A 57,671-nucleotide genomic window follows, 5' to 3' on the forward strand; every position below is an offset into this window, starting at 1 on the left:
CCTTCAAGGGCCTCACGGACGCGCTGCTGCAATGGCAGACGAAGCGGTTCCAGGAGCTCGAGGTGCGCCGCACCGCCGGGACAGTCTGGGTGGAGCCCGTCACGGTCGTCGAGATCGCGATCGACGGGGTGCAGCAGTCCCCGCGCTACCCGGGCGGAATCGCGCTTCGCTTCGCGCGCGTCAAGCGCTACCGCGACGACAAAACAGCGGCGGAAGCGGACACTATCCAGACGCTGCGCGGGCTGCTCCGCTCCTAGCCGGCCGGGCTGTTGTCTCAGCTGCGGCGCGGGCGTACCGTGGCGCTTAGGTCCGTCCGGCGCTTCCGTGCGGGAACGCCTGAATGCGCGACGGCGGGGTGGAATCCGAGAGGAGGCCAGGTGACAGCAGAAACGGGCCTGGACCAGGGCCGGTCAGCCTTCCGCGAGCACCGCTGGACCGATGCCTTCGAAAACTTCCGGGACGCCGACCAGCGCGGGGGCTTGCCGGCTGCGGACCTCGAACGGCTGGCCACGGCGGAGATCCTGACCGGCAACGCTGCCACCGGCCTTGAATCACTCACCCGCGCCCACGAGGAATACTTGGTGATGGGCGATATCCCCGGTGCTGCCCGGTGCGCTGCCTGGATGGCCCTGCACTTGACGCACCTGGGGGAGGGGGCCCGCGCCGGAGGGTGGCTGGCACGCGGCCAAAGGCTGGTGGATGAACTCGCGGAACCGGACGCGGTGCAGGGTTTCCTGCTGATCCCGCAGTGCCTCGGGATGCTATACGGCGGCGACCCGGCCGGAGCGCTCAAGCTGTTTTCCGAGGCTGGGGAGATCGGCCAACGGTTCCAGGACAGGGACCTGTCCGCGCTCGCGCTGCTCGGCACCGGCCAGGCCACCTTGGAACTGGGCCGCCCCGAGGAGGGCCTGCGGATCTTCGATGAAGTGATGGTGGCTGTCACGGCGGGGGAACTCTCAGCAGTGCCGTCAGGAATCGCTTACTGCGCCGTGATCGGAAACTGCAACATTGCCTTCGACCTGGAGCGGGCCCTGCAGTGGACGGCCGCCCTCGACCGCTGGTGCCGGGACCGCCCTGACATGGTGGCCTTCAGCGGACAATGCCAGGCCCACAGGGCCGAGCTCTTCCGGCTGCACGGGGCCTGGGCGGAAGCGCTCGAGGCAGCCGCCTCGGCCCAGGAGCGGTCCGGCCGGGGTGATCCCCAGGCGATGTACGGGGGCCATTACCAGCAGGGCGAAGTAGAGCGGCTCACCGGGAAACTGGAGCTGGCAGAGGCTTCTTTTGCCCGCGCGGCGCGCAGCGGCTACGAGCCACAGCCCGGACTTGCCCTCGTGTGCCTGGCTCGCGGTGATACGCAGCAGGCCCAAACGATGATCCGCCGGGCCGCAGGGCTGGCTGACATTGCTACCCGCCGGCATCTGCTGCCCGCGCTGGTGGACATCGAACTGGCAGTGCCTGACCTGCCCGCGGCGCGGCGGGGAGCCGAGGAACTGGCCGGTTTCGCACAGGAGTGCCCCTTGCCCCTCGTGCGGGCTGTCTCACACCAGGCTGACGGGGCGGTCCTGCTTGCGGAAGGGAAGCCTGGCGCCGCGTCGCAATCCCTCCGGCAGGCCTGGCACCTCTGGCTTGAACTTGGGGTGCCCTACGAGGCGGCCCGCTGCCGGGTCCTGATCGGGCGGGCCTGCCGGGACCTGGGCGATGAAACGTCAGCCCGGATGGAGTTCGAAGCGGCGCACGCGGAATTCCTGGAGTTGGGGGCGGCTCCGGCCGCTGCCTGGGCGGCGTCACTCATGCCAAGGAACGACGGCGGGACCACGGGGCCGCTGACCCCCAGGGAGGCGGAGGTGCTTCGGCTCGTGGCCTCCGGCCAGGGCAACCGGGCGATTGCGGCAGGCCTCTTCCTGAGCGAGAAAACCGTTGCCAGGCACATCAGCAACATCTTCCTGAAGCTGGGCCTCTCCTCCAGGGCCGCAGCCACCAGGTACGCCTTCGAGCACGGGCTCGCCGGCTGACCGGCCCTGCACAGAATTACCCATCCGGACCCGGCCGGAAATGTGCAGGATTTGCCCGACGCGCGCCGCCGGCCTCCGCCCATAGCCTCAAAGCATGAACCTTCCAGTCCTCGCCGGCACACTTTCCACGGTGCTGTTCGCCGCAGGAATGCTGCCAATGCTGGTGAAAGCCGCACACACGCGGGACCTCGCTTCCTACAGCCTGGGGAACCTGGTCCTGAGCAACGTAGCCAACGCCGTGCACTGCGTTTACGTTTTCAACCTCCCGGCCGGGCCTATCTGGGTCCTCCACCTGGCCTACGTCATGGCGTCCGCGCTGATGCTGGCATGGTGGCTGCGCTACCGGGAAGCCGACAGCGGCGGCAGGGGCACGCGGGAAGCAGGACACCAGGAACGCTCAGCAGCAGGCATCCACCCTAATGAAGCAGGAGCAAAGCCATGAACAACAACAGCGTGACCGGCATGCTGGACACGATCATCATCGGCGGCGGCCAGGCAGGCCTCACCTTGGCCCATCACCTGAAGCGGCAACAACGGAACTTCCTCATCCTCGACGCAAACCCGCGCACCGGCGATGCATGGCGCCAGCGCTGGGACTCCCTCCGCCTGTTCACCCCCGCGAAGTACGACGGCCTGCCCGGCGAGCCGTTCCCGGCAGACGCGCTGTCCTTCCCCACCAAGGATGAGGTGGCCGGATACCTGGAGGGCTACGCCGAACGGAACGCCCTGCCCGTGCTGCACAGCACCCGGGTGGAACGCCTGTGGCGGGAAGGCGGCCACTTCGTCGCAGCGGCCAGCGACGGCCGCCGCTGGGAGGCACACAACGCCGTCGTTGCCACCGGCGTCAGCCAGGCTCCCGGGATTCCGGGCTTTGCAGCGGACCTGGCCCCCTCCACCACCCAGCTCCACTCGGCCGAATACCGGAATCCCGGCCAGCTGCAGGCCGGCCCGGTCCTGGTGGTGGGGCTGGGCAACTCGGGTGCGGAGATCGCCCTCGAAGTGTCCCGGACGCATCCCACTACCGTGGCAGGGAAACCGGGCGGGGAACTGCCGGTGAAGCACGGCAGGACCGCCGCCCGCTTTGTGCTGCCGGTGGTGCGCTTCCTGGGCCTGCACGTCCTCAACCTCGGCACACCGGTGGGACGCAAAGCGGCACCCGCCTTCAAAGCACACGCAGCGCCCCTCATCAGGACCAAGACCAAGGACCTGGCCGCGGCCGGAGTGTCATTGGCGCCCCGGGTCACAGGCGTGGCAGACGGCAAACCCGTCCTGGCCGACGGAACCCGGGTGGACGCCAACAACGTGATCTGGTGCACCGGCTTCCGGGAAGACTTCAGCTGGATCGATCCGGAACTGCTCGACGGCGGGGCGCTGCCGCCACAGCACCGCGGCGTGGCGCTTGATACGCCGGGATTGTTCTTCCTGGGGCAGGAGTTTTTGTACGCCGCGGCGTCGGCAACGCTGCCCGGAGCGGGCCGCGACGCGCGGTACCTGGCAGGGAAAATACCCCAATTGGGTAGAATTGATGTTTTGCCTATGCGCCAGTGAGGTCTATTTGTGTCGGTAGCGAGAACAGAGACTGCAGCCAAACCGCTGCCCGGAGCCACCACCAAGGGCCGGAAACCAACCTTCCGGCCCGAGGTCCAGGGGCTCCGGGCGCTCGCCGTCCTCATGGTGGTTGCCTACCACGTGTGGCTGGGCCGGGTATCCGGCGGCGTTGACATTTTCCTGCTGGTCTCTGCCTTCCTGCTCACACTCTCGTTCGTCCGGAAAGCCGAAGCGGGGCGCCCGTTCGGCCTCCTGGCGCACTGGCTGCACCTGTTCAAGCGGCTGCTGCCCGCCGCCGTCGTGGTGATCCTGGGCGTCCTCGCCGGCACATGGCTGATCCTGCCCCAAAGCCGCTGGCCGCAGGTGCTGGACCAGGCCTGGGCGTCGCTGCTGTACAGCCAAAACTGGCTGCTCGCCGACACCGCAGTTGACTACTACGCCCAGGACCACGCCGGGGCCAGCCCCCTCCAGCACTTCTGGTCGCTCTCCATCCAAGGCCAGGTGTTCATCCTCTGGCCGCTGGCCTTCGCCGGCGCCGCGGGCCTGCTGGCGCTCCTGCGCCGGGTACCTGCCTGCGCCGGCGTGACCTACCGCGGCCTGCTGGCCGTGGTCTTCGGCGGCATCTTCGCCTGGTCGCTGGCCTATTCGGTGGAGCAGACCGCCACCAACCAGGCGTACGCCTACTTCGACACCCGCACCCGTCTCTGGGAGTTCGCCCTGGGGTCCCTGCTGGCCCTCGCGCTGCCCTACCTCAAACCCGCGCGGGCCCTGCGGGTAGTGCTGGGCTGGGCCGGGCTGGCGGCCATGGTCTCATGCGGCCTGCTGCTGACCGTGGACCGCTCCTTCCCCGGATACATCGCGCTGTGGCCCACGCTGGCCGGCGCCGCCATCATCACCGCCGGGCAGACCGGCAGCCGCTTCGGCGTGGACAGGATCCTCAGCAGCAGGCCGCTGGTGGCACTGGGCGACAACTCCTACGCCCTGTACCTGTGGCACTGGCCCGTCCTTGTCCTGGCGCTCGCCGCCACCGGCGTGGAGGCACCCAACCTGATCCAGGGCCTGGCCATCGTCGGGGCCTCCGTGGTCCTGGCCGTCCTCACCACCCGCTTCGTGGAAAAGCCGCTGCGGGACTGGCACTGGCCCAAACTGCGGGCCTGGCGCACCGCCGTCGTGATTGTTGCCTGCGGTGCCCTGCTGGCAGGCCCCGTGGCCATTTGGCAGACCACGCTCACCGCTGAGGAAAGCGCGACGGCGGCACAGCCGCGCGAGCTCACGCCCGGGGCCGCGGCGCTCAGCCCCGGGAACGCCGCCATACCCGCCCCTGACGCCAGGATCATTCCGGGCCCCGCCGCCCTGGACAACGACTGGGCCGGCATCCAGAACCCGTGCGTCGGTGCCAACGCCACCAGCAACCCCATCCTTGAAGGCTGCCGGCAGGCAGTGCCCGAAGGGGAGGTCACCAAGCGCATTGTGGTCCTGGGCGACTCGCACTCGCAGCAGTACCTGGGTGCGCTTGCGCCCATCGCGGCCGAGCGCGGGTGGGAACTGGTGACTCTGCTGATGCCGGCCTGCCGCTTCGGTGCCGAATCGGAGACCCGTAATGCCGAGTGCAACGCTTACAACCAGGCCAGCGCCGCCTACGTCCTGGAACACCGGCCGGACGCAGTGTTCACCGTGGCATCGCTGACCCATGAAGAAGCGCCGTTCGAGACCGAAGTGCCGGGCTACCTGGACGGGGTCCGGCCATTCGCGGACGCGGGCATCGAGATCGTAGGGATCAGGGACAACCCGCGGTTCACTTTCAACATGCCAGAGTGCGTCCAGCGCAACGGCGCAGACGCTCCCGAATGCAACCCGTCCCTGAGCGAGTCGCTCGTGGAGCCTTCACCCCTGGAAAGCTACCGGGGCAAAGTCGAGGGGCTCCACCTGATGGACCTGAGCGACTTCATCTGCGCCCGCGGCATCTGCCCCGGCGTGGTGGGAAACGTGTACGTCTATAAGGATGACAACCACCTCACCCGGACCTATGTGGAGACCATGATCCCCATGTTCGAGCAGCGCCTCCTCACCGCCACAAGCTGGAACTAAACCAGTTCCCCTCATTCCATGCCTGGCCGAGCCGGCCTCGGGAGGCAAGGGAGCGGGTGGGGCGTGCGGTTGCTCACATTGCCGGCGTGGAATAGGGGGATCGGCGCCGAGGTTCTAATATTTACTCAACACTTTCTGACCCCCGGACCGCCGCTTCGCACGGTGGTCTGCACAACTTCCTGCACAGGCCAGTCCCGTAATGACGGGCTGGTCATCGGCTGCAACCCCTACCCGCACGCAACCAAGGTAAGAGGCGCACTCATGACCGAGCCCGAACACAACCCCTTTGGCTTCATCGGCCTGACTTACGACGACGTCCTGCTGCTTCCCGGGCACACCGAGGTCATCCCGTCTGAAGCGGACACGTCCTCCCGGATTTCCAAGCGGATCACGGTGCAGACGCCGCTCCTGTCGGCGGCCATGGACACTGTGACCGAGTCCCGCATGGCCATCGCCATGGCCCGCCAGGGCGGCCTGGGCGTGGTGCACCGCAACCTGTCCATCGCTGACCAGGCGGACCAGGTGGACCGGGTCAAGCGCAGCGAGTCGGGCATGATCACCAACCCGCTGACCATCCGGCCCGAGGCAACGCTGCGCGAACTCGATGACCTGTGCGCCCAGTACCGCGTGTCCGGCCTGCCGGTTGTTGACGAGGACAACCGCCTGCTGGGCATTGTCACCAACCGCGACACCCGTTTTGTGCCGGAGTCCGACTTCCCGCTGCGGCTGGTCAGCGACGTCATGACCAAGATGCCCCTCGTCACCGGTCACGTTGGCATCAGCCGTGAGGAAGCCTCGCACAAGCTGGCCACCAACAAGATCGAAAAGCTGCCCCTGGTGGATGAGCAGGGCCGGCTGAAGGGCCTGATCACCACCAAGGACTTCACCAAGGCGGAGCAGTACCCGCTGGCCACCAAGGACGATGAAGGCCGGCTCCGCGTGGGTGCCGCCATCGGCTTCTTCGGGGACGGCTGGGAGCGGGCCATGGCACTGGTTGATGCCGGCGTCGACGCCCTGTTCGTGGACACGGCCAACGGACACTCGCAGGGTGTGCTGGACATGATCCGCCGTCTCAAGTCCGATCCCGTGGCAGCGCATGTGGACGTCATCGGTGGCCAGGCCGCCACCCGTGAAGGCGCCCAGGCCCTGATCGACGCCGGCGCCGACGGCATCAAGGTGGGCGTGGGACCGGGCTCCATCTGCACCACCCGTGTGGTGGCCGGTGTGGGCGTTCCGCAGATCACGGCCATCTACGAATCCGCCAAGGCAGCCATCCCCGCCGGCGTTCCCCTCATTGCCGACGGCGGCCTGCAGTACTCGGGCGACATCGGCAAGGCCCTGGTGGCCGGCGCCGACACCGTGATGCTCGGCTCCCTGCTGGCAGGCTGCGACGAGTCGCCGGGCGAGCTGATCTTCGTCAACGGCAAGCAGTTCAAGTCCTATCGCGGCATGGGCTCCCTGGGCGCCATGCAGTCCCGGGGCAAGAACACGTCCTACTCCAAGGACCGCTACTTCCAGGCGGACGTTTCCGGCGATGACAAGCTCATTCCCGAAGGCATCGAAGGCCGCGTGGCCTACCGCGGCCCGCTGGCTTCGGTGGCCTACCAGCTGGTGGGCGGCCTGCGCCAGACCATGTTCTACACAGGTGCGCCCACCGTCCCCGAGCTGAAGGCGCGCGGCAAGTTCGTCCGGATCACCCCGGCCGGGCTGAAGGAATCGCACCCGCACGACATCCAGATGACCGTCGAGGCGCCGAACTACGGATCCCGCTGATCATTTAGAAGGGATGGGCACTACTGCCCATCCCTTCTTTCTGGGCCATAAAGTACATTCGATGGATATACATCCGGCAATTGGGGGACGGTTTGAGCGGCGGATTTCACGGAGCCGATGTTGAGCAGCTGCGTCAGCTCGCATCCACGATGCGTGCGGCCGGCCGGAAGCTGGAGGGGCAACGCCTGGCCCTGAACGCAGGCGTGGCGGGCACGCCCTGGCCGGGACCGGACGCGGAGGCCTTCCGCCAAGAATGGCGTACCGGCCACAGCCGCTCACTCGGCGCGGCCGTCATACTCCTGCAGCAGGCCGCGGAGGACCTGCTGCGGCAGGCCGATGAACAGCAATCGGCAAGTGCTGCAGGAGGTGGTTCGGCAATGCCGTTCCTGCCTGGCGTCGAACGGTTACCGGAGCCCCGGCCGGAGGACCTGGAGGGTAAGTCCGCGGCCGAGGTCAGAACCTGGTGGCTCGGGCTGTCCAGCGGCCAGCAGCAGGCCTTTATCCGGGACCACCCGCAGCTGGCGGGAAACACCAATGGAATCCCGTTTAATGCACGAATCGAGGCCAACCGGCACAATGCGCAGGACCGGATTGACTGGCTAAAGAACAACGATCCCGAGCCCAGGCTGAATCCCTGGATTCTTGACTCAAGCTATCCTGCGCGCTTCGCCGCCGAACACGACGCATGGCAAAAAAGGCAGGATGGACTCAAATACCTTGAGAAAGTCGTTGAAGGGAAGATCCGGCTTGCAGCCTATGACCCTGCGGCGAAGTCCATCGTGGAGATGCTCGGCACGTATGACCAGAACACGACGTCCGTCATCACCTACGTACCCGGTACCACCACCAACGAGGCGTCGTTCTATGGCGGCGGTCCGCAAGAGATGGCCGGGCGCCTGGTCGCGTCGGACGAAACAGGTGGAACCGCGGCGTTTGTGTACAAGGGATCGGAGTTTCCCGACGGTGACCCCGTTGAGGCATTCTTGGTCGAGGCCAAGAGCGATGAGTTTGTCGCCGGTTCAGCACCTGTCCTTAAGGCCTTCCAGGACGCCGTGGACCTTGAGCGGCCCGACGATGCCCAGTCGGTGGGCGTAGGCCACAGCTGGGGAGTCCGGAACCTTACGGGAGCGGAGCTTGAGGGAGCCCATTTCGATAAGCTCCTTGCCCTGTCAGGCGCGGCAATGCCTCCTGGCTGGGTGCCCGATCCGCAGACGGCCTATTCCAGCTACACCTACCCGGACATCCTGCTCACCGCCGAAGCGAATGGGGTCGTTGGGGAGAACTACCCAATGAAGGAGCCTGCATTTGAAAAGCACGTTTACGAGCCGCCAGGGGGCTTCGTCTGGACAGAGTTCTACAGCATCGACAACCACAGCCTCATCGCCACCACGGATCCCAGGAACGAGAAGCCTCTCGAAGACATCCGCGAGGAAATCCTTGGGCGGTAACTCGGCAGGGCGGCGATGGCGGACAGCCTGGCGGACGGCCGGGGCAATAACGTTCACTGTAGTAGTGGCCTCATGCGGGCAGATTGGAAATGGAAGAGACATGGACCTCAGCCTCGAATCAGCCAAATCAAGCGTCATGTCGGCAGAGCAGGAAATAGTGGCGCTGCTGCCGCCCGACGCGGTGCTATCGACGTTCGCCCACGATACGTCAAGCCTCATGAGCTGCGATGGAGACCGCAAGAAATGGGTGGGAGATGCCGTGGCGGATCTCATGCCTGGAGTGGACCGCGACGCCTTCCTCGACAAAGTGGCTGCTGAAATCGGCAACCGTTCCGGGTGGAAAGTATCAGAGGACAAAACCTTGGACGGGGACCGGTCGCTCGGGCTTCTGCACGAGGATGGGACCCATCTCATGGTTGCCTTCCAGGAGGCCCCGGAATCGCTACGGATCGCCGGCTACAGCGGCTGCTTTAACTTCCCGGAGTACGAGTATGGCGAGGAGTACTGACACCGCCCTGCCCGGGAGCGGCACTAGGCTGAGTCCATGCCTCCATCAGGTCATCCGGCCGAACTAAGTCCCAAACGGGAACCCTCGCGGCGCCTGGCCCTTCGCCCGTACGCCAAGGCAGTAGCCCAGGTCCTCCGGGTCAGCTTCCGCGCCTCCCCGGGCGCTGTCATCATGAAGGTGCTCGGCTCGCTGATCTCGGCCGTGCTGCCCCTGGTGACCACCTACTTCGCCGCGCTCACCACCACTGCCCTGGCAGCGGCCTATGCCGGTGACGCCGGCGCAGGGCAGCTGGCCATTGTCTACGTCATCATCACCGCCGCGCTAGGCCTTTTCTGGGGTGCGTTCAGCAGCGTGGACCGCTATATCCAGCAGCTGATGAGCTTCAAGGTGGGCGCCATCGTGGGCGACCAGATGTATGAGCGGTTCCTCGCCCTCGAATTCTGGCGCTACGACGACAAGGAAACCGTTGACCTGTACGACCGCGCCAAGCGGTTCTCCGATTCCTACGCCCGCGTGCTGGACCGCATCGCCGCCATCTTCACCCAGCTCGTCTCCGTGATCCTGGCCGTGGGAGCCCTGCTGCTGGTCAGCTGGTGGATTGCCGTGATTGTCCTGGTGGCCATTGTGCCCAGCGTGTACCTGCAGTTCAAGCTGTCCCGGGAACAGATCGCGCACTGGAACACGCAGGTGGACTCAAGGCGGCAGCGCCGGATGATCGAACAGAACCTGCTCCGGCCGCAGCACATCGCCGAGATGCGCCTGTACGGCATCGTCGCCTTCCTGATGGACCTCCGCTCCCGCCTGCGCGACGCCGACGAGCGCCGCCGTCTTGATTTCCAGCGCCGCTACATTCCCAAGCAGCTTGCCGCCGACGCCCTCCAGTACGGCGCCGAAGTTGTCTCGCTGATCTGGGTGGTGGGGCAGATCATCACCCGCGCGCAGCCGGTGGGCCAGTTCCTCTACGTGCAGCAGATCGTCAGCCGGGCACTGTCCACGGCCAACAACCTGGTCTCCTCCCTCAGTTCCATCGACGAGGACCTGGCCAACCTCAAGGACTACGAACTGTTTATGGCCCTGCCGGTGCACTCGGAGCACGCCCCGCCCCTGCTGGAAGCGCCGAAAACCGTTGAGCTGAAGGACATCCGGTTCACCTACACCGGCAGCGACATTGAGGTCATCCGCGGCATCAGCATGACCATCCGGGAAGGCCAGCACATAGCCATTGTGGGCGAGAACGGCGCCGGGAAGTCCACCCTGATCCGCATCCTCGCCGGCCTCTACCGCCCGGACTCCGGGCAGGTAATGCTCGACGGCGTGGACCTGGCCGCCGTCGACGTCACCTCCTGGCACCGGCACCTGGCCGTGCTGAGCCAGGAGTTCCTCAAGTACGAGTTCGCCACCGCGGCCGAAAACATCTACTTCGGCGACGTCGACTCGCCCCGGGACGAGGTCCGAATCCGCAGGGCCGCGGCGGACGCAGAGGCCTTGGACTTCATCAACAAGCTGCCCAACGGGCTGGACAACCATGTCAGCAACTGGATGGAGGACCCCCGGGGCCGCAAGGGCAGCGGCCTGTCCGGCGGCCAGTGGCAGCGGCTGGCAATGGCCCGGAACTTCTACCGGGACGCATCCTTTATGGTGATGGACGAGCCGACGTCCGCCATCGATGCCCTGGCCGAGCACCGCATCTTCACCCGCCTCTTCGCGGACCGGAGCAGCACCATCATCGCCATCAGCCACCGCCTGGCCACCATCGAGAAGGCGGACATCGTGTACATGCTGGAGGATGGCCGGATCGTGGAGCAGGGCACGCACAAGGAATTGGTGTCCCTGCGTGGCCGCTACTTCCGGATGTTCGAATCCCAGATCCCCGCCAGCCCCCTAACCTCGCAAGTCCGTTCCGGCTCCCTGCCCTCGCAAGCCCGGGCCGGGGCCCTCGCCGAACCGGCTCCACGGCCAGGGGACCCTGCTGGCGTGGGCCCCGCGGAAGACACCGGAACCTAGGCCTCCATGATGGTGGTGCGGACCCGGGCCAGGCCGGGCCGCGGCGGGACGCTGCTGAAGCCAAAGGTTACTGCCGGCGCAATGGGCGCCAGCGCGCCCGCGTCGGTGCCGTTCCAGCGGACGACGGCGGACGCGATGGCGTGGAGGTCGCTCACCCCGTAAAACTCCCGCCGGCCGCTTCCCGCAGTGCCGGCTGTCCGGGAGCCTCCGCTGAGCAAACCTGCTATCGGGCTGATCGTCCCCAGCCAGCGGGGATGGACGGCAAGGGGGCGGGGGACTGCCCGCAACGTCCGGCCCAGGAGGGTCCGCCCGCCGAGGCGTGCGCGGATAGCCAGCGGGCCGGCGTCGACCGCTAAAGCCCGGTGTTCCAGCCGGGCGGCCACACCAACCACCAGGACTTCGTCAAAGCTGTAGGTGCCTGAGATGAAGCCGGCCACGTCCTGCGTGGGCGCGAGCAGCAGCCGGTGCCCGGAAGGCTCCTGCACCATCACATCGGCAAACGGACCAAACGGGGAGGAGTCCCAGATTCCCACCACTGCCCGCAGGCCGGAAGCCGTTCCTATCCCGGCAATGTGGCCATCAAAAATCCAGCGCGCGCCCATTGGGCTACTGTAGCCACAGGCCAGGGCAGCAAGGACAACACTGCGGCTGGGATAACCTAGAGCAGTGACTTACGAGATCGAGATCGGCCGTGGCAAGCGTGGGCGTCGTGCCTACTCCCTGGATGACATTGCAATTGTCCCTAACCGTCGTACCCGCGACCCCAAGGACGTCTCCGTCTCATGGCAGATCGACGCCTACCAGTTCGACATGCCGGTGATCGCAGCGCCCATGGACTCGGCGATGTCCCCGGCCACAGCCATTGCCCTGGGCAAACTAGGCGGACTGGGTGTGCTGGACCTCGAAGGGCTCTGGACCCGGTACGAGGACCCGCAGCCCATCCTCGACGAGATCGGCGCGCTCCAGGACGAGGTCAACAGCCCCGCCGTGACCGGCCGGATGCAGGAACTGTACAAGGCGCCTATCCAGCCTGATCTGATTACCTCCCGGCTGGCGGAGATGCGCGCGGCCGGCGTCACGGTGGCCGGCTCCCTCACCCCGCAGCGCACCCAGGAGCACTACAAGACAGTGGTCGCCGCCGGCGTCGACATCTTTGTGATCCGCGGCACCACCGTCTCCGCCGAGCACGTGTCCAAGGACCACGAACCGCTGAACCTTAAGCAGTTCATCTACGAGCTGGACGTCCCCGTCATCGTGGGCGGCGCGGCCGGCTACACCCCCGCCCTGCACCTCATGCGCACCGGCGCGGCCGGTGTCCTGGTGGGCTTCGGCGGCGGCGCCACCACCACCACCCGCCGTGCGCTGGGCATCCACTCGCCCATGGCGTCAGCCATTTCCGACGTCGCCGCGGCCCGCCGCGACTACATGGACGAGTCCGGCGGCCGCTACGTCCACGTGATTGCCGACGGCGGCATGGGCACCTCCGGCGATATCGTCAAGGCGATTGCCATGGGGGCCGACGCCGTGATGCTGGGCAGCGCGCTGGCCCGCGCGGAAGAGGCACCGGGCAAGGGCTGGCACTGGGGCCAGGAGGCACACCACCTGGAACTGCCGCGCGGCGACCGCGTCAACGTCGGCACCGTCGGGCCCCTGGAAGAGGTCCTCTTCGGACCGGGCCACCACACCAACGGAACGGCCAACCTCATCGGTGCGTTGCGCCGCTCCATGGCGACCACCGGCTACTCGGACCTGAAGGAATTCCAGCGCGTCGACGTCGTCGTTTCCCCCTACTCAGGAAACTGACGCGCAGGGCAGCCCGGTCCCTGCCTGCCCTGCCCAAGCGTGCCGCGACGAAGTACTGTGGTTCCACGACCGGGACTAGCGGCACTGGAGGCGTTCAATGAAGAGTTTTCCTGACAACGGCGGAGCCCTGGGCCCGGCAGCCAGGGAGGCGGCCATCGAGCGGCTGCGGGCGACGGCGGACCCCGGCCGGGAGCTGGACATCCTTATTGTCGGCGGCGGCATCGTGGGTACGGGAGCCGCCCTGGATGCCGTCACCCGCGGACTGGACGTGGGCATCGTCGAGGCGAGCGACTGGGCGGCGGGAACCTCCTCACGGTCCTCCAAGCTCATCCACGGCGGCCTGCGCTACCTGGAAATGCTCGACTTCGCGCTCGTCAAAGAGGCGCTGCAGGAGCGCGGGCTGCTGCTGTCCGAACTTGCGCCGCACCTGGCCCGGCCCGTGCCTTTCCTGTATCCGCTGACCAGGCCCTTTCTTGAACGTCCCTACGTCGGCGCCGGGATTGCCCTGTACGACGCCATGTCCGTCTCCAGCGGCCACAGCAGGGGAGTGCCGTTCCACAAGCACCTCACCAAACGGGGAACCTTGCGCGCGGCGCCAAGCCTGAAGGACGACGCCTTTGTGGGCTCTATCCGGTACTACGACGGCCAGGTGGATGACGCCAAGTACGTGGCCAACCTGGTCCGCACGGCCGCCTACTACGGCGCCCATGCAGTAAACCAGATGGCAGTGGTGGACTTCCTGCGCGAAGGTGAACGGGTGGTGGGCGCCAAGGTGGTCAACCACGAGGACGGGACGCAGTTCAACATCCGGGCCAAGCAGGTCATCAATGCCACCGGCGTCTGGACCGACGAAACCCAGGCCATGGTGACCGAGCGCGGGCAGCTGAAGGTCCGTGCCTCCAAGGGAATCCACCTGGTGGTGCCCCGCGACCGGTTCCAGTCCACCGTGGGCCTGATCCTGCGCACCGAGAAGTCCGTGTTGTTTGTTATCCCCTGGGGCCGGCACTGGATCATCGGCACCACGGACACGGACTGGAACCTGGACAAAGCCCATCCCGCGGCGTCCAGCAAGGACATCGACTACATCCTCGAGCACGTCAACAAGGTACTCAAGCGGCCGCTCACCAGGGAAGACGTTGAAGGGGTCTACGCAGGCCTGCGCCCGCTGCTCGCCGGCGAAAACGATTCCACAGCCAAGCTCTCCCGCGAGCATGTGGTGGCGCACCCTGTTCCCGGACTGGTGGTGGTGGCCGGCGGCAAATGGACCACGTACCGCGTCATGGCCAAGGACGCGGTGGACGAGGCCACCCGGACCATGGACGAGCGGGTCCCGCCGAGCTGCACGGAAACCATCCCGCTGCTGGGCGCGGGCGGCTTCAAGGCGGCCTGGAACCGGCGGAACCGGACGGCGGAGGAATCCGGCGTGCACGTGGCGCGGATCGAACACCTGCTCAACCGCTACGGTTCCATGACCCCCGAGGTGCTGGCCATCATCAAGGAAAACCCTGCCCTCGCCGAACCGATCCCCGGCGCGGACGACTACCTGCAGGCCGAAGCCGTCTACGCCGCCACGCATGAAGGCGCCCGCCACGTCAATGACGTCCTGACCCGGCGGACCCGGATTTCGATTGAGGCGTGGGACCGCGGTGTGTCAGCCGTTCCCGTAGTCGCTAAACTGATGGGTGACGTCCTTGGCTGGAGCGATGCCCAGCGCGAAAACGAGATCAGGCACTACATTGCACGGGTGGAGGCGGAACGCCTGAGCCAGCAACAGCCGGATGACGAATCCGCAGACGCCGCCCGCTTGGGCGTGGAAGACATCGTGCCCTTGCGCTGAGGGCTCGCGGCACCAGCTCCTCACTGAAGGGATACGCCTTGGCGGAACCACTTGACCGGTACGATGCCGAACTCACCACCCCCGACATGGTGATCCTGGAGCTGGAGGCAAAGGACAAGGCGGACGCCGCCACCCAGCTCGCGGAACGGCTCTTCGCCGCCGGCCGGGTCTCGGACCTGCCCGGGTTCCTGGAGCACGTGAACGCGCGGGAACACCAGCTGGCCACCGGGCTTCCGGGCGGCATCGGCCTGCCCCATGCACGCAGTGAATACGTCTCCCGCACCTCGATCGCCGTCGGCATCGCCAAGTACGGCCATGCCCTGGACTTCGGTGCCGCCGACGGGCCGGCCACGGTGATCCTGCTGATCGCCACCCCGGCCAGCTCGTTCTCCGACCACCTCGAAGTCCTGGCCACCCTGGCCCGTTCGCTGTCCAAGGAGTCCTTCCGCGAATCGCTCCGGCGTGCCTACGACGCCGAAGTCATCTCCGAGCTCATCAATTCCAGCCTGGTGTTTTTCGACCATTGACGGCCTTGCCGCTGCACCTTCCAGGTTGGAGGCGCGGCCGGTGCCCAGGACCGTCCAGGAAGGAACGTGGCGACTGGGGGCGTTTAGTTGTTCTACAGCGGGACGAAGTACGGTTAAGACGTGTGGAAAACAGCCCTCAAACCCCGATGGATCGCAGGCTTTGTGTTTGCGATCGTCATCTCCGGGGTCTTCGTGCTGCTCAGCCAATGGCAGTTCGGACGCTCCACCCAGCCGGAAGCGCCGGTCAACCCGGCCACCGAGCAGGTACAGCCCCTGACCGGGACGCTGGAGCCGGGGGACTTTTTCCACGGGACCGACGCCGACCAGATGGTCAGTGCGCAGGGCACCTACGATCCCGCCAAACAGGTCCTGGTGCCGGGCAGGCTGCATGACGGCAAGACCGGCTACTGGGTGGTTTCCGCCTTCGCCGTGTCCGGCGCCCCGACCCTGAGCGGCGTGGCCGCCTCACCCCAGACCTGGATCCCGGTGGCCCGCGGGTGGGTGGCTGATCCCGCCGACGCCGGGACTCCGCCGTCGGGCACTGTTGAACTCACCGGGCGGCTCCTGCCATCCGAGGCACCCGTCCCCGGAACGGCAGCCGCTCCCGGGCAGGCAACGGCCGTGTCAGTGGCGGAGTTGATCAACTACTGGGAAGTGAGCAGCTATCCCGGCTTCGTGGCTGCCACCGCCGAGGTGGCCAACGGCGTGGACGCCAGCGCCGCAGCCGTGCGGGGAGACCTCCTTCCCCTTGAGATCGGGCCCCAGCCGCCCGCCCAGAAAATCAACTGGCTCAACCTCTTCTACTCCCTCGAGTGGGTTGTCTTCGCCGGATTCGCCCTCTTCATCTGGTGGCGCCTGGTCAAGGACGACTACCACCGGGACCTCGAAGATGCCCTCGACGAGGAGGACGGCCATCCAGAGGACGGTCATCCACCTGTTGAGCCCAACCAGCACCAGCAACCTGAACAGAACCAGCAAAAGGTACAGCCATGATTGATCCGAAACCGGCCAACCCCGCCTCTGCCAGCGGCATCAACACAGGCAACACAACAGGCAACGGCACCAGCGGCAAGGCGGCCGGGAAGAAGCGCCGCTTCGGCGGCACCGAGGCGCAGATCCGGTCGGCGCTGAAGTTCTACAAGGTGCTGGCTTACCTCACGGGCGCCATGCTGCTGCTGCTCTGCGCCGAACTGATCGCCAGGTACGGGTTCGGGCAGTACCTCTTCGCCGGCGGCACCAATGCGGTGACGGGACAGCCCTTCGGCTTCGGATTCGCTGACGCGGAACCCCAGGGCGTGCTGGGCGGCGTCAACCTGTCCGTGACCGTCCTGATCGTCCACGGCTGGATGTACGTGGTGTACCTGATCTCCAACTTCCGGCTGTGGTCGCTGATGCGCTGGCCGTTCCTGAAACTGATCCTGCTGGCACTGGGCGGCGTTATCCCGTTCCTGTCCTTCATCGTTGAGAAGAAGTTCCATGCCGAGGTGGAGGCCGAGCTCGCGGCCAACCCGCAGGCACCCCAGCGATACTGACCTTCAGGCCGGCACAGCCGGGGTGTTCCCGGCGGGGGAGTTCGCTGCGTCACAGCGCGGCTTCTCAAGGTGCGCCGGAACAACGGCGCCAAGTAGGCTAGTACGGTGACTACTCCCACTGCATCCCAGACTTCCCAGAAGCCGGTGCTGGTTGTTGACTACGGTGCCCAGTACGCGCAGCTGATTGCCCGCCGCGTCCGGGAAGCAAATGTGTATTCGGAAGTGGTTCCGCATACCTATACAACCGAGCAGCTCCTGGCCAAGAACCCCGCCGCCATCATCCTTTCCGGCGGCCCGTCCAGCGTTTACGCTGACGGCGCCCCGAGCGTCGGAGCGGACCTGTTCGAAGCCGGCGTTCCCGTCTTTGGCATCTGCTACGGCTTCCAGGCCATGGCCAACGCCCTGGGCGGCAAGGTGGACAAGACCGGGTTGCGGGAGTACGGCTCCACGGAGACCACCATCCTCGGCGAGGGACGTTCCGTCCTCGAAGGGATGCCCCAGCACCAGAAGACGTGGATGAGCCACGGCGACTCGGTCCACGAGGCGCCGGACGGCTTTGAAGTGCTGGCGACGACGGCGGGTGCTGAAGTGGCTGCCTTCGCCAACGAGGAGAAGGGCCTCTTCGGTGTCCAGTGGCACCCCGAGGTCAAGCACTCCGCCTACGGCCAGCAGGTCCTGGAAAACTTCCTGTTCAAGGGCGCCAGGATCGAGCCCAACTGGACCACCGGCAACATCCTCGAGGAACAGGTGGAGCGCATCCGCCGGCAGATCGGCGATGCCCGGGTCATCTGCGGCCTCTCCGGCGGCGTCGACTCCGCCGTGGCCGCCGCCCTCGTCCAGCGCGCCGTCGGCGACCAGCTGACCTGTGTGTTCGTGGACCACGGGCTGCTGCGCGAAGGTGAAGCCGAGCAGGTGGAGCGCGACTTCGTTGCCGCCACCGGCGTCAACCTCTACGTGGCCAACGAGCAGGAACGGTTCCTTTCAGCCCTGGCCGGCGTGAGCGATCCCGAAACCAAGCGCAAGATCATCGGCCGCGAATTCATCCGGGCCTTCGAAGAAGCCGAACGCGCCATCATCGCCGAGGCCGCCGCTCACGGCGAGAAGATCAAGTTCCTGGTCCAGGGCACGCTGTACCCGGACGTCGTCGAATCCGGCGGCGGCGAAGGCGCAGCGAACATCAAGAGCCACCACAACGTGGGCGGCCTCCCGGAGGACCTGCAGTTCGAGCTCGTGGAGCCGCTGCGCGCCCTCTTCAAGGATGAGGTCCGCGCGGTCGGCGCCCAGCTGGGCCTGCCGCAGGAGATCGTTGGCCGGCAGCCCTTCCCGGGCCCCGGACTCGGTATCCGCATCGTCGGCGACGTCACCAAGGAACGGCTGGACCTGCTGCGGAAGGCCGACGCGATTGCCCGTGCCGAACTCACCGCAGCCGGACTGGACAACGAAGTATGGCAGATGCCCGTGGTCCTGCTCGCTGACGTCCGCAGCGTTGGTGTTATGGGCGACGGCCGCACGTACGGCCACCCCATCGTGCTCCGTCCGGTCTCCTCCGAGGACGCCATGACGGCGGACTGGTCACGCCTGCCGTACGAACTGCTCGCGAGGATCTCGAACCGCATCACCAACGAGGTGGAAGGCGTCAACCGCGTGGTGCTCGATGTCACCAGCAAGCCGCCGGGAACCATCGAGTGGGAGTAGCAGCATGAGTGGCCGGCCTCTGGTGAAGAGGCCGGCCACTGCTGTTTCTTCCCCGAAATCCTTGGCAATTTAGCCTGCCCCAGTGTTGCGGTCTCTCAGTCCGGCGCCGGAGCGGCTACTCTCGAATCTATGCCGGTTTGGTCCAGGTCGTCACGTGCAAGCGCAGAAAAGAAGGCAGAAGTGTCAGTTGGTCAAGGCCACCCGGAAGGCTCCGAGGAGCTCCGTAAATGGCTGTCCGGGCTTAAACCCGTCACCGGGGCGGACACGATGCTGCGCTTCACCAAGACACCCGAAGGTTCCATCGACCTGACCCACGCGCACCCGTCCGGGCTGGCGCAGCTGATGGCGGGGCGCCGCACCAGGCTCTCCACCCTCATCCGCGACCGGCAGCAGTACGTGGTGGCGGCCCGCGCCTCCCGGAACATCCGGTCCAAGATCTTTGAGCTCGCCAACGACCGCGGCATCGACGCCGGGTACCTTTCGGCAGGCACGGTAGTCTGGACGTCCGCTGTGGGCGGCAAACCCCAGCGTATCTCCGCGCCCGTGATGCTCACCGCGATTTCCCTTACCGTGCGCCCCGGCGAGGACGACTACGAACTGCAGCTCACGGAGCAGGCGCACATCAACCCCGCGCTGGTCCGGCACCTGAAGACCATCCACGGCATCGTCTTCGACGTCAACGCCGTCACCCGGCTTGCCTACAGCACCGCCCGGTTCGATCCGCAGCCCGTCCTGGACCGGCTGGCCACGCTGATCAGGCCCATCCACGGTGCCGAGGCCCAGCACAACCTGCTCGTCTCCACGTTCGCGGACCTCTCCGGGAACCTGGACGATCCGTGGATCAACGATTCCAGCCCCATCGTGTCCGCCCTTGCCACTGCGGCGGGCGGCGAGGTGGTGGACGTTGAGGAGCCGGATCCGTCGCGGTTCCCGCCGCTGGACAGCCGTCACCCGCAAGACGAGATGCTCCTGCTCGATGCCGACGTGGACCAGCAGTACGTGATCGACGCCGCCCGTGCCGGCGATTCCCTGGTGGTCAGCAGCCCTCCCGGGACCGGCCAGACCCAGACCGCCATCAACACCATCGGCGCCCTGGTGGATGCCGGAAAGACCGTCCTGGTGGTGGGCGACCGGCGGGCAAGCCTTAACGAAGTCTCCGGCCAGCTGGAAACCCTGGGCCTGGAATCCATCCTGTTCCAGTTGTCTGGCAACGTTACCCCGCAGCAGCTCAAGGGCCAGCTGGTCCGGGCGATCGTCCGGAACGAGAAATCCCTGGAGCCCCAGCTGGGGAACCTGCACACCACGCTGACCGAGCACCGGCACGCACTGATGGACCACGTGGCGTCGCTGCACAACGTCCGCCAGCGCTGGGGCTGCTCGCCGTACCAGGCCATGCAGTCACTGGCAGAGCTCACATCGATCCACCCGGCGCCCGCCACCACCGTACGGCTGAAGCGAAGCGTGCTGGACAACATCCGGGACCGCAACGAGCTGGCCGAGAGGCTGCGCCGGGCGGCTGAGTTGGGAAGCTTCAGCAAGGCGTCCACCACCAGCCCCTGGCACGGCGCGCGGCTCCTCACCCGCAAGGAAACAGAAGAGGCGCAGGACCTGGTGAGGTCCGTCGAAAAGAGCCTGCCTGCACTGCGTGAACGGATGAACGCGGTGGCCGAGCACGCCGAAATCCGGCTGGGGGAATCCTTTGCCGAATGGGGCGAACAGCTCGAGCTCCTGATGGCTGTGCGCGGAAGCCTGGACAAGTTCACTCCGGATATCTTCGACCGGCCCGTCACTGACCTGATCTCCGCTACCGCGCCGTCAGCCTGGCGCCGCGAGCGGGGCATCGAAATGACCTCCATGCAGCGTTCCCGCCTGCGCAGGGTCGCCAAGGAATACGTCCGCCCGGGCGTGCACATCGCCGATCTCCACAGCTCCCTGGTCCTGGTGCAGGAGCAGCGGGCGCTCTGGGCAGGCTACGCCACCACCCAGCGGCACCCCGCGGTACCATCCGGGCTCGCCGAAATAAGTGCCCTGTACCGCGCCCTGGACAGTGAGCTGGCCCAGTTGGGCGAAGCGCTCCGGCACACCGCGGCCGGCGGTGAATTGTCCAATGCCCGGTACGAGGAACTCATGGAGCGGCTGGAGCGGCTGGTGGCGGACACCGATACGCTCAAAACCCTGCCGGAGCGTACCCTCCTGATCGAGAACATGCGCGAACACGGGCTGGGCGAGCTCCTGGCAGACCTAGCGGAGCGGGAAGTGCCGGCCCATTCGGTGGCTGCAGAGCTCGACCTCGCCTGGTGGCAGTCGGCGCTTGAAGCCATGATCAGCGGCGACGACTACCTGGCCATGTCCGACGGCGACGCCCTGCGGCAGCTCGAAGCCGAATACCGGCTGGCGGACAACGCCCACATCGCCAGCGGCGCTGCCCGCCTGCGCTGGGACCTGGCCGAACGGTGGCGCTCCGCCATCGCCGCCCACCCCCGCCAGGCCGACCTGCTGAGGAGCCTGCTCAAGGACGGCAGGGTGTCACTGCCGGCACTGACGGCGCAGGCACCGGACCTGATCGGCACCCTGGTCCCCGTCTGGTCCGTCAGCCCCTACCTGATGACCGGCCTCCTGCCCGCCGAACAGCACTTTGATGCGGTGGTGATCCTCGATTCCGAGGCAACCTCGCTCCAGGCCGTGCTCCCCTCCATCGCCCGGGCCCGCCAGGTCATTGCCTTCGGCGACGCCATGATCGCCAGCCCGCGGACCTTCACCGTGGGCGTGGAGCGGCTGGCCGCGGGGGAGACCGCCCACCAGCGGGTGGAGAGCGCCTTCAAGGCACTGTCTGCGGTCCTTCCCGTGTGGCGCCTCAACTTCGTGTACCGCGCGGTGGACGAGGACCTGGTCCTGCAGCTCAGCAAGAACTTTTACGACGGCGGGCTCCGCCGGCTGCCCGAGGGCCAGTCCGCCACCGGCCTGGACCCGGCGCTCCTGGTGGAGTACCTGCCCGATGGCACCGGACTTCCCAGTGCGGACCATGAAGGCGTGGAGTCGGTGGTGGCCGAGGTCAACCGCGTGGTCCAGCTCGTCTTCGAACACGCCCGGACCCGCCCCCGCACGTCCCTGGCAGTGGTCACTGCCAGCTTGCGCCATGCCGCCAGGATCGGCGAATCCATCCGGCTGCAGCTGCCCAACCACCCGGGCCTCGCGGGATTCTTTGGCGCCGGTCCTGAATCTTTCCGGGTGGTGGACCTGGAACGCGCCCAGGGCCTGGTGCGCGACCACGTCATTTTCTCGCCGGGCTTCGGCCGCACCCCGCACGGGCGGGCGCTGCATAACTTCGGTCCGCTCTCCGCCGAAGGAGGCCGGGAGAAGTTCGCCCTCGCCATGACCCGTGCCCGCCGGTCCATGCACGTGCTGACGTGCTTCCGGCCTGAGGACCTGGACCACACCCGGCTGACTCACGGCGCGGTGGACCTGTACTCGCTGCTGGACCGGGAGATCTCGGGCAACACCGACCTCGGCACTCCCGCATCGCGGGCTGCCGCCAGCGAGCAGGCCCTGGGCGCGGATCCTTTGGTGGCCGACCTCGGAGACAGGCTGCGGGCACGCGGTGCGCGCGTATGGCACCAGTACGACGGTGCCATTGATGTGGTGGCTGCCGCCGACCCGCTGGGAACCATGGGCCAGGAGGACGCAGACCTCCCGTGGCCGGTGGCCATCGAATCGGACGGCACCGAACAGTACCGCACCATGAGCGTGCGTGAACGGAGCCGGCTGCGGCCCCAGCTGCTGGAGCGGCTGGGCTGGCGGTACATGCCGCTGTGGACCATCGAGGTGTTCACCGATCCGTCCGCCTGCGCGGACCGTATTGCCGGATACCTGGGCCTGGAGCGGGTGGTCCTTCCGGGCCGGGCAGACACCTCAACCGGGTTCCTGGACGACGACGTGGACCAGGCGCTCAACGGCATCCACGCCGGCGAACAGCGGTCCCGGCGCAGCAACAGCCCGGACCGGTACACATCCGGCGTGGACCAGGGCCATCTGCAGGGACATCATCAGGACAGCAAGGAGGAGGTCCGCGTGGCCACCGAAGACAAGAATGAGGACTCTTTGCAGGAGCCGCCCGCCCCGGCAGGGCCTGCAGCCGAAGAAGAAGGCCAGGACCAGGGACGACAGGACCCGGACCGGGTGCGCAGCCGGGTGAAGGACGGGGACCAGGCCGGCACTGCCGGCATCCTGCCCACCAAGGCGGCCGAAGACGACCCCCGGCGCTGGGGCGACTCGGACGATGACCACGACGCCTGGCTGAAGGAACAGAAGCCGCCGCACTGGGGCTAAGAGCAGGGGCCACCTGGCCGGGCTTCCGCAGCAGGACCGTCCAACCACTTCCCGGCGTCCCAGGGAGAGTGGCGCCCGGTTTACGGGCCCACGAGCACGAAAAAGAGCTTTCCCTGTGTTGAGGCGCCGGCCAGCCGCGCCGCCTGCTCGGCACTTGCGGCCACCACAATGAGGCCGTCCGTCTCGGCAGTGCCCAGCCATTGCCCGCTCTCGCCGCCCTTGCCGGCGGTCCACAGTACCGGTACTGCTGTTGCCAGCACCTCGGACGGCGCCTGCTGGTCAAAGCCGTTGGCTGCCGTCAGCACCACATTCACAAGCTGCCCGGGGGAGACGAGCTGGATGGATGACGGGTCCGCCATCCGAAGCGGCACTGCGGCTGAACCCGGGGGTGTTCCGGCCAGCAGCCCGGGACCGAGAAGCTGGGCGTCCGTGAGCAGCTGGCCCTTGCGCAGCGGAGCCGCCAGCTGTTTGCCTGCCAATTCACTTTCCTGCTCCAGGAAACCGGCAGCCATCATCTCCGGCGGAACCTGCACGCGCGCGAGGTCAGCGGGCGCAAGTGCGGAGCCCGCGGCGAGGTCCCTCGCGGCAGCAAGTCCCGTGACGGTATGAACGGGTGCCGGGGTGAGCTGATGCACGCTGACCGCCGCCGCCATGCACAACAGCAGGGCGATGGCCAGCCGGCGGTTCCGGCTCAGCCAGCCCGAAAGGCGGAGAGCTGCGGGCCGGCGGCCGGAGCCGCGGGGACTGCCGGGACTGCGGGTGCTGCGCGGGTAGCGGGAAGCGCCCCTGCCGGTACGGTGGAGGTTTAAAGGCATGCGCCAACGCTAAAGCCGGCCGGAAAGCCCGCAACAGGCGCAAGGCGCCCTATGTGGACAAGCCGGCCGGCCGGCGTCGGGCGGTTCTGCTGAGCGGCTTTAGCTGGCTGCGGCAGCCGGGGCGGACGCGGCAGGTGCAGCAGCCGGAGCCGGCGTCGAGGAGGCAGCCGGTGTGGTGGCCGAGACTGTGCTCCCCTTGGAGTCGCGGGAATCGGTGCGGTAGAAGCCTGATCCCTTGAAGACGACACCCACGCTGTTGAACTTCTTGCGCAGCGTCCCCTGGCATTCGGGGCACGAGGTCAAAGTGCTGTCCGAAAACGACTGGACGATGTCGAAGGCATGGCCGCAATCCTTGCAGGCGTACGCATACGTTGGCACTGGTGCTCCTCCTCTTGGGCAAAACGAGAGGTCCCGTGCTGCCCGGCCGGAGGGTCCGTCCGTTAGCAGTCGCAGGGCCTGAGTGCTAATTCTATCATCCCCGCAGGACCATGCGAGGTGGACTTATGCGCCTGCCAGGGCCCGGAATCCTGACGGGGCCAGGATGGCCGGAACGGGACGGTCGAAGTCCTCCTCGGGAATCTGCCCCGCGGGGAGCAATTCCTCGTCGTAAATAACAGCGGCCAGCGGGATATTCTTCCCTGCCGTGGCCAGGTGGCCCAGGAACTTGTCGTAGTAGCCGCCGCCCTGTCCGATCCTGTTGCCCGCCACATCCACTGCTGTGGCGGGGATAAAAAGAGCGGCGGCCGCTCCGGCCACGTCCGGCCCGTGCCGCTCACCCGCGGGCTCGAGGATAGGAGCGAACCGGCTCCGCTCGAAGCCTGCCTCAGGGTCCCAGAAGACCCATGCCAGTTCCCGCCCCGGCTCGCAGACCGGGAGCAGGACTCTGTGACCGTTGTTGTGGAGCGCATTGATCAGCGGGAGGGTGGGAGGTTCCACACCCACCCCGAAGTACACGCACACCGTTGCCGGGGCCCCGGCGGTCAGGGTGTGGGCCCAGGCTGCGCCGTGGCGTGCCAGGGCAGACCCCGCTTCCTCAAGCTGCTGCGGAGTGAGTGCGGCCCGCCGTCGGCGGTGCGCCGTACGGATTCTGTCCTTGACAGCCTTGGCGTCCTCCAGCACGTCTGTTCCTCCATCACTCGCCCTCTGGCGGTTTCGTTGCCGGCCGTGCGGCCGGCAACCCTTCAATAATTACTGATTGCTTGACGCTGACGTTAGATTAGTCGGGTGATTACCAGTAACCCGAGAGTTCGCAAAGCCGTCATACCCGCTGCCGGACTCGGCACAAGGTTCCTGCCTGCCACCAAGGCCATGCCCAAGGAAATGCTTCCGGTGGTGGACAAGCCTGCCATCCAGTATGTGGTTGAGGAAGCCGTGCACGTGGGCCTCAATGACGTCCTGATGATCACCGGCCGGAACAAGCGCGCCCTGGAGGACCATTTCGATCGGGTTCCGTCGCTGGAGTCCACCCTCGAGGACAAAGGGGACGCGGAAAAGCTCGCGTCCGTCCAGGCGGCCAGCAACCTCGGCGACATCCACTATGTCCGCCAGGGCGACCCGAACGGGCTGGGCCACGCGGTCCTGCGCGCCAAACAGCACGTCGGCAACGAAGCCTTCGCCGTCCTCCTCGGGGACGACCTCATTGATGCCCGCGACGAACTTCTCAGCACCATGATCGACGTACAGGCCAAAACCGGGGGCTCCGTCGTCGCCCTCATCGAAGTCGAGCCGTCGCAGATCAGCGCCTATGGCTGCGCCGACATCGAGGAAATCGACGGCGAGGGCTACGTCCGCATCAACCGGCTGGTGGAAAAGCCGGCCCCAGGCGAAGCTCCGTCCAACCTGGCCATCATCGGCCGGTACGTGCTCCACCCGGCCGTCTTCGATGTCCTGGAACGTACCGGTCCCGGCCGCGGCGGCGAAATCCAGCTCACCGACGCCCTGCAGGAACTCGCGTCCGAAGAGGGCGAGGGCCGGGGCGTTTACGGCGTGGTCTTCCGGGGGCGCCGCTACGACACCGGCGACAAGTTGAGCTACCTGAAGGCGTGTGTCCAGCTCGCCATTGACAGCGAGGACCTTGGCCCCGGCCTCCGGGAATGGCTGCCGGGGTTCACCGCCGGTCTCTCCAAGTAGCCCTAGTGCGCGCCGGCCCCATTTGGCCCGTCACCCTGGAGTGCGGCGACCTGGTCCTGAGGCCCATCAGGTACCGCGACAAAAAAGAGTGGACGGAAGTGCGGGCCCGGAACAGCGAATGGCTGGCCCCCTGGGAGGCCTCAAATCCGGACCCCGCCGGGGGACTGCCGGACTATCGCCAGATGGTCCGTTCCCTCAACGCCCAGGCCGCCCAGGCCACCGCGCTTCCTTTTGTGATCACCGAGAGGATCCCGGCAGCCCGGAACCCGGTGATCGTGGGCCAGTTGACGGTTTCGTCGATTGTCTGGGGGTCGGCCATGATGGCCACGCTGGGATACTGGGTGGACCAGGCACGCGCGGGGCACGGGATAGCCCCCACTGCCGTGGCACTGGTAACCGATCACTGCTTCAGGAACCTTGGCCTGCACCGGATGGAGATCAACATCCGGCCTGAAAACGGGCCCAGCCTTCGGGTGGTGGAGAAGCTTGGGTTCCGGGACGAGGGCTACCGGCCCCGTTACCTGCACATCAACGGAGAGTGGGCTGACCACCGCTCGTTTGCGCTGACCTCGGAAGAGGTTCCCGAGGGGTTGCTGAACCGCTGGCTGGGTTCCCGGGCGTCATAAATCCAATGATTTGCCAGCCGCGCCACGACACACCGTGGCTAATGCGGCTGCAGCCGTCGTCTTGCTCATACGGTTTTGAGTGTGGACTTCCCCCTTAGCAGCTCAGTGATCCTCGTGGTTGCCGTTGTGCTCTGGATTGTATGGGTTGCCCCCTACGTCCTCCAGAACCGCCGGCACCAGTTCCAGGCCGCCGGCGACTTCCTGGCAGACACACCTGCCGAGGATGTGCCGGACCCGCGAGCGGGGCTGGTCTTGAAGGTCGCCGACCAGCAGGAGAAAGCCATGGACACCAGGAAGAGCACCGGATCCGCTACGGCAGCAGGCAGGACAGCCACAACGGGCCATTTCAAAATCCGGTACGGCCGCACGGCCATTGCCCTGGCAGGACTGCTTTCCCTGCTGACCGCGTTCGTCTCTGCCGTGCTGCTGGCCTTCGGGCTGGGGAGTCCCGCGCTTCCGCTGGCCTGCGCCGGTCTGACCGTGGCCTCCGTAGTCCTGCTCCGCAGGCTCGCTGTCCGGGACCGGAAGGCCAAGGTCAACGCTGCTTTCCGCTCCGCCATGGACGCGCCCGGGGCCAGGCCCGCACCCGCGCAGGTCCCGCCGAAGCCCCAGGCTGCGCCGGTGCGCCCTGAGAGCCCCCTTTTTGATGCGGAGGCGGACCGGCCGAAGGTCAAGCCCCTGACAGCCGTGGAGCTTCGCGAGGCGGCGCTCGCCGTGGCAGTGGCCGCTGGCGACACCAGTGCCGTGCAGGCTGCGCCGAGTACCACCTGGGATCCTGTGGAGGTCCCCAAGCCGGTCTATGTTGAGGCGGCCAAAGCCGAACGTCCGGCACCCGAACCCCTTGAGCTGCCCGAAGCGCCCAAGGCCACAGGCAAGCCGTCCCTCAAACAGGGCGCCGCCGGTGTCCCCGCCGCACCGGCGGTCGAGGCACAGCAGCTCACCAAGGCGCAGAGCGCGCTCAGCAATCTCGACGACGTCCTGCAGCGCCGCCGCGCCTGACGCTTCGTGAAAGCGGCCGGGTAATCCGGCCGCCTTTTGCGTGCCAGTTGGCATTGGGCGCGGAAAATTTGTAGCCTAAGGTCACCGGCGCCGCACAGCAGCTGCAGGGCGGCTCGTCCCGGGGTTATAGCTCAGTTGGTAGAGCGCTTCGTTCGCATCGAAGAGGTCAGGGGTTCGAATCCCCTTAGCTCCACACTATTGATGGCTCTCTGCCGTTCCTCAACTCACGTCAAAAAGGGTGCCTGGCACCTTGCGGCTTCGACGCTGCGCGTGTGTCTTCTGGAAGCGCATGGCTCCCGCTGAAGCGCACTTTTCCGCGTGGCACCGGTTCCCACCTGAGTAAGTATCAGCCCGTAGGTAGCGGCAAAGCGATAAGACAAGTACTGGCTACTGTTACCGGCCGGCTCGGGTGGGGCCTACCGTACAAGCGCGGACCATCGAGCCTGAATATCGCCGGGGGAACTAGTGCCCATGCGGGGTCAGGGCACCACCGTCCGCCGGACTGAACGACGATGACAGGGGCGACGAGCAGATGAATATTTTGAGCAGACTTAAAGTGATGGGGGCCGCTTCCTGGCGCAAGCCTGGTGCTTCCGGCCCCTTCCAGGGACCGCCGTTCCGGGGAAGGCGCGGCAATGATGTAGAGCCGGTACCCATCAAACGGCTGGCGGCGCTTCCGGTGGCCTTCACGCTGCTACTCGGCGGTGCTTCGCTTGCGGCTGTTCCGGCAGCCCATGCCGCCGACGGCGCCATGATCAGCGTGACCCTTGACGATGGGTGGCGCAGCCAGCACACCAACGCCCTGCCCATCCTGAACAAGTACGGGGTTCCGACCACGATGTACATCCATGCGGACGCAGTTGATGTCACGCCGACCTACATGAGCCAGGCCGAGATCCGGGCCTTTGCGGACCGGGGCGACCAGATTGCGTCCCACACCGTGACCCATACTGACCTGACCACCCTCACCCCTGCTCAGCTCGACACCGAGTTGGCGCAGAGCCAGATAAGGCTCCGGCAGATGTTCGGTCAAACCGCCGCAGAGGACTTCGCCAGTCCCTTCGGTGCGTATAACGACACCACTACGGCTGCTGTAAAGAAGTACTACTCCTCCCAGCGCAACACTGACGAAGGGACCAACTCCCCGGGCGCGGACCCCTACAACATCCTGGTGCGGAACGTGGTTGACACCACCACTGCGGACACGGTGCAGGGTTGGATAACTGAGGCCAAAACCACCGACACGTGGCTTGTCTTGGTCTACCACGAGGTGGGTGCGAACCTCGGCAACAGCGTCTACCACTTAGACACCCCCGTCTTCGACGCCCACATGGCGGCGGTCAAGAACAGCGGCCTGCCCATGGTCACCGTCAGGCAGGCGCTTAGTGGGTCTACCCCTCCGCCGCCAGACCCCAACGCCGGCGCCACGGCTGCCATCAACGCGGTCGCGGCTGCCAACCCCACGCTCGTGGGGACTCCCACCGGCGATATGGTCTGCGGCCTGCTCAGCGGCGGCTGCTACCGGAACTACACAGGCGGTGCCGTCATTTGGTCTCCGGCCACCGGCGCCCACTATTCTGTGCAGCCCATCCGGCAGGCCTGGGCCAGGACGGATTACGAGCGGGGACGCCTCGGGTACCCGACCACCGATCACATCGGCGGACTCGTCAGGGGCGGTATGTATCAGTCCTACCAGGGTGGTGCCATTATTTGGTCTCCGGCCAGCGGCGCACACTACTCCGCCGGTGTCATCCGGCAGGTGTGGGCGGGAACCGACTACGAGCGGGGTGGCCTCGGGTACCCAACCACCGACGAAATCGGCGGACTCGTCAGGGGCGGTGTCTACCAGATGTATCAAGGGGGTGCCATCATCTGGTCTCCGGCCAGCGGCGCGCATTACTCCTTCGGAGCGATCCGCCAGGTGTGGGCGGGAACGGACTATGAGCGGGGTGGCCTCGGGTACCCCACGACGAATGAAATCGGCGGACTCGTCAGGGGCGGTGTTTACCAGATGTATCAAGGGGGTGCCATCATCTGGTCCCCGGCGAGCGGCGCGCATTACTCCTTCGGAGCGATCCGGCAGGCGTGGGCAGCAACCGATTACGAGCGGGGACGCCTCGGTTACCCGACCTCAGGTGAGTATCTCTCAGGTGCCGGTGTGGCCCAGAACTACGAAGGCGGCCGCATCAACTGGACCGCTTCCGGGGGCGCAGTGGTCACCTATAAATGAAAACAGGCTGACCTGACAAACTTGTAGGGCAACCTTGGAATACCCCACCTCCGAACGGGCTAACACCCGTCCGGAGGTGGGGTATTCCGTTATAACCAGCCCTTCTTCTTGAAGATCGCGTACATGACCGCGGCCGTGGCTGCCATGAGAACGATCGCCATGGGGTAGCCCAGGTCCCAGTGCAGTTCTGGCATGTGGTCAAAGTTCATGCCGTACACGCCGGCCACAAACGACGGCGCAAAGAAGATGGCCGCCCAGGACGAAATCTTCTTCACCTGTTCGTTCTGTTCAGCGCTGGCCTCGTTCTGCCGGTTCGCGGTCAGGGTGCCGTCCAGGGTCAGGGCGTTCTGCAAGAGGTCCCGGAATGAGTCCGCCCGTGAGATCACCCGTTCCACATGGTCTTCCACGTCGCGCAGGCTGTGGCGCAGTTCGGTCTCCACGTCGTATTTTTCGAACCCCCGCTTGAGCTGGTGCATCATGTCCGGCAACGGGTGGATGGCGCGCTGGAACTGGATCACCTCACGCGCCAGTTCGTAGATTCGCCGGGACACCGCGGTGTCCCCGCTGAACAGCTGGTCTTCAATCTCGTCGATGTCGTTTTCAAGCCCCGCCACTACAGGCCCGTAGTCGTCCACCACCCGGTCCAGCAAGGCATAAAGGACGGCCTCGGGCCCGTGCCGCAACAAATCCGGTCTGCTTTCCAGCCGCTGCCGTACCCGCGCCACCCCCGCCGTCTCTGCGTGCCGGACCGTAACCACGAAGTTCTTGCCGGTGAAGATATGCAGCTCGCCGAACTCCACGGTTTCCGTGGCGTCCAGGTACCGCGCCGGCCGAAGCACCGTAAAGAGGGCGTCCTCGTAGCGCTCGAGCTTGGGACGCTGGTGCGCGGAAATGGCGTCCTCCACCGCCAGCGCATGCAGCCCAAATTCCGTAGCCACCGCTGTCATCTCGTCGGCCGTGGGCCGGTAGAGGCCGATCCATGCCATGCCACCGTGCTGCGCCAGCGTCTCGAAGGTCTGTTCCAGGCTGTCAGGTTCGGCGTGCCGGACGCCGTTGACGTAAACGGCGTTGTCGATGATGGTCATGCCCGAAATCCTAGCCGTCCGCCCCATCAGCACCGGCGCGCGTGGACCTGGCAGGACCGTGTTGGCCGGCCGTGGACGCCTTGGCCAGGCCGCTGATCAACGGTTCCGTCCGGTAGGGGATGTGCGTGTGCAGCGCCAGCACGGTTTCCGTCCGGATGACGCCCTTGATCCTCAGCACCTGCCGCAGGGCAGCCTGAAGGTTGTGGGTGTCCGTGGCCACCACCCGGCACCACACGTCACCCCGCCCCGAGATTTCGTGCACCTCCAGGACCTGGGGAATCAGCCGCAGGGCGGCTACTACCCCGTCCAGCTCGCGGTGGGACACCTCAATGGTCACAAAGGCCACAACGTCATACCCCACAGCCTCGAGGTCCACCTCCCGTCCACCGGACCGCAGCACCCCTGCCCGCAGCAGGCGCCGGACGCGCGACTGGGCAGTGTTCCGGGCAACTCCAAGGGAATCACTCAGCTCGCCGATCTGGATCCTCGGATCCCGGATGAGCTCCAGGAGGATTCTCAGGTCAGTGGGGTCCAGGTTGTTCAAATGATCACTCTCCGTCACTCGCGCCAGCACATTTTGATAATTCTGCTCAATTGTGACAGTCATCGCCGATCGATACAGCAACTTTGCCCCACGCTGGAGCTATCCCTATCCATCCGCGCCGGGCTCCCACAAGGACCACCCGCCGCGGCAGCAGCAAAGGCGGCACAATGACGGTCTTCAGCGAACTCCGCATGCGTCCGGCTCCAGCCACCACCACAGGGTGGAACGCGTCCACCACGGCACGCCTGGTGCTGGCGGGCGCGGTCATTTTTACGCTCCTGGTGGGCGCCAACCTGGCCACGCCCCTGTATCCGCTGCTGCAGGTGCAGCTGGGTCTTTCCCCGCTCGATGTTGCGGCCGCATTCACCAGCTACGTCCTGGCATTGGTGGCCGTGCTCATGCTGGCCGGCCACTGGTCGGACCATATCGGCCGCAGGGCTGCCCTCATCCTGGCTGTTGTTGCCGGCCTCGCGGGCGGGTGGCTGTTCGCCGAAGCGCATACCCTGGCCGCGCTGTGCGCCGCCCGTGCGCTCCAGGGCGCTGCCGTTGCCCTCGCCACCGGTGCCAGCGCCGCGGCCTTGCGTGAGCTTCTTCCGGCACGCCCGGAATGGGCCTCCCGCTTTACCCTGCTGGCCTCCGCCGGGGGAGTGGCCGCGGGACCGGTCATCGGCGGGCTGCTGTCACTTCTTCCCGGACACACCTCGGCCCCGTACTACATCCATTCCGCAATCCTCGCCGTGCTCCTGGCCCCGCTCTACCTGCTTCAGGCCCGTCCGGCCATCCAGCCCCCGGCAGGACCCAGGCCGCTGCAGCTGCTGGCACCGCGCCGTCCTTCCGTGACACGGGAGGCAAGGGGCGCCTTCTGGCTCGCCTCCGGCGTCGGCTTCCTCAGCTTCGCCGTCTTCGGCTTCTGCCTCTCCCTGGCTCCCGGCTACTTCGCCCGGATCCTTTCAACCGACAGCCGCCCGCTGATCGGACTCCTGGCCTGCCTGACGCTGGCGGCTTCGGCGCTGACGCAGCTGGTGACAGTCCGCGGCCGCTTTGTGGTACCGGGCGGACTGGCCGTCCTGGGCGCCTCAGTACTGCTGCTCGGCGCGGCAGGGGCATGGAATAACGCGGTGCTGCTGGTGACCGCAAGCCTTGCCGCAGGCGTGGGACAAGGCCTCGCGTTCCGCACTGTTTTTAACGATGTGGCCGGCCGTGTGGAGCCTGCCCGGCAGGCCCAGACCATCAGCTCGCTGTACGTCATCACCTACCTGGGCAGCGCCGTCCCGGTGCTGGGGCTCGGCTGGGCCTCGGGTGCCTTCGGACTTGAGCAGTCGGTTGCGGGCTTTGTGGTGCTGTGCGGTTCAGCGGCGTTCATCATGGCCACGCTCACGCTCCGCCATGCCCTGCGAAACCGCGCCCTGTAAATCAGGGCGCTGTGAAATAAAGACCAAGCCTGCCAGCGGCAGCGGGAGCTTACCGGCCTATTCCGGCAGAGGCCCGTGGTTGCCCTGGATGTGTTCGAAGACCAGCGTGGTTTCCGTATGGCCCACCACGGGGTCGGTGGCAAGGTTGTCCAGTACCCAGTCGCGCAGGTCCTCGGTGGTGGCGACGGCGATGTGCAGCAGGTAGTCCACCGAGCCTGAAGTATGGAATGTGGACAGCACCGCCGGCAGGTGCGGAACCCGGGCTGTGAAACGGTCGATCTGGTCCCGGTCGTGTGCCCGGAGGCGGACGGCAACCAGCGCCTGGACGGACCGGCCGATGGAGGACAGGTTGAGCTTCGCCTCATAACCCTGCACGATGCCCCGCTCTGAGAGGGCCCGGGTCCGCATCAGGGCAGTGGAGGGCGCGATGCCCACCAGTTCCGCGAGTTGCTTGTTGGAGATCCGTGCGTCCGCCACCAGGGCGGCCAACAGGCGTTCGTCGATGGCATCCAGGGGCTCCAGGTGCACTCCCGGCCTGACGTTCCTGGCATTCGTGCTCACGGCGGCTCCTCACAGTGTTCCTGCGTTTATCCTAGACGCCCCGCGGCCGCGTTCAGGCTCCGGCCTCCTTGCGCCGTGTGGCTTCCCGGGGATGGACGACGGCGACAGTCACCGCGGTGAGGCAGGCAAGGGTCATAACGGCGGCCGCCAGGGCGTTCCAGCCGCAGGACTGGAAGAGCAGGCCGCCGGCCCAGCCGATGATGCTTGACCCCAGGTAGTAGGCAAGGTTATAGAGTGAGGCGGCCTGGGCCCGCCCGGTGCTGGCAATGGCTCCCGTCCATCCGGCACCAATGCTGTGCGCCGCGAAGAAGCCGCCGGTGAAAATCACCAGCCCCGCCAGGATCAGCGCCAGGGACGGGGTGAGCGTGAGGGCGAGGCCCGCCGTGGAGAGGGCAAGCCCGGCCAGCAGCACGTTCCGGCGCCCGAAGCGCAGGGTCAGTCCTGCGGCCCAGCGGGACGTGATGGTCCCGGACAGGTAAGCCAAAAACATGAGGCTGATGACGGTGGCGGGCAGCCCGTAGGGTTCGCCGGTCAACCGGAACCCGAGGTAGTTGTAGACAGCCACAAAGCCGCCCATCATCAGGAAAGCCTGGATGTACAGGGCGAGCAGGCGGATATTCCGGACATGTCCGCCGAGGGTGCGGGCAGCGCCGCGCAGTCCCGGAGCCTTGGCGGCCGTAAACCCGCGCGCCCGCGGAACAAGCACCAGGAAGGCGACGGCGGCGAGGGTCGCGAGGATGGAGACGGCCAGGGCCGCGGCGCGCCATCCCCACAGTTCCCCCGCAGGGCCGGCCACCAGCCGCCCGGCGAGACCGCCCAGCGTGGTGCCGGCAACGTAGCTTCCGGCGGCGACTGCGGCGTGTGCCTTGGTGACCTCCTCGTTCAGGTAGGCGATGGCGATGGCCGGGATGCCGCCCAGGGCCATGCCTTCGAGGAGCCGCAGGCCCAGGAGCAGGGGAAAGCTGGTTGACAGGGGAACCAGCAGGCCCAGGATCGTGGCCACCGAGATGCCCCAGGCCATGGCCTTGACCCGTCCTATCCTGTCCGCGAGGAAGGACCAGGGGATCACGGTGACGGCCAAGCCGACGGTGGCCAGTGAGATGGTGAGTGCGGCCTCGGCAGCGCTGATTTTCAGGTCCGAGGCAAGGATCGGCAGGACCGCCTGGGTGGAATACAGCTGGGCGAAGGTCGCCACACCGGCGAAGGCAAGGCCGAGGATGATCCGGCCGTACGCCCGGGACCCCTTCGCGTGCCCGTGCCAGCCGGCGTCGGAGGCTTGGGGGCCGGGGATGGGTGTACTGCGCTGCATCCGGCAAGCCTAGCCTCGGCCGGACTAAAGCCTCCAATGCATCTTTTGTGTAAAACTCATAGCAAATACGGAACAATTTAACCGGCGTGGACCGGTGCACAGGAGACCCCCATGGAGCCCGACCATAAGCAGCTGGTGCAGCTTCTTCCGCTCCTTCCATTGCTGTCCGAGCTGGGCCGGACACAGCATGTCACCGAGACGGCTGAACTCCTGGGAGTACCCCAGTCCACAGTGAGCAGGGCACTGTCCCGCGCCAGCGCCGTCGTGGGAACAGAACTCCTGGTCAAGGACGGCAGGGGAGTGCGGCTCACTCCGGCTGCCCGCTCCCTCTTGCCCTACATCGAGCGGGCACTGGCAGAGTTCCAGGCCGGGCTTGACCTGGTCCGCAGTGAATCGGATGTGGTCCGCGGCAGGATCCCGGTGTCCTTCCAGCACACGTTCGGTGAGTCCACCCTTCCACTGCTTATCAGCGCATTCCGCAGCCGCCATCCCGGCGCGGTCTTCACACTGACCCAGGGAGCCCGCGATACCTGCCTGGCCCAGCTTGCCGCCGGTGAATCCGACCTGGCACTGACAGCGCCGGTCGCCGCCGGGGGACGGAACCTGTTGTCCGCGCTGCTGTACCGGGAGCCCCTGCGCCTGGTGGTGCATCATTCGCACGCGCTCGCCGGCCGCAAGCTGGCCTCGGTGACCGATATCCGTTCCGAACAGTTCGTGGCGCTCGGTCCCGGCTACGGGATGCGCTCACTCACGGATGCGCTGTTCCGGGAGGCGGGGTACCGGCCCCGGATCGCTTTTGAAAGCCAGGACACCCATACGGTCAGGGGACTCGTCTCGGCCGGACTCGGCGTCAGCATCCTGCCGCCAGGTGACGACGCGCCCGGGCGGAACGTCAGCGCGGACACAGGCGATCTGGGCTGGGTGGAGGTGCCCCTTGATTCAGCCCTGGCCTTCCGCGAGGTGGGCCTCAGCTGGCGGCAGCGCACCCCGGGCCTGGAACCCGTTGCCGTCCGGCTGTTCCGTGAAATGGTCGTAGCCGAGGGGCCGGAACTGCTGGCCGGGCTGGTACGGCGCCGGTCCCGGCTGCCCGCGCCGGACTCTCCACGGCGCCCCTGACCAGTAATCTTGTGACGTGACGAACACCGAGAAGCACAGCGCCCTGCCCGCCGATGCCCTGACCCCGCCCCTTAATGCGCCCCGCGGCGTGGTCATCGGGCTGGATATCGGCGGGACCAAGACGCACGGCATCCGGTTCGAGGACGGAATCCCGGTGGCGGATGAATCGGCGGGCAGTTCGAACGTTCAAAACGTCACCCGCGATGAGGCGGCGCGCAACCTGGCCAGCCTGTTTGAGCGGATCGGCGGCGCAGGGGTGTCCCACGTCTACGCCGGCTCCGGCGGCATCGATACGGAGGAGGACGCGGCGGCCCTCGCTGCGCTGATTGAACCGCATGTGCCAGGCGCGCAGATCACGGTGGTGCATGATTCCCGGCTGCTGCTCGCTGCCGGCCATGCCGCCACCGGTGTGGCTGTGATTGCCGGTACCGGGTCAGCGGCGTGGGGCAGGAACGCCGACGACGGCGAGGCCCGGGCAGGCGGCTGGGGATACCTTCTGGGGGACGAAGGCAGCGGCTACTGGCTGGGGCGCGAAACGGTGCGGCACAGCCTGCGGCGGATGAACCAGGGACTTCCGGTTGACCAGCTCAGCGCCGCCCTGCTGCAGTCCTGCGGCGTGGACGATCCCAACCTGCTGATTGCGCTGTTCCATTCCCCGCAGACCGGCCGCCGCTTCTGGGCCCAGCAGGCCCGGCATGTGGTGGAAGCGGCAGCGGCGGGCCATGCAGAAAGCCAGGGCATGCTGGAACAAGCAGGCAAGGACCTCGCCGCGCTGGCACTGCAGGTGCTCCGGCAACTGGGCATCCACGGCCCGGTGATCCTGGGCGGCGGGCTGGGCATGAACGTGCCACCCCTGCAGGATGCTTTCCGCCGGCACCTGGCGGAAGCCGGAGTGACTGACGTCCGGGTCCTGGAGCGGGAACCGGTCTTCGGCGTGCTGCAGCTGCTGGCCGAACAGGCCTGAAGACCTACACAGCCCGCTTCCGCGGGGTGAGGCGTACGGCGGGCAGCGGCGGAGCAGGAATCCGGCCGGCCTCGGCGCCGGCGTCAGGGCCATGCCCGGGGACCAGCCCGTAACGTGCCGCCGCGGCCTTGCCGTTGGACATGGCGGCCTGGGCTTCCCACTCATCCCGCGCCTGCTCCACTTCCTCGTGCGTGCGGCCCACGAAGTTCCACCACATCAGCAGCTCTTCCTGGAGGGGCTCGCCGCCGATCAGGAGGAACCGCGTGCCCGGCAACGCCTCAACCCGCAGTTCCCGGCGGCCGATACCCAGGTAGCCCAGCGGTCCCGGCGGGATGTCCTGCCCGTCCACCGCCAGGCCGCCGTCGAGCACCAGGATGCCATGCTCAAAGTGCTCATTCAGCGGGAGCACAGCGCTGCCCCCGCAGGAGACATCCGCGCCCACGATGGGCGAGTACATCGTTGCCGGCGAGACCACACCGCCCAGTTCCCCCACCATCACTGTGGCGGTAAAGCCGTCGCCGGCCAGCCTGGGAAGGTCGCGGTGCTGCTCGAAGCCAGGCTGCCGGTGCCGTTGCCCATCCGGCAGGGCCACCCACAACTGGAGCCCCCGCTGCAGCGGCAGGCTGCCGTCGGGCGGAAGCACGGCAAACTCGGAATGGGACACCCCGTGCCCGGCCGTCATAATGTTCAGTTCGCCGGGACGGACCACCACGTCGCTTCCCACGCTGTCCCGGTGGCGGATGGTGCCGGCCAGCGGCCAAGTCACGGTCTGCAGCCCGATATGCGGATGCGGAAGCACCGACATGGCCGTGCGGTCCGGGCCGAAGCTGTCCAGGAAACACCACGCCCCGATGGTGGGCAGACTGCGCTGGGGCAGCGTCCGCTGCACGTTCATGGCCCGCACACCGCCCAGCGGCACTTCGCGTTCCGGCCACAACTGCAGGCAGGGGCCGGAATTCCCTTCGGGGCTCGCGGGCGGACAGACTTCCTGCTGGGGGGACACTTCCAAGTTGGTCACTTCCCCACTCTAGGCCGGGTTGGCATCCTGCGGTACGGCGGCCGGGCAGCGTGAACCACGTGTGATCCAATGTCGGCCCCATCCAGCCCCGCGTCGGCCCCGAATGATTACAGTAGGGATTCCTTTGCCGGAAATGGGGTGTGCTGCAGGTGTTGCCCGCTCCGGTTTGGGCTACCGTAACTATCAGCGTGCTGTGACAAATTTGCGTTGCTTTTCGAAGCCGTCCAACAGAACAGGTAAGCCCGCGCCATGGACCAGGCCATGATCGAGTTTCAGAGCGTCACCAAGCAATACCAGGGCGGGCAGCCGGCCGTGGACCGGCTCACCATGTCCATCAGCCAGGGTTCCATCACCGTGTTTGTGGGGCCTTCCGGCTGCGGAAAAACCACCTCACTGCGCATGATCAACCGGATGGTCGAGCCCACCTCGGGTGTCATCACCGTGGACGGCAAGGACGTCACCTCCGTGCCGGCGCCCGAACTGCGCCGCTCGATGGGCTACGTGATGCAGTCCTCCGGCCTCCTGCCGCACCGCTCGGTCCTGGACAACATTGCCACCGTGCCCAGGCTCAACGGAGTCCCGAAGTCCGAGGCCCGCAAACGCGCGCAGGAACTGCTCGACGTCGTAGGCCTCGCCAGCGCCCTGGGCAAGCGCTACCCCTCGCAGCTCTCCGGCGGCCAGCAGCAGCGCGTGGGTGTGGCCCGGGCCCTCGCCGCCGATCCGCCGGTCCTGCTGATGGACGAACCCTTCAGTGCGGTGGACCCGGTGGTCCGCGATGAACTTCAGCAGGAGCTCCTGCGGCTGCAGAAGGACCTGGCCAAGACCATCGTTTTTGTCACCCATGACATCGATGAGGCCACAGTGCTGGGCGACAAGGTGGCCGTCTTTGCCACCGGCGGAAAGCTGGCACAGTACGCCACGGCGGAGGAGATCCTGCGGGCGCCGGCGAACGATTTTGTGGCTTCCTTCGTGGGGCGGGACCGGGGCTTCCGCCACCTGGGATTCACACCGTCCGACGGCGTCGCCGTACACCAGGTGCCAACACTGGTCCGGGCCGCCGGCGGTTCCTTCGAGTCCGAACCGGGCGCCGGCTGGCAGCTCGTGGTGGATGAGGCAGGAAGGCCACTGGGTTGGACCGGGCCCGGCAACGGCACCGGCATCATTCCGGGCGGATCATTGTTCCGGCCGGGGGAGAGCCTGCGCCGCGCACTGGACGCTGCCCTGTCCTCGCCGTCGGGCCTGGGCGTTGCCGTGGACGCCGACGGCAGGGTGCTCGGCGTCGTCAGGGGCGGCGAAGTCCTCGCCCTCATCGAAGAGGCGCGCCAGGTCCGGCAGGCTGCGCTCTGATGGATTGGTTCCTGGCGAACAGCGGCATGGTGCTGGAGCGGGCCGGCCAGCATCTGGTGCTCGCACTGGTGCCCATGGTCCTGGGGCTGGTGATCTCCATCCCGCTTGCCCAGCTGGCCCGCCGCCATCAGGTGCTCCGCTCCGTGGTGCTCACGGCGTCCTCGCTGCTCTACACGATTCCCTCGCTGGCCCTCTTTATTATCCTGCCCACCATCCTCGGCACCCGGATCCTGGATCCGCTCAATGTGGTGGTGGCCCTGACCGTCTATGCGGTGGCCCTTCTTGTCCGCGCAGCCCTGGACGCCTTCGATTCGGTGGACAAGGACGTCAGCCAGGCCGCCGTCGCCATGGGCTACAAACCACTGGTCCGGTTCCTGCAGGTGGACCTGCCGCTGTCCCTGCCCGTGATGTTCGCCGGGCTGCGGGTGGTATCGGTCAGCAACATCTCGTTGGTCAGCGTGGCCGCACTGCTGGGTGTTGGCAACCTGGGCATGCTCTTCACCGACGGCCTGCAGCGGGACTTTGTGACCGAAGTGGTGGTGGGCATTGTGGCCATCCTGGTTCTGGCCCTGGTGATGGACGCCATCCTGGTGCTGCTCGAGCGGATCCTCACCCCGTGGGAACGGGCTGGCCGGCGGGGTAGGACGCAGGGTATCGACACCACAGCAGACGCAGCTGACGCGGCCCTGCGGCTGGCCGAGCCTAAGACCGGAGGCGGAAACGCATGAGCAACGTTTTCACGGACACCTTCGCCTGGCTGGCCGAACCCGCACACTGGGCCGGAAGCGCCGGTATTCCCGCGCGGCTGGCCGAACACCTCCAGTACACGGGCCTGGTGATGCTGATCGCTTCCGCCATCGCCATCCCGGTGGGGCTGTATGTGGGGCACACCGGCAGGGGCAGGGTGGCGGTGGTGGCCATAGCGGGTGCCCTGAGGGCCCTGCCCACCCTTGGCCTGCTCACGCTGTTTGTCCTGCTGGCCGGAATCGGGCTGATGCCGCCGGTGTGGGCCCTGGTGATCCTCACCGTGCCGCCCCTGCTGGCAGGCACCTACGCCGGGATCTCGAGCGTGGACCGCAACGTTGTGGATGCCGCCCGCGCTATGGGAATGACCGAGCTGCAGGTCCTGTTCCGGGCCGAACTGCCCAACGCGCTGACGGTGATGTTCGGCGGTTTCCGCACCGGCGTGCTGCAGGTGATTGCCACCGTCTCCGTGGTGGCGTACATCAACCTGGGCGGACTGGGCCGCTACCTCTTCGACGGGCTCATCCTGAGCGACTTCCCGCAGATGCTGGGCGGCTCGCTGCTCATCGCCGTGCTGGCCATCGCCGTCGACCTTGTCCTGTCCGTTGTCCAGAGGCTGTTCCTGACCCCAGGACCCTCTAAGCAGTCCCTCCGCGGCCAGCAGGCCGCGGTCGATCGCACAGACCCCGTCCCGGCGGAGGCTGTGGCACAAGGAGGTAAATCATGAAAGAAAGCCGACCCCAAGGCCTTGGCAGGCGCACGTTCGGCGGGCTGGCCGCTGGACTTGGCCTGGCCGTGGTGCTCTCCGCCTGCGGTGGATCGTCCGATCCACTGAGTAACGCCCCGGCCACCAGCGGCACCGCATCCGGAGGAGCCACCTCACTGGTGGTCGGGTCAGCCGATTTCCCGGAAAGCCAGATCATCGCCGAACTGTACGCCGGGGCGCTGAACGCCGCGGGCGTTACTGCAACCACCAAGCCGAACATCGGCTCCCGTGAGGTGTACTTCAAGGCGGTCCAGGACGGTTCGGTGGACGTGGTACCGGACTACACCGGCAACCTGCTGCTGCACGTGGACAAGGAAGCCACCGAGATCGCGGCGGACGAGATCGCCAAGGCCATCCCGGACAAGCTGCCCGACGGCCTTGCCGTGCTCGATGCAGCCAAGGCCGAAAACAAGGACGCCATGGTGGTCACCAAGGCCACGGCCGAAAAGTACCAGCTGAAGTCCATCGAGGACCTGGCAAAGGTCTGCAGCGAGATCGTAGTGGGCGCACCGGCCACCTTCGCCGAGCGCACCTACGGCCTGCCGGGCTTGAAAGAGAACTACAACTGCGAGCCCAAGAAGCTCGAACCCTTCAGCGACGGCGGCGGTCCGGTGACGCTCAAGGCCCTGCTCGAGGACCAGGTGCAGGTAGCGGACATCTACACCACCACACCCTCCATCGCCGACAACGACCTCGTGGTGCTGGAGGACCCGAAGAACAACTTCATCGCCCAGCAGGTCATCCCGCTCTACAACGAGGCCAAGATGACGGACAAGGCGAAGGAAGCCCTTAATTCCGTGTCCAGGATCCTCACCACCGATGACCTGATCAACCTCAACCGGGCCGTCAGCGGCAGCCAGAAACAGGGTGCCAAGGAAGCGGCCGAGGCCTGGCTCAAGGACAAGGGCATAGTTAAGTAGGAATACCCTGCATTGCCAGTACGACGGCGGCTGCCGGACTTGCGAAGTCCGGCAGCCGCCGTCGTACTGCTTTCCGGGAAGAACCGGGGCCCGCAGTGCCGCCGGACGCGGCACCGGCGTGTGTGGCTGAGGTCTCACCGGAAGTACATCCTCACTGTGGCATATTTGAGGAATGGCAGAATTCAAGCAGTCCACGAAGCTTCACAACGTCCTTTATGACATCCGTGGACCGATTCTCCAGGCCGCCCAGCAGATGGAGGCGGAGGGCCACCGGATCCTCAAGCTGAACATCGGCAACCCTGCTCCCTTCGGCTTCGAGGCGCCCGACGCCATTTTGGTGGACATGATCCGCCACCTCCCGCACGCCCAGGGCTACAGCGACTCCCGGGGCATCTTCTCCGCGCGTACCGCCGTCTCGCAGTACTACCAGACCCGCGGCATCCAGAACATCCACGTGGACGATATCTACCTGGGCAACGGCGTCAGCGAACTCATCACCATGTCCCTGATGGCGCTCCTCGACGACGGCGACGAAGTCCTTATCCCCACGCCGGACTACCCGCTGTGGACCGCGTCCGTGGCGCTCGCCAGCGGTAAGCCCGTGCACTATCTCTGCGACGAGGAATCCGGCTGGCAGCCTGACCTTGAGGACCTGGAAGCCAAGATCACCCCCCGCACCAAGGGGATCGTGGTCATCAACCCGAACAACCCCACCGGCGCTGTTTATCCGGAAGAGACGCTGCGGAAGATCGTGGCCCTTGCCGAGAAGCACGGCCTGGTGATCTTCGCCGACGAGATCTACGAAAAGATTCTCTACGAGGACGCCGTGCACGTGAACGTGGCCGGCCTCACCGGCGACCACGTCCTTTGCCTCACCTTCAGCGGCCTGTCCAAGGCATACCGCGTGTGCGGTTACCGCGCGGGCTGGATGGCCATTTCCGGACCGAAGAAGGACGCTGCCGACTACCTCGAGGGCATCAGCCTCCTGGCAAACATGAGGCTGTGCGCCAATGTCCCGGCCCAGCACGCCATCCAGACGGCGCTGGGCGGCTACCAGAGCATCAACGACCTGATCCTGCCGGGCGGGCGGTTGCTGGAGCAGCGCAACAAAGCCTACGACATGCTCAACGCCATCCCGGGCGTCAGCACCCAGCAGGCGAGAGGCGCGCTGTACCTCTTCCCGCGGCTGGACCCGGAGGTCTACCACATCAGGGACGACGAGAAGTTTGTCCTTGACCTCCTTCGGGAACAGAAGATCCTGGTGTCACACGGCCGCGCCTTCAACTGGGTGCGTCCGGACCACTTCCGCATGGTCACGCTGCCCAACGTCAAGGACATTGAAGAGGCAGTGGGGCGGATGGGGGACTTCCTAAGCAGGTATCAGGGGAACTAGCCTGTGGTTCACGGGCGCTTTTCGACCCGTGAACCTTCGCGGAAAGGATTCCCCATGGCCGGCGCAGTCCAGTTCGACAAGCACCCCTCAGAGACCCTTCGGGCAGGGGAGGGGTTCTCGCTCGCTGACGTGGATCCCGACGCCACTCCGGGCTACAGCGGAGGCAAAGAGGACGGCAAGGCGTTACTCGCCACCATGGATGACGAGCTTGCCGAACTGCAGGAAAAGCTGTTCGCCGAGGCCCGGTTCGGCGGCCGCAAGCGGATCCTGCTGATCCTCCAGGCCATGGACACCGCCGGCAAGGGCGGCATCGTCAAGCATGTTATGGCAGCCATGGATCCGCAGGGCGTCCAGTTCAAGGCGTTCAAGGCTCCCACCGACGAGGAGAAGTCCTACGATTTCCTCTGGCGGATCGAGAAGGAAGTGCCGGCCGCCGGCATGGTGGGAGTTTTTGACCGGTCCCACTACGAGGACGTGCTGATCCACCGGGTCCACGGCTGGGCCAGTCCTGACGAGATCAAGCGCCGGTACGTTGCCATCAACGAGTTCGAGGCCAGGCTCATCGACTCCGGGACCAAAGTGGTGAAGGTCATGCTCTACATCAGCGGGGAGGAACAAAAAGCCCGGCTGCTGGCCCGCCTCGACAATCCGGCGAAGCACTGGAAATACAACCGGGGCGACCTGGACGAACGGGCGTTCTGGGAGGACTACATGAATGCCTACCAGGCTGCCATCGATGAAACCAGCACTCCTGATGCGCCCTGGCACGTGGTCCCGGCCAACAAGAAGTGGTACGCGCGGATCGCCGTGCAGCGGCTGCTGCTGGGCGCCCTTGCCGGCCTGGACCTTGAGTGGCCCAAGGCCGAGTTCGACGTCAACACGGAGCGGGAGCTGATCCTCCGGTCCTGAGGTTTGCAGGCGTAGCCTTTCAGGCAGGCTGTTTCTACATGGGCTGGTCGCGGGCGGCGGCCAGCCGCTTTCGTGCACCTTCCAGCCATTCCTCGCAGCGCGTTGCCAGTGCCTCGCCCCGCTCCCACAATGCGAGGGATTCCTCCAGGCTCGCGCCTCCCGCTTCGAGCCTGCCCACCACGGCGATGAGCTGCTCGCGGGCTTCCTCATAGCTCAGCGCGGCGACGTCGTTTGCTGGCGTTGGCTCAGTCATGTGGTTCTCCGGTTTCCGGTTGATGCTGGTGAAGTGTTCCCGCGGGTTCAAGCGTCCCGGTGGACGTTGCGCCGAACCGGCCTTCCGCGACGCGGACGGATAAGGACGTCCCGGCGGGAGCCTCCGCCGGGCGGCGCACCACGGCGTGACCTGCGCTGTTGGCGCCCGCTGCCCGGGGATCGGCAAGTTCAACGACGGCGTATCCCCGGTCAAGGGTTTTCTGCGGTGACAGGGCGCGGACCTGGGCTTTGAGGTGCCCGAGTTGGTCCGCGGCACGGACCACTGTGGAACTCACCGCGGCGGAGGACCGGCGGAGCAGCCGTTCGATCTCTTCGGAACGGACAGTCACCAGTCCTTCCGGGGCGGCCAGTACCGGCCGTGAATGCAGGGACGCCAGGCGGTCTGCCTCCCTGTCCACCAGGCGCTCCATGCACCGGCGCAGCTGCTCCCTGGCCTGGCGCACGCCGGCCAGCTCCTCCGAAACTTCCGGCACGATCCGCTTGGCCGCGTCAGTGGGGGTGGAAGCGCGAAGGTCGGCGACGTCGTCGAGCAGCGGCCGGTCCGCCTCGTGGCCGATGGCGCTCACCACCGGAGTGGCCGCGGCAGCTACGGCGCGGACCAGTTCCTCGCTGTTGAACGGCAGGAGGTCTTCGAGGGCTCCACCGCCGCGGGCGATGACAATAACGTCCACTTCGGGGCGGGCGTCCAGCTCCCGCAGGGCACGCACCACCTGGGCTACGGCGGTATTCCCCTGGACGGCCACTTCCCGGATTTCGAACTCGACGGCGGGCCAGCGCAGGGCGGCGTTCCGGAGGATATCCTTTTTGGCGTCCGAGTCCCGTCCGGTGATGAGGCCGATGCGGTGGGGCAGCAGGGGCAACGCTTTCTTGCGTGAGTCGGCGAAGAGCCCCTCGGCCGAGAGCGCCTGGCGCAGCCGCTCGATCCTGGCGAGCAGGTCACCCAGGCCCACCGGACGGATGTCCCGGACCAGCATGTTGAGCCGTCCGGTCTTCAGCCAGAACTCAGGCTTCAGCAGGGCCACTACCCGGGACCCGCGTTCCAGGGGCAGGTTTTGGCGCTCCAGCACCTTGGTCCAGACGGAAGCGGGGAGGGACACTTCGGCGTCCACATCGCGCAGGGTGAGGTACGCGTTGCTGCCGCGCCGGTTCAGTTCAATAACCTGCCCTTCAACCCAGGCTGACGGCGTCCGGTCGATGTGGGCCTTCAGTTTCTGCGACAGCAGCTGGAGGGGCCACGGGTTGTCGGGGCTGGTTTCCGCTGCAGTCGCCGGAAGGGTGGTGGGCTCAGCCACTTGCTGGCCGGGCACGGGAAGCGAAGCCTGTTCAGACATGCGGGCTCCCTTGCGGGGCTGGAGCTGAGGGCATGGGGTCCTTCGTCTTGTTGTGCCGCGGTCATTCAACCATATCCATAAGCTCTACCATCCGGGACTGACAGTATCCGGCCACCATGCCCGCCTAGGATGGGTTGACCGCCGTCGACCCGAAGGATCTGCTGTGCGCACTTTTGTTTCCGCCCTCGCCACCCTGCTGGCCATACTGCTTGCCGCCGTGGCGGTCCCTGCCATCTGGCTCGACCGTAACATCGTCCAGGAGCAGGGTTTTGTCGAGCTGGCCGCTCCGCTGGGAACTGACGCGGAGTTCCAGCAGGGCCTCGCCGCGGCGGCGGTGGGAACAATCGATACCAGTGCTGTTCCCGGGTTCCTCGAGGACCTGGTGCGGCCTGCGCTTGAGGGCGCGGCCGGATCCATGACCGGCCTTCCCGGCTACCCGGCGGCTTGGGAAGAGACGCTGCGGAGAAGCCACCGCCTCAGTTTCGCGGCGCCGGAAGCAGAAGCCGGTGAAACGGCATCTGCCTCATCCCTGACCCTCGACGTGGCGCCGCTGGTGGCCCTGGGCGCTGAAGAGATTTCCCGCACCACCAGGCTTCCCCTCGACCCTCCGGACCAGACTCTGATCAATGTCGGACAGCCGGAGCAGAAGGAATGGACGGAACGCTTGCGCACCTACGCCCCGGCCGGCTACCTAATGGCCGGGGGAGCGGTGGTGGCCTTGCTTCTGGCCCTGGTGGCGGCCCGCCGGCGCTGGACCGTGCTCGTGGGCGCCGGGGCTGGTGCCCTGGTGCTGGCCGCCGTCTGGGCGGTGGGCTCGCAGCTGGCCTCGGCCGCCGTGCTGGCCAGGGACAGCGGAAGCGAGGTGGCCAACATGTTCAGGGATGCGTTCGTTGCCGCCGCCTCGGCCGACTTCCAGGGCTGGACAGTGGCCACGGCAATCACGGGCGGAGTACTGGTGCTGGTGGGGGTTGTGGCGGGGCTCATACCGCGAAGCCGGGCGCGGGCAAACCGGTAGCATGGAGTAATGACCCCCTCAGCTGTTTCCCTTTCGATGCCCACCATTCCGCGTAGGCGCCGCTCTCCTGAGGAAGTAGCTGCTGCAGCACCCGTATCCGGAACCAAGAAGGTGCTGCTCGCTGCTCCTCGTGGATACTGTGCCGGCGTGGACCGCGCCGTCATCGCGGTCGAGAAGGCCCTGGAACACTACGGCCCGCCGGTGTACGTGCGCAAGCAGATTGTGCACAACGTCCATGTGGTGAGCTCGCTCGAGGAAAAGGGTGCCATCTTCGTCGACGAAACGGACGAAGTGCCCGAAGGCGCCCTGGTGATTTTTTCAGCCCACGGTGTATCGCCTGCCGTGGTCCAGTCAGCCGAAGACCGCGGCCTGCGCACCATTGATGCCACCTGCCCGCTGGTCACGAAGGTGCACAAGGAAGCCGTCCGGTTCGCCAAGGACGACTTCGACATCCTGCTGATCGGCCACGACGGCCACGAAGAAGTTGAAGGCACTTCAGGCGAGGCTCCGGAACACATCCAGATCATCAATGGTCCGCACGAAGTGGACAAGGTGACAGTGCGGGACCCGGAGAAAGTCATCTGGCTTTCACAGACAACCCTGAGCGTTGACGAAACCATGGAGACCGTCCGGCTGCTGAAGGACCGGTTCCCCACCCTGCAGGATCCGCCCAGCGACGACATCTGCTACGCCACCACCAACCGCCAGGTGGCCATCAAAAAAATCTCGCCGCAGGCGGACCTGGTGATCGTGGTGGGCTCGGCCAACTCCTCGAACTCGGTGCGGCTGGTGGAGGTGGCCCTCGAATACGGGGCGAAGGCCTCCTACCGGGTCGATTTCGCCAATGAAGTCGATGAGTCCTGGTTTGAGGGCGTCGCAACCGTGGGCGTCACCTCCGGGGCCTCGGTTCCCGAGGTGCTGGTCCAGGACGTGCTGCGGCTCCTGGCAGACTACGGCTACGGCACCGTGGAGGAAGTGGTCACAGCCGAAGAGGACCTCCTTTTCTCACTGCCCAAGGAGCTCCGGGCCACGCTCAAGCAGGCCGGCGACGTCAGCCGCGCCCTGGGCGGCCGTAAATCCCGGAGCTGACACGGCAGCTGAACAAGTTGTAGGAGCGGGCCCGGCAGCTGTTGCTGCCGGGCCCGCTCCTTTTGCTTTGCGCTTTTACTGGGCGCTTTTTAGGCGGCCTCGTCCTCGCTTTGAAGTTCCGGGGCAGCCAGCGCCCGCGGCGTCACCTCCACCACGGGGGGTGTGGCCAACCCGGATTCCTCAAGGGTGTTCAGTTTGCGTGCCGTGGGCAGGATCCGGGCTTCCAGCGTGCCCACCATTGAGTTGTAGCGGTCCACGGAGGTCTTCAGCGAGGACCCCAGCTTGCTGACGTTCTCGCCCAGGGTTCCCATCCGGTCGTACAGCTGCCGGGCGAGCTCAAACAGTTCGCGGGCACTGTCCGTCAGGACGTCCTGCCGCCAGGTGAAGGCAACGGACTTCAGCACGGCAAGCAGGGTGCTGGGTGAGGCCAGGACCACGTTCCGGGACAGGGCATGGTCCAGGAGTTCGGCGTCGGCTGTCAGTGCTGCCGCGAGGATGGACTCGGCCGGGATAAAGCAGATCACCAGCTCCGGGGAGTTGCCCGGGATGTCCCAGTACTTCTTATTGCCCAGCGCGTCCACGTGGGCCCGCAACGCCTTGGCGTGCGCGGCCAGGAGCGTTTGCTGCGAGCGGTGCCCGGGGCCGGAAACTGCACCGGACAGGCCTGTCCGGGAATCCTGCGTCCCCAGTTCCTGGGCCTCGAGGTAAGAGGACAGTGGGACCTTGGCATCGACCACCAGCTGCTTGTCGCCGGGAAGCTGCACTACCAGGTCTGGACGCACGGACGACTCGCTGCCACTGCTGTGGACCTGTTCGATAAAATCCACATGGCGCAGCATTCCGGAGGCCTCCACCACGCGCCGCAGCTGGACCTCGCCCCACTGGCCGCGGGCACTGTTGGACCGCAGGGCGGATTCCAGGGCATGGGTGGAGCGGATCAGCTGCTCGTCCGAGAGCCGTGCTTCCTGCAGCTGCTGGGCGAGCTGGCCGTACTGTTCCAGCCGGTCGCGCTCCAGCAGGGCCACCTGCTGCTGGACTGCAGTCAGTTTCTCCGCCACGGGCGCAAGGGCACGCAGCACGCTGCCGTCCTGGGACCGCGATTCGCCCAGCTCCCGGTTCTGTGCCGCCAAAAGGCGCCGTTCGGCGTCGGCTGCTGCGAACTGTGCACTGACCTCCGAAAGCCGGGACGAGACTGCATCGAAGTCCTCCTCCACGGCACGGCTGTTTTTCCGCAGCGCAAACCAGGTGGCCGCAGCGCCCGCGAGGGCGCCCAGTAACAGCATGAACAAAGCCAGAATCAACGCGAATGCATCCATGTGCCCACTGTCGCACGGGGCTGTGACATTTTGCGGAAGCGACATTTCAGGCTGCCGCCGCGAACCGGCAGGATGCCCGCTGCGGGTAGAATCAATGCTCGTGGCTCTTACTATTGGCATCGTCGGACTGCCCAACGTCGGCAAATCAACCCTCTTCAACGCACTGACCCGCAACCAGGTGCTGGCAGCGAACTACCCGTTCGCCACCATCGAGCCCAACGTGGGCGTTGTCAGCCTGCCGGATCCGCGGCTCCAGCAGCTCGGCGAACTCTTCGGGTCCCAGCGCGTCCTGCCCGCAGCCGTGTCCTTTGTGGACATCGCCGGCATCGTCAAGGGCGCCAGCGAGGGCGAGGGGCTGGGAAACCAGTTCCTGGCCAACATCCGCGAAGCGGAGGCCATCGCCCAGGTGGTGCGAGTCTTCGATGACCCCGACGTGATCCACGTTGACGGCAAGGTGGATCCCCGGTCGGACATGGAGACCATTAACACCGAACTGATCCTCGCGGACCTGCAGACCATTGAAAAAGCCATCCCGCGCATCGAAAAAGAAGTCAAGATCAAAAAGCGCGAGGCAGCGGAGCTGAACGCCATCCTGGCAGCGCAGAAAGTGCTCGAGCGCGGCGACACCATCTTCTCGTCCATTAAGAGCGACAAGCTCGAGATGGAGCACCTCAAAGAGCTCAGCCTGCTCACGGCCAAGCCTTTCATTTACGTCTTCAATGCCGATGAAGGGATCCTGGGCAGCCCGGAAAAGCAGGACGAGCTGCGGGCCCTCGTGGCCCCGGCCGACTGCATCTTCCTGGATGCCAAACTGGAGGCCGACCTCGTGGAACTGGACGAGGAAGAAGCCCGCGAAATGCTGGAGATGAACGGCCAGGACGAATCCGGGCTGGATCAGCTGGCACGGGTCGGCTTCCACACCCTGGGGCTGCAGACCTACCTCACTGCCGGTCCCAAGGAAGCACGCGCTTGGACCATCCACCGCGGCGACACGGCTCCCCAGGCCGCAGGCGTCATCCACAGCGACTTCCAGCGCGGGTTCATCAAGGCCGAAGTGGTCTCTTTCGACGACCTCATCGAAGCCGGGTCCATGGCCGAGGCCAAATCCCGGGGCAAGGTCAGGATCGAAGGCAAGGAATACGTGATGGCAGACGGCGACGTGGTGGAATTCCGCTTCAACGTTTGAGTGTTTCGCCACTGCAGGTGGCGGGTACGTAGGGTACGTCCGCTTCAACTTCTGGTGGGTTCGCCGGGGGACCTTATCCTGACTAGAGAGGCGTGCTCCCGGTGATTTGGGCCGGACCGCCCGGGCAAAGCAAAACAAGGAGGCGGCATGCCGGTCAGGCGTCTGATGCAGTTCATCACCGCGGTGGCAGCTGCTGCCCTGGTGCTTTCGGGCTGCTCGGGCGGTGGTGGCGGCACCACGCCGGTTGTGGTGGGGGAGGCCAAACGCGGCGGCAGCGTCACCGTTGCCGAAGTCAACGCATTCTCGTCGTTCAATCCCTACAGCACTGACGGCAACACCGACATCAACTCCAAGATCGCCTCCATCACCCATTCGGGTTTCTACTATCTTGACGATGCCTCCAAAGTGGTGCGGAACGAAAAGTTCGGGCGGTTCGAAAAGGTCTCCGACATTCCGTTGAAAGTGAAGTACACGGTCAACGAGGGCGTGAAATGGTCCGACGGCGAGGCGATCGACGGCGGCGACCTCCTGTTGAGCTGGGCCGCCGGTTCAGGCTATTTCAACGACGCCGATCCCATGGCCGGAACAGGAACCACGTACTTCTCCACTGCCTCTGACACCAGCGGCCTCGCAGGCACCGTCCTCCCTGAGCTGGGGGAGGACGGGCGCTCGATCACCCTCGAGTACGCCGTACCGTACGCTGACTGGGAGGTGGCCTTCGACGTCGGCCTGCCGGCCCACGTGGTGGCCGCAAAAAGCGGCCTGAATGATGAGGAAGACCTCATCGACCTGATCAATGATTCACCCCGCGGCGACGTGGAGAAGCCCGCAGTCAACACTGCCCTGAAGCTGGTGAGTGACTTCTGGAACTCCGGGTTCGACACCAAATCACTTCCTGCGGACCCGTCGGTTTATCTCTCCAGCGGACCTTATATCGTCCGGGACATCGTCCCCGAATCTTCCATGAGGCTGGTCCGCAACCGGGACTACACCTGGGGCCAGGAGCCCTGGCTGGACGAAATCAACGTCCGGTTCACCGGCAATGTTCCTGCCGCTGTGGATGCCCTTCGGAACGGGCAGGCCGACATCATTTCGCCCCAGCCCTCCGCCGAAACGGACAGCCTCCTGGCGGGGCTGGCCGGGCAGGGCCACACCGTGGACCGCTACAGCCAATCCGGCTATGACCATCTGGACCTGAACTTTTCCGGTACCTTCGCGGACGAGGACGTCCGTAAGGCGTTCCTCAAGGCAGTGCCGCGGCAAGCCATTGTTGACGCTGTTGTAGGCGACCTGCTGCCGGACGCCAAACCCCTGGACTCGCATGTGTTCCTCCCGGGACAGCCCAAGTACGAGGACACCGTGAAGAACAACGGCTCCGGGGATTATTCAGAGATTGACATCGACGGCGCGAAAACGCTCCTGGACGGCCAAACCCCCACCATCCGCATCCTGTACAACCGCGACAATCCCAACCGGGCCAGGGCTTTTGCCCTGATCCGGGACTCCGCAGCGCTGGCCGGGTTCCAGGTGGTGGACGCCGGGCAAGGGAACGCCGACTGGGCGAAGGCCCTCGGAGGCGGCGGCTATGATGCAGCTTTACTGGGCTGGATCGGCACCGGTGTGGGCGTCAGCCGTGTTCCGCAGATCTTCCGCACAGGTGCGGGCAGCAACTTCAACGGATTCTCCGACGGCGATGCAGACAAAGCGATGGAACAGCTGACCGGCACCACTGACCTGGCCAAACAGGACGAACTGCTGGCTGACATCGACAAACAGTTGTGGGAGAACGCCTACGGTCTTCCCCTCTACCAGACCGTCGGAACCACGGCGTACAGCGCCCGTGTCACCGGGGTGAAGCCAAGTCCGGGACCGCTTGGCGTGTGGTGGAACGTCTGGGACTGGCGCGTGGCCTAAGACTGCGGCAACCGCTTTACGCGCCGCCGTGGCGGGCTTCACACTTTCGATTCGCCGATAAGTCTACCGGCGAGTAGCATGTGACTTGCACAACTTCCGTTTACCGGCTAAGTCCCCGGAGTGGGCCGGTCACGGTTTGGCAACGGAGTACCAGTATCTGGACTTCGTGCAGTTAGGCTACTCGTATATGTAGGTTGCGTCACAGTCCATCGCTGGGTCTCGCCTGCGGGGAAGCACAAAGATTCCCCTCGTTTTCTCCCACAACTCATAGGAGGCGGAATGCGTTTTACGCGCACTTCCAAAGCACTGGGCATCGTGGCAATCGCCGCGCTTGCCCTGACCGGCTGCGGCGCTGGAGGCGGCAGCAATGACGGTGCCAGCGAATCTGCCGGCGACCCGAACAAGGTCATCACCGCTTACAGCAACGAACCACAGAACCCGTTGCTGCCGGCAAACACCAATGAAGTTTATGGCGGCCGTGTGGTCGAGCTCCTCTTCGAAGGCCTGCGGACCTACGACGCCGACGGCAAGCCCGTCAACGCGCTGGCAGAATCCATCGAGTCTGCCGACGCCCAGAACTGGACCATCAAGGTCAAGCAGGGCACCAAATTCACCAATGGCGAAGCGATCACCGCCAAGACGTTCGTTGACTCCTGGAACTTCGCGGCCAACTCGAAGAACCTGCAGAACAACGGCTTCTTCTTCGAATCCATTGCAGGCTACGAGGAAGTGTCGGCAGTAACCACCGAGAAGTCGGCCGACGGCAAGACCACCACCACTCCGGCGCCCACCGCCGAAACGATGTCCGGCCTGGTCGCCACCGACGACTCCACCATCACGGTAAAGCTGGCACAGCCCGAGGCTGACTGGTCGCTGCGCCTCGGTTACTCCGCATTCTTCCCGCTCCCCTCGGCCGCACTGGCCGACCCGAAGTCCTTCGGCGAGAACCCGGTGGGCAACGGCCCGTACAAGTTCGAGAAAGAGGGCGCCTGGGCACACGACCAGTCCATCGCCCTCGTGAAGAACCCTGACTACAGCGGTCCCCGCGCGGCCAAAAACGGCGGAGTGACCTTCAAGTTCTACACGGATCCGGGCCCGGCATACACCGACCTGCAGTCCGACAACCTTGATGTCACGGATGTCCTGCCGTCCAACGCGCTGAAGACCTACGTTGCGGACTTCCCGGACCGCAACGCCACCAAGCCTGTTGCCACCAACTCCACGCTGAACATCCCGCCGTACAACCCGAACTTCCAGGGTGAAGCCGGCAAGCTGCGCCGCCAGGCCCTTTCCTACGCCATCAACCGCGAGGAAATCGCCAAGGTGGTCTTCAACGGAACCCGTACCCCGGCCAAGGCCTTCGTCCCGCCGGTCATCGAAGGCTTCGAAGAAGGCCTCAAGGGCAGCGAAATCCTCACGTTCGACGCCGCCAAGGCCAAGGACCTGTGGGCCCAGGCTGAGAAGCTGCAGCCTTACGACAACTCCAAGCCGCTCCAGATTGCCTCCAACACCGACGGCGGCAACAAGGAATGGATCGACGCTGTTGCCAACGGCTTCAAGAACAACCTCGGCATCCAGGCTGAAATTCAGCCCTTCGCCAAGTTTGCCGAAGTGCTGAACCTGCGCAAGTCCCAGTCCCTCCCCGGACTGACCCGCGCCGGCTGGCAGGGTGACTACCCGTCGCTCTACAACTTCCTCGGACCGGTCTGGGCCACGAATGCTTCCTCCAACTACGAGAAGTACTCCAACCCCGAGTTCGACAAGCTCCTCAAGGAAGGCCTTGCAGCCAAGAGCACTGACGAGGCAAACGACAAGTTCAACCAGGCACAGGAAGTCCTCTTCGAAGACCTCCCGGGCCTGCCGCTCTGGGATCAGGCACGCCCGATTGTATGGAGCAATAACGTCGTGAAGGCCGAAACCGGCTGGAACGGCAGCATTCTCTACTACAACATCACTGCCAAGTAGTCCCAGATCTAACTTGCCGCCAGGCACTTTGGGGGTCCGGTCACGGCCGGGCCCCCATTGGCTTGCAACGGCAGGAAGGCACCAATGAACCTGCATTCTTCCCAACCGGAAGGCTGGTGATCCCGTGGTCCGCTTCATTCTGCGCCGGCTCCTACAGGTGATCCCTGTTTTCCTCGGCACCACCCTTTTGGTCTATTACATGGTGTTCGCCCTTCCCGGCGACCCCATCGCGGCGCTGTTCGGTGAGCGCCAGCCTCCCCAGGCTGTTATCGACACCCTGCGCAGCCAGTACCACCTCGACGAACCCTTCTGGGTCCAGTACGGGCTGTTCCTGAAAAACCTCTTCACTTTCAACCTGGGCAACGACTTCACGGGCCAGCCCATCGCCACCGCCCTGGCCCGGGTGTTCCCCGTGACCGCCATGCTGGCGATTGAAGCGCTGGCCATCCAGGCAGTGTTCGGCGTGGCCTTCGGCGTTTTCGCCGGCCTGCGCCGCGGCGGCTGGTTTGACTCCACTGTCCTCGTGGCGTCCCTCGTGGTCATCGCAGTTCCCACGTTCGTCCTCGGTTTCGTGTTCCAGCTCGTCTTCGGCGTGCAGCTGGGATGGGCGAAACCGACGGTCGGCGCCAATGCCGACTGGGTCAGCCTGCTGCTGCCTGCAGTGGTTTTGGGACTCGTGTCCTTCGCCTACGTGCTCCGCCTGACCCGTACTTCGGTCAGCGAAAACATGAACGCAGACTACGTCCGGACCGCCACCGCCAAGGGCCTCTCGCGGCCGCGGGTGGTTCTGGCGCACATCCTGCGCAACTCCCTGATCCCCGTGGTGACCTACCTCGGCGCCAACCTTGGCGGCCTCATGGGCGGCGCCATCGTCACCGAAGGCATCTTCAATGTTCCCGGCGTGGGCAACAAGCTCTACCAGGCAGTCCTCCGCAGTGAAGGACCCACCATCGTCTCCATCGTCAGCGTGCTGGTGCTGGTGTTCGTGGTAGCCAACCTGCTTGTTGATCTCCTGTACGCCTGGCTTGACCCGAGGATCCGCTATGACCAGTAATAACAGCCACTTCGTGGCGCCCATCGAGGAAACCCCGCTGTTGGCAACAGACGCCGTCAAGACTGACCAGGCGCCTCTCAGCCTGTGGTCGGACGCGTGGCGCAAGCTCCGCCGTCGTCCGCTGTTCATCATCTCGGCGCTGCTCATCCTGGCCCTGACCGTGGTGGCATTGTTCCCCGGCCTGTTCACCTCCGTTGCCCCCAACGAAGGCTGCGAACTCGCCAATTCGGAGGGCGGCCCCACGGCCGGGCACCCCTTCGGCTTCACGTTCCAGGGCTGCGACATCTACTCCCGCGTCATCCACGGCACCCAGGCGTCCCTGTCCGTCGGTATCCTCTCGGTGCTGTGCGTGCTGGTCATCGGCGTCACCTTCGGTGCCCTCGCCGGCTACTACGGTGGCTGGATCGATGCCGTACTGGCCCGCCTGGGCGACATCTTCTTTGCCCTGCCGCTGATCCTCGGCGCGCTGGTTATCACCCAGCTGCCGTTTTTCCGCGAGAACAAAAGCGTCTGGACCGTGGTCTTTGTGATCTCGCTCCTCGCGTGGCCGCAGATGGCCCGCATCACCCGCGGTGCCGTCATCGAAGTCCGCAACTCGGACTTCGTCACCGCGGCCCGTTCACTGGGCGTCTCCAGGTTCGGCGCGCTGGTCCGGCATGTGCTGCCGAACGCCCTGGCGCCGATCATTGTCCTGGCAACTCTGGAACTGGGTGTCTTCATTGTCGCCGAGGCAACGCTGTCCTTCCTGGGCATCGGCCTGCCGCAGAGCATTATGTCCTGGGGCAATGACATCGCCGGGGCCCAGGCATCCATCCGAACCAGGCCGGAAATCATGCTGTTCCCGGCCGCGGCACTGTCCATCACGGTGCTCAGCTTCATCATGCTGGGCGACGCGGTGCGCGATGCCCTTGATCCGAAGAGCCGCCAGCGATGAGAGACAACGAGATGACAACTCCTGAAATACGCATCGCGGAGGCCGGCACCACGGGGATCACGCCGCTGCTGGAGATCCGCGACCTCGCTATTACCTTCAAGACCAGCGGCGGGGAAGTTCAGGCGGTCCGTGATGCACACTTGACCATCATGCCGGGCGAGACCGTGGCGATTGTGGGGGAGTCGGGCTCCGGCAAGTCCACTACCGCGTTGGCGGCCATCGGCCTCCTTCCCGGCAACGGCCGGGTTTCCGGCGGCCAGATCCTGCTGGACGGTGAAGACATCGCCCATGCCTCCGAAAAGCGCATGATCGAGCTTCGCGGCAACACCATCGGCATGGTGCCGCAGGACCCGATGTCCAACCTGAACCCGGTGTGGAAGATCGGTTACCAGGTCCGGGAAACACTGCGTGCCAACGGCCAGCCCAGCGGCCCGGATGACGTTGCGAAGGTACTCGCCGAGGCGGGCCTCCCGGACGCCCACCGGCGCGCCAACCAGTACCCGCACGAGTTCTCCGGCGGCATGCGGCAGCGCGCCCTGATCGCCATCGGGCTCTCCTGCCAGCCGCGGCTGCTGATCGCGGACGAGCCCACCTCCGCCCTGGACGTCACGGTGCAGCGGCAGATCCTGGACCACCTGGACACCATGACCACCGAGCTGGGCACCTCGGTGCTGCTGATCACCCATGACCTGGGGCTGGCAGCCGAACGGGCCGACAAGGTAGTGGTGATGTACCAGGGCCGGGTTGTGGAAGCAGGCCCTTCCCTGGAACTGCTGCGGAACCCCCGGCACCCTTACACCAGGAGGCTCGTGGAGTCCGCACCGTCCCTGGCCAGCCGCAGGATCCAGGCCGCCAAGGAACAAGGCGTGGAGGCTGCGGACCTGCTGGCCCCTGCCGCCGAACCCGCAGCGGCGGACAACGTCCTGCAGATCCAGGACCTGCGGAAGGTGTACAAGCTCCGCCAGGGCCTGGGCAAAGCGTCGGACTTCGCCGCGGTGGACGGCGTCAGCTTCGACGTCAAGCGGGGGACCACCACGGCGATTGTGGGGGAGTCGGGTTCCGGCAAGTCCACCGTGGCCAAGATGGTGCTCCAGCTGGAGAAGCCCACCGAGGGCAGGATCCTGTTCGACGGCGTCGACACTTCCCTTTTGAAGCCGTCGGATCTGTTTAAGTTCCGGCGCCGTGTCCAGCCCATCTTCCAGGATCCCTACGGTTCGCTGGACCCGATGTACAACATCTTCCGGACCATTGAGGAACCGCTGCGGGTCCACAAGATTGGCGACAAAGCCAGCCGGGAGAAGAAGGTCCGGGAACTGCTGGACCAGGTGGCGCTGCCGCAGTCCGCCATGCAGCGGTACCCGAACGAGCTCTCCGGCGGGCAGCGGCAGCGTGTTGCCATTGCCCGTGCGCTGGCCCTGGACCCGGAAGTCATCATCTGTGACGAAGCCGTGTCTGCCCTGGACGTGCTGGTGCAGGCACAGGTGCTGAACCTGCTGGCGGACCTCCAGTCCAACCTGGGTTTGACCTACCTCTTCATCACCCATGACCTGGCGGTGGTCCGGCAGATCGCCGACCACGTCTGCGTGATGGAGAAGGGGCGCCTGG

The 57,671-nt window shown here is 66.0% G+C and carries 49 protein-coding genes and 1 tRNA gene (1 of these 50 running past the window's edge); 38 read left to right on the plus strand and 12 right to left on the minus strand.

Annotation, left to right across the window (positions count from 1 at the left end; genetic code table 11):
- The 9 genes from ARTSIC4J27_RS06430 to ARTSIC4J27_RS06470 form a co-directional block, all read left to right on the plus strand.
- Positions 1 to 257: ATP dependent DNA ligase (locus tag ARTSIC4J27_RS06430; RefSeq protein WP_456107067.1), on the plus strand; the 257-nt coding region annotated here is incomplete at its 5' end.
- A gap of 120 nt (positions 258 to 377) precedes the next feature.
- The gene (locus ARTSIC4J27_RS06435) at positions 378 to 2,012 is read left to right on the plus strand and encodes a response regulator transcription factor (RefSeq protein WP_050054388.1); all 1,635 of its coding nucleotides are present in this window, start codon (positions 378 to 380) and stop codon (positions 2,010 to 2,012) included.
- Between the two features lie 94 nt (positions 2,013 to 2,106).
- Positions 2,107 to 2,454: a hypothetical protein gene (locus ARTSIC4J27_RS06440; RefSeq protein ID WP_050054389.1), complete on the plus strand. Its 348-nt coding sequence runs from the start codon at positions 2,107 to 2,109 to the stop codon at positions 2,452 to 2,454.
- Entirely contained in the window at positions 2,451 to 3,560 is a 1,110-nt protein-coding gene (locus ARTSIC4J27_RS06445) for a flavin-containing monooxygenase (RefSeq protein ID WP_050054390.1), read from the plus strand. The genes ARTSIC4J27_RS06440 and ARTSIC4J27_RS06445 overlap by 4 nt, the downstream gene beginning before the upstream one ends.
- 9 nt (positions 3,561 to 3,569) lie before the next feature.
- Positions 3,570 to 5,648 (plus strand): acyltransferase family protein, encoded by a 2,079-nt coding sequence (locus ARTSIC4J27_RS06450; protein WP_200900763.1) that lies wholly within the window; start codon positions 3,570 to 3,572, stop codon positions 5,646 to 5,648.
- Positions 5,649 to 5,909: 261 nt separating this feature from the next.
- Positions 5,910 to 7,421: an IMP dehydrogenase gene (gene guaB, locus ARTSIC4J27_RS06455; protein ID WP_050054391.1), complete on the plus strand. Its 1,512-nt coding sequence runs from the start codon at positions 5,910 to 5,912 to the stop codon at positions 7,419 to 7,421.
- Between the two features lie 92 nt (positions 7,422 to 7,513).
- Entirely contained in the window at positions 7,514 to 8,869 is a 1,356-nt protein-coding gene (locus tag ARTSIC4J27_RS06460; RefSeq protein WP_050054392.1) for a WXG100 family type VII secretion target, read from the plus strand.
- 100 nt (positions 8,870 to 8,969) lie between these two features.
- On the plus strand, positions 8,970 to 9,377 hold the full coding sequence (locus tag ARTSIC4J27_RS06465; protein WP_050054393.1) for a hypothetical protein: 408 nt from the start codon (positions 8,970 to 8,972) through the stop codon (positions 9,375 to 9,377).
- Between the two features lie 36 nt (positions 9,378 to 9,413).
- Positions 9,414 to 11,381, plus strand: a complete 1,968-nt coding sequence (locus ARTSIC4J27_RS06470; RefSeq protein ID WP_050054394.1) for an ABC transporter ATP-binding protein — start codon at positions 9,414 to 9,416, stop codon at positions 11,379 to 11,381.
- On the opposite strand, the gene ARTSIC4J27_RS06475 is transcribed toward ARTSIC4J27_RS06470, so the two are convergent.
- Positions 11,378 to 11,983: a hypothetical protein gene (locus tag ARTSIC4J27_RS06475; RefSeq protein ID WP_050054395.1), complete on the minus strand. Its 606-nt coding sequence runs from the start codon at positions 11,981 to 11,983 to the stop codon at positions 11,378 to 11,380. The genes ARTSIC4J27_RS06470 and ARTSIC4J27_RS06475 overlap by 4 nt on opposite strands.
- Before the next feature lie 64 nt (positions 11,984 to 12,047).
- Here ARTSIC4J27_RS06475 and ARTSIC4J27_RS06480 point away from each other — a divergent pair, with 64 nt between their 5' ends.
- From ARTSIC4J27_RS06480 to ARTSIC4J27_RS06510, 7 genes are all read left to right on the plus strand, one after another.
- Complete coding sequence (locus ARTSIC4J27_RS06480) at positions 12,048 to 13,184, plus strand: GuaB3 family IMP dehydrogenase-related protein (RefSeq protein ID WP_050054396.1); 1,137 nt, start codon at positions 12,048 to 12,050, stop codon at positions 13,182 to 13,184.
- Between the two features lie 97 nt (positions 13,185 to 13,281).
- Complete coding sequence (locus ARTSIC4J27_RS06485; RefSeq protein ID WP_050054397.1) at positions 13,282 to 15,021, plus strand: glycerol-3-phosphate dehydrogenase/oxidase; 1,740 nt, start codon at positions 13,282 to 13,284, stop codon at positions 15,019 to 15,021.
- Between the two features lie 38 nt (positions 15,022 to 15,059).
- The gene (locus ARTSIC4J27_RS06490) at positions 15,060 to 15,548 is read left to right on the plus strand and encodes a PTS sugar transporter subunit IIA (protein WP_050054398.1); all 489 of its coding nucleotides are present in this window, start codon (positions 15,060 to 15,062) and stop codon (positions 15,546 to 15,548) included.
- Between the two features lie 120 nt (positions 15,549 to 15,668).
- Positions 15,669 to 16,541 (plus strand): SURF1 family protein, encoded by an 873-nt coding sequence (locus ARTSIC4J27_RS06495; RefSeq protein WP_050054399.1) that lies wholly within the window; start codon positions 15,669 to 15,671, stop codon positions 16,539 to 16,541.
- A complete protein-coding gene (locus ARTSIC4J27_RS06500) occupies positions 16,538 to 17,080 on the plus strand; it encodes a DUF3817 domain-containing protein (protein ID WP_050054400.1) in 543 nt (180 codons plus the stop codon). The genes ARTSIC4J27_RS06495 and ARTSIC4J27_RS06500 overlap by 4 nt, the downstream gene beginning before the upstream one ends.
- A 105-nt stretch (positions 17,081 to 17,185) precedes the next feature.
- On the plus strand, positions 17,186 to 18,775 hold the full coding sequence (guaA, locus tag ARTSIC4J27_RS06505; protein WP_050054401.1) for a glutamine-hydrolyzing GMP synthase: 1,590 nt from the start codon (positions 17,186 to 17,188) through the stop codon (positions 18,773 to 18,775).
- 129 nt (positions 18,776 to 18,904) lie between these two features.
- Positions 18,905 to 23,101 (plus strand): DUF4011 domain-containing protein, encoded by a 4,197-nt coding sequence (locus tag ARTSIC4J27_RS06510; protein ID WP_050054402.1) that lies wholly within the window; start codon positions 18,905 to 18,907, stop codon positions 23,099 to 23,101.
- Between the two features lie 80 nt (positions 23,102 to 23,181).
- Here ARTSIC4J27_RS06510 and cpaB read toward each other — a convergent pair whose 3' ends face one another.
- The 3 genes from cpaB to ARTSIC4J27_RS06525 form a co-directional block, all read right to left on the minus strand.
- Entirely contained in the window at positions 23,182 to 23,916 is a 735-nt protein-coding gene (gene cpaB, locus ARTSIC4J27_RS06515; protein WP_050054403.1) for a Flp pilus assembly protein CpaB, read from the minus strand.
- A gap of 99 nt (positions 23,917 to 24,015) precedes the next feature.
- Positions 24,016 to 24,294, minus strand: coding sequence for an FmdB family zinc ribbon protein (locus ARTSIC4J27_RS06520; protein WP_050054404.1), 279 nt, complete (start codon positions 24,292 to 24,294; stop codon positions 24,016 to 24,018).
- A 123-nt stretch (positions 24,295 to 24,417) separates the two neighbouring features.
- Complete coding sequence (locus ARTSIC4J27_RS06525) at positions 24,418 to 25,035, minus strand: 5-formyltetrahydrofolate cyclo-ligase (protein WP_050054405.1); 618 nt, start codon at positions 25,033 to 25,035, stop codon at positions 24,418 to 24,420.
- Positions 25,036 to 25,140: 105 nt separating this feature from the next.
- Here ARTSIC4J27_RS06525 and galU point away from each other — a divergent pair, with 105 nt between their 5' ends.
- The 5 genes from galU (at position 25,141) to ARTSIC4J27_RS06550 (ending at position 29,901) form a co-directional block, all read left to right on the plus strand.
- On the plus strand, positions 25,141 to 26,046 hold the full coding sequence (gene galU, locus ARTSIC4J27_RS06530; RefSeq protein ID WP_050054406.1) for a UTP--glucose-1-phosphate uridylyltransferase GalU: 906 nt from the start codon (positions 25,141 to 25,143) through the stop codon (positions 26,044 to 26,046).
- Between the two features lie 5 nt (positions 26,047 to 26,051).
- Positions 26,052 to 26,672 carry a GNAT family N-acetyltransferase gene (locus ARTSIC4J27_RS06535; protein WP_200900764.1) on the plus strand — a complete coding sequence of 207 codons (621 nt, stop codon included), beginning with the start codon at positions 26,052 to 26,054 and terminating at the stop codon, positions 26,670 to 26,672.
- Positions 26,673 to 26,753: 81 nt separating this feature from the next.
- Positions 26,754 to 27,671: a hypothetical protein gene (locus tag ARTSIC4J27_RS06540; protein ID WP_235436580.1), complete on the plus strand. Its 918-nt coding sequence runs from the start codon at positions 26,754 to 26,756 to the stop codon at positions 27,669 to 27,671.
- Between the two features lie 120 nt (positions 27,672 to 27,791).
- Positions 27,792 to 27,864, plus strand: a tRNA-Ala gene (locus ARTSIC4J27_RS06545).
- A gap of 366 nt (positions 27,865 to 28,230) precedes the next feature.
- Positions 28,231 to 29,901: a polysaccharide deacetylase family protein gene (locus ARTSIC4J27_RS06550; RefSeq protein ID WP_050054409.1), complete on the plus strand. Its 1,671-nt coding sequence runs from the start codon at positions 28,231 to 28,233 to the stop codon at positions 29,899 to 29,901.
- An 89-nt stretch (positions 29,902 to 29,990) separates the two neighbouring features.
- On the opposite strand, the gene corA is transcribed toward ARTSIC4J27_RS06550, so the two are convergent.
- Both corA and ARTSIC4J27_RS06560 read right to left on the minus strand, forming a co-directional pair.
- Complete coding sequence (gene corA / locus ARTSIC4J27_RS06555; RefSeq protein ID WP_050054410.1) at positions 29,991 to 30,986, minus strand: magnesium/cobalt transporter CorA; 996 nt, start codon at positions 30,984 to 30,986, stop codon at positions 29,991 to 29,993.
- Positions 30,987 to 30,996: 10 nt separating this feature from the next.
- Positions 30,997 to 31,530 (minus strand): Lrp/AsnC family transcriptional regulator, encoded by a 534-nt coding sequence (locus ARTSIC4J27_RS06560; protein WP_050054411.1) that lies wholly within the window; start codon positions 31,528 to 31,530, stop codon positions 30,997 to 30,999.
- 167 nt (positions 31,531 to 31,697) lie between these two features.
- Between ARTSIC4J27_RS06560 and ARTSIC4J27_RS06565 the strand changes: the two genes are divergently transcribed.
- Positions 31,698 to 32,942: an MFS transporter gene (locus ARTSIC4J27_RS06565; RefSeq protein ID WP_050054412.1), complete on the plus strand. Its 1,245-nt coding sequence runs from the start codon at positions 31,698 to 31,700 to the stop codon at positions 32,940 to 32,942.
- A 57-nt stretch (positions 32,943 to 32,999) separates the two neighbouring features.
- Here the strand turns inward: ARTSIC4J27_RS06565 and ARTSIC4J27_RS06570 are convergent, their stop codons facing one another.
- A complete protein-coding gene (locus ARTSIC4J27_RS06570; protein ID WP_050054413.1) occupies positions 33,000 to 33,503 on the minus strand; it encodes an Lrp/AsnC family transcriptional regulator in 504 nt (167 codons plus the stop codon).
- Between the two features lie 52 nt (positions 33,504 to 33,555).
- A complete protein-coding gene (locus ARTSIC4J27_RS06575) occupies positions 33,556 to 34,812 on the minus strand; it encodes an MFS transporter (RefSeq protein ID WP_050054414.1) in 1,257 nt (418 codons plus the stop codon).
- 111 nt (positions 34,813 to 34,923) lie between these two features.
- Between ARTSIC4J27_RS06575 and ARTSIC4J27_RS06580 the strand changes: the two genes are divergently transcribed.
- Both ARTSIC4J27_RS06580 and ARTSIC4J27_RS06585 read left to right on the plus strand, forming a co-directional pair.
- On the plus strand, positions 34,924 to 35,928 hold the full coding sequence (locus ARTSIC4J27_RS06580; RefSeq protein ID WP_050054415.1) for a LysR substrate-binding domain-containing protein: 1,005 nt from the start codon (positions 34,924 to 34,926) through the stop codon (positions 35,926 to 35,928).
- Between the two features lie 16 nt (positions 35,929 to 35,944).
- Positions 35,945 to 36,892 carry an N-acetylglucosamine kinase gene (locus tag ARTSIC4J27_RS06585; protein WP_050054416.1) on the plus strand — a complete coding sequence of 316 codons (948 nt, stop codon included), beginning with the start codon at positions 35,945 to 35,947 and terminating at the stop codon, positions 36,890 to 36,892.
- 4 nt (positions 36,893 to 36,896) lie between these two features.
- Here ARTSIC4J27_RS06585 and ARTSIC4J27_RS06590 read toward each other — a convergent pair whose 3' ends face one another.
- Positions 36,897 to 37,910 (minus strand): pirin family protein, encoded by a 1,014-nt coding sequence (locus tag ARTSIC4J27_RS06590; RefSeq protein WP_050054417.1) that lies wholly within the window; start codon positions 37,908 to 37,910, stop codon positions 36,897 to 36,899.
- A 249-nt stretch (positions 37,911 to 38,159) separates the two neighbouring features.
- Between ARTSIC4J27_RS06590 and ARTSIC4J27_RS06595 the strand changes: the two genes are divergently transcribed.
- The 6 genes from ARTSIC4J27_RS06595 to ARTSIC4J27_RS06620 all read left to right on the plus strand — a co-directional run bounded on the left by ARTSIC4J27_RS06595 (position 38,160) and on the right by ARTSIC4J27_RS06620 (position 43,989).
- Entirely contained in the window at positions 38,160 to 39,257 is a 1,098-nt protein-coding gene (locus ARTSIC4J27_RS06595) for an ABC transporter ATP-binding protein (protein WP_050054418.1), read from the plus strand.
- On the plus strand, positions 39,257 to 39,985 hold the full coding sequence (locus tag ARTSIC4J27_RS06600; protein ID WP_050054419.1) for an ABC transporter permease: 729 nt from the start codon (positions 39,257 to 39,259) through the stop codon (positions 39,983 to 39,985). Before ARTSIC4J27_RS06595 ends, ARTSIC4J27_RS06600 begins: the two co-directional genes overlap by 1 nt.
- Positions 39,982 to 40,728: an ABC transporter permease gene (locus ARTSIC4J27_RS06605; protein ID WP_050054420.1), complete on the plus strand. Its 747-nt coding sequence runs from the start codon at positions 39,982 to 39,984 to the stop codon at positions 40,726 to 40,728. Before ARTSIC4J27_RS06600 ends, ARTSIC4J27_RS06605 begins: the two co-directional genes overlap by 4 nt.
- Positions 40,725 to 41,687 carry an ABC transporter substrate-binding protein gene (locus ARTSIC4J27_RS06610; protein WP_050054421.1) on the plus strand — a complete coding sequence of 321 codons (963 nt, stop codon included), beginning with the start codon at positions 40,725 to 40,727 and terminating at the stop codon, positions 41,685 to 41,687. The genes ARTSIC4J27_RS06605 and ARTSIC4J27_RS06610 overlap by 4 nt, the downstream gene beginning before the upstream one ends.
- A gap of 172 nt (positions 41,688 to 41,859) precedes the next feature.
- Positions 41,860 to 43,080: a pyridoxal phosphate-dependent aminotransferase gene (locus ARTSIC4J27_RS06615; protein ID WP_050054422.1), complete on the plus strand. Its 1,221-nt coding sequence runs from the start codon at positions 41,860 to 41,862 to the stop codon at positions 43,078 to 43,080.
- A 54-nt stretch (positions 43,081 to 43,134) separates the two neighbouring features.
- Complete coding sequence (locus ARTSIC4J27_RS06620; RefSeq protein WP_050054423.1) at positions 43,135 to 43,989, plus strand: PPK2 family polyphosphate kinase; 855 nt, start codon at positions 43,135 to 43,137, stop codon at positions 43,987 to 43,989.
- Between the two features lie 34 nt (positions 43,990 to 44,023).
- On the opposite strand, the gene ARTSIC4J27_RS06625 is transcribed toward ARTSIC4J27_RS06620, so the two are convergent.
- Both ARTSIC4J27_RS06625 and xseA read right to left on the minus strand, forming a co-directional pair.
- Positions 44,024 to 44,242, minus strand: a complete 219-nt coding sequence (locus ARTSIC4J27_RS06625) for an exodeoxyribonuclease VII small subunit (protein WP_050054424.1) — start codon at positions 44,240 to 44,242, stop codon at positions 44,024 to 44,026.
- A complete protein-coding gene (xseA, locus tag ARTSIC4J27_RS06630) occupies positions 44,235 to 45,593 on the minus strand; it encodes an exodeoxyribonuclease VII large subunit (protein WP_050054425.1) in 1,359 nt (452 codons plus the stop codon). Before xseA ends, ARTSIC4J27_RS06625 begins: the two co-directional genes overlap by 8 nt.
- Before the next feature lie 163 nt (positions 45,594 to 45,756).
- On the opposite strand from xseA, the gene ARTSIC4J27_RS06635 reads away from it, so the two are divergent.
- Together ARTSIC4J27_RS06635 and ARTSIC4J27_RS06640 are read left to right on the plus strand one after the other, a co-directional pair.
- Positions 45,757 to 46,608, plus strand: coding sequence for a hypothetical protein (locus ARTSIC4J27_RS06635; RefSeq protein ID WP_050054426.1), 852 nt, complete (start codon positions 45,757 to 45,759; stop codon positions 46,606 to 46,608).
- A 9-nt stretch (positions 46,609 to 46,617) separates the two neighbouring features.
- The gene (locus ARTSIC4J27_RS06640; protein ID WP_050054427.1) at positions 46,618 to 47,697 is read left to right on the plus strand and encodes a 4-hydroxy-3-methylbut-2-enyl diphosphate reductase; all 1,080 of its coding nucleotides are present in this window, start codon (positions 46,618 to 46,620) and stop codon (positions 47,695 to 47,697) included.
- 89 nt (positions 47,698 to 47,786) lie between these two features.
- Here ARTSIC4J27_RS06640 and ARTSIC4J27_RS06645 read toward each other — a convergent pair whose 3' ends face one another.
- Complete coding sequence (locus ARTSIC4J27_RS06645; protein WP_050054428.1) at positions 47,787 to 49,013, minus strand: DNA recombination protein RmuC; 1,227 nt, start codon at positions 49,011 to 49,013, stop codon at positions 47,787 to 47,789.
- Between the two features lie 100 nt (positions 49,014 to 49,113).
- Here ARTSIC4J27_RS06645 and ychF point away from each other — a divergent pair, with 100 nt between their 5' ends.
- The 6 genes from ychF to ARTSIC4J27_RS06675 form a co-directional block, all read left to right on the plus strand.
- Positions 49,114 to 50,199 carry a redox-regulated ATPase YchF gene (gene ychF, locus ARTSIC4J27_RS06650; RefSeq protein WP_050054497.1) on the plus strand — a complete coding sequence of 362 codons (1,086 nt, stop codon included), beginning with the start codon at positions 49,114 to 49,116 and terminating at the stop codon, positions 50,197 to 50,199.
- Positions 50,200 to 50,346: 147 nt separating this feature from the next.
- On the plus strand, positions 50,347 to 52,113 hold the full coding sequence (locus tag ARTSIC4J27_RS06655) for an ABC transporter family substrate-binding protein (RefSeq protein ID WP_050054429.1): 1,767 nt from the start codon (positions 50,347 to 50,349) through the stop codon (positions 52,111 to 52,113).
- 279 nt (positions 52,114 to 52,392) lie between these two features.
- A complete protein-coding gene (locus tag ARTSIC4J27_RS06660; RefSeq protein ID WP_050054430.1) occupies positions 52,393 to 54,078 on the plus strand; it encodes a peptide ABC transporter substrate-binding protein in 1,686 nt (561 codons plus the stop codon).
- 124 nt (positions 54,079 to 54,202) lie between these two features.
- A complete protein-coding gene (locus ARTSIC4J27_RS06665) occupies positions 54,203 to 55,132 on the plus strand; it encodes an ABC transporter permease (protein ID WP_050054431.1) in 930 nt (309 codons plus the stop codon).
- Complete coding sequence (locus ARTSIC4J27_RS06670) at positions 55,122 to 56,066, plus strand: ABC transporter permease (protein ID WP_050054432.1); 945 nt, start codon at positions 55,122 to 55,124, stop codon at positions 56,064 to 56,066. Before ARTSIC4J27_RS06665 ends, ARTSIC4J27_RS06670 begins: the two co-directional genes overlap by 11 nt.
- A gap of 11 nt (positions 56,067 to 56,077) precedes the next feature.
- Positions 56,078 to 57,671: the 5' portion of a dipeptide ABC transporter ATP-binding protein gene (locus ARTSIC4J27_RS06675; protein ID WP_050054433.1), read on the plus strand. It continues 113 nt past the right edge of the window; only the first 1,594 of its 1,707 coding nucleotides appear in the window; its start codon is at positions 56,078 to 56,080; its stop codon lies off the right edge, out of view.

This window comes from Pseudarthrobacter siccitolerans (genome assembly GCF_001046895.1).
Taxonomy (GTDB): domain Bacteria; phylum Actinomycetota; class Actinomycetes; order Actinomycetales; family Micrococcaceae; genus Arthrobacter; species Arthrobacter siccitolerans.

Bases quoted from the DNA above. Each gene is read 5' to 3' on its own strand.
- ARTSIC4J27_RS06440 (WP_050054389.1), top strand. From the start codon at position 2,107: ATGAACCTTCCAGTCCTCGCCGGCACACTTTCCACGGTGCTGTTCGCC.
- ARTSIC4J27_RS06445 (WP_050054390.1), top strand. From the start codon at position 2,451: ATGAACAACAACAGCGTGACCGGCATGCTGGACACGATCATCATCGGC.
- guaB (WP_050054391.1), top strand. From the start codon at position 5,910: ATGACCGAGCCCGAACACAACCCCTTTGGCTTCATCGGCCTGACTTAC.
- ARTSIC4J27_RS06465 (WP_050054393.1), top strand. From the start codon at position 8,970: ATGGACCTCAGCCTCGAATCAGCCAAATCAAGCGTCATGTCGGCAGAG.
- ARTSIC4J27_RS06470 (WP_050054394.1), top strand. From the start codon at position 9,414: ATGCCTCCATCAGGTCATCCGGCCGAACTAAGTCCCAAACGGGAACCC.
- ARTSIC4J27_RS06475 (WP_050054395.1), bottom strand. From the start codon at position 11,983: ATGGGCGCGCGCTGGATTTTTGATGGCCACATTGCCGGGATAGGAACG.
- ARTSIC4J27_RS06485 (WP_050054397.1), top strand. From the start codon at position 13,282: ATGAAGAGTTTTCCTGACAACGGCGGAGCCCTGGGCCCGGCAGCCAGG.
- ARTSIC4J27_RS06500 (WP_050054400.1), top strand. From the start codon at position 16,538: ATGATTGATCCGAAACCGGCCAACCCCGCCTCTGCCAGCGGCATCAAC.
- ARTSIC4J27_RS06510 (WP_050054402.1), top strand. From the start codon at position 18,905: ATGCCGGTTTGGTCCAGGTCGTCACGTGCAAGCGCAGAAAAGAAGGCA.
- cpaB (WP_050054403.1), bottom strand. From the start codon at position 23,916: ATGCCTTTAAACCTCCACCGTACCGGCAGGGGCGCTTCCCGCTACCCG.
- ARTSIC4J27_RS06550 (WP_050054409.1), top strand. From the start codon at position 28,231: ATGGGGGCCGCTTCCTGGCGCAAGCCTGGTGCTTCCGGCCCCTTCCAG.
- corA (WP_050054410.1), bottom strand. From the start codon at position 30,986: ATGACCATCATCGACAACGCCGTTTACGTCAACGGCGTCCGGCACGCC.
- ARTSIC4J27_RS06565 (WP_050054412.1), top strand. From the start codon at position 31,698: ATGACGGTCTTCAGCGAACTCCGCATGCGTCCGGCTCCAGCCACCACC.
- ARTSIC4J27_RS06575 (WP_050054414.1), bottom strand. From the start codon at position 34,812: ATGCAGCGCAGTACACCCATCCCCGGCCCCCAAGCCTCCGACGCCGGC.
- ARTSIC4J27_RS06580 (WP_050054415.1), top strand. From the start codon at position 34,924: ATGGAGCCCGACCATAAGCAGCTGGTGCAGCTTCTTCCGCTCCTTCCA.
- ARTSIC4J27_RS06595 (WP_050054418.1), top strand. From the start codon at position 38,160: ATGGACCAGGCCATGATCGAGTTTCAGAGCGTCACCAAGCAATACCAG.
- ARTSIC4J27_RS06600 (WP_050054419.1), top strand. From the start codon at position 39,257: ATGGATTGGTTCCTGGCGAACAGCGGCATGGTGCTGGAGCGGGCCGGC.
- ARTSIC4J27_RS06605 (WP_050054420.1), top strand. From the start codon at position 39,982: ATGAGCAACGTTTTCACGGACACCTTCGCCTGGCTGGCCGAACCCGCA.
- ARTSIC4J27_RS06610 (WP_050054421.1), top strand. From the start codon at position 40,725: ATGAAAGAAAGCCGACCCCAAGGCCTTGGCAGGCGCACGTTCGGCGGG.
- ARTSIC4J27_RS06615 (WP_050054422.1), top strand. From the start codon at position 41,860: ATGGCAGAATTCAAGCAGTCCACGAAGCTTCACAACGTCCTTTATGAC.
- ARTSIC4J27_RS06620 (WP_050054423.1), top strand. From the start codon at position 43,135: ATGGCCGGCGCAGTCCAGTTCGACAAGCACCCCTCAGAGACCCTTCGG.
- ARTSIC4J27_RS06625 (WP_050054424.1), bottom strand. From the start codon at position 44,242: ATGACTGAGCCAACGCCAGCAAACGACGTCGCCGCGCTGAGCTATGAG.
- xseA (WP_050054425.1), bottom strand. From the start codon at position 45,593: ATGTCTGAACAGGCTTCGCTTCCCGTGCCCGGCCAGCAAGTGGCTGAG.
- ARTSIC4J27_RS06640 (WP_050054427.1), top strand. From the start codon at position 46,618: ATGACCCCCTCAGCTGTTTCCCTTTCGATGCCCACCATTCCGCGTAGG.
- ARTSIC4J27_RS06645 (WP_050054428.1), bottom strand. From the start codon at position 49,013: ATGGATGCATTCGCGTTGATTCTGGCTTTGTTCATGCTGTTACTGGGC.
- ARTSIC4J27_RS06655 (WP_050054429.1), top strand. From the start codon at position 50,347: ATGCCGGTCAGGCGTCTGATGCAGTTCATCACCGCGGTGGCAGCTGCT.
- ARTSIC4J27_RS06660 (WP_050054430.1), top strand. From the start codon at position 52,393: ATGCGTTTTACGCGCACTTCCAAAGCACTGGGCATCGTGGCAATCGCC.
- ARTSIC4J27_RS06670 (WP_050054432.1), top strand. From the start codon at position 55,122: ATGACCAGTAATAACAGCCACTTCGTGGCGCCCATCGAGGAAACCCCG.